We start from the raw sequence: 57671 nt of genomic DNA, 5'->3' as shown, positions 1-57671 counted from the left end.
GCCCGGTCGCCGCCAGCATCGATCACTTCACCGAAGGCATGAAGGCCAACGGCAACGGCAAGCTCGACCTCGATCTGGACATTCCGCTGCGCCACGCGCTCGACACCAAGGTCGTCGGCACCTTCCACTTCCTCGACAACCAGTTGATGCCGATCGACGGCCTGCCCTTCCTGACCCAGGTCAACGGCCGGCTGCACATCACCGAACAGACGGTCAGCGCCGACAACATCACCGGCCGCGGTTTCGGCGGGCCGTTCCGCGTCGACGTGAAGAGCCAGGGCAACCAGGTTGCCATCCTGGCAACCGGCACCGCCAGCATCGGCGAGGTCAATCGCCACTTCGGCTGGCCGCTGCTCGGCCAGCTCAGCGGTTCGACGCCGTGGAAGGCGGAAATCGGCGTCCAGAAGCGCAACGCCTCGGTGGTCATCACCTCCGATCTGCTGGGCATTTCGTCGCCCTTGCCCGATGCCTTGAACAAGTCGGCCACGGCGCGCCTGCCGCTGCGCATCGAACGGCAGGCGCCGGCAGCCAACGTCGAACAGTACCGGATCACGCTCGGCAAGGTCGCCCAGGGGCTGATGGTGCGCCGCGACGGGCGTTGGGCGCAGGGCGTCTTCTCGGTCGGCGACAGCGACATGTCGTTGCCGGCGCGCGGGCTGGCGGTGCGCATCCAGCAACCGGTGGTCGACGTTGACGCCTGGCGTCCCTACCTGGACAGCGCCACGCCTGCCGGTGCGGCGCCCGCCGCCGCTACCGACGGCGACGGCATGGCGTTTGCCGAAGCGCGCATCCGCACGCCGCGTTTGCGGCTGCTCGGCCAGGATTACAGCGATGTCGATACGCTGGTCCGGCCCAGCGGCGCCGGTTGGCAGATCACCCTGGAATCCCGCCAGGCCGCCGGCGAACTGTTCTGGCGCGGCGCCGGCGACGGCTGGCTGGAAGGCCGCTTCCGCCGCCTGCTGCTGAACCGGGCGATGACCGAAGGCAAGCGCGACAACGTGATCGACAGCCTGCCCGGCATGAACCTGGTCGTCGACCAGTTGCGGCTGGACGACAAGACGCTCGGCCGGCTCGAACTGCAGGCGCGCAATCAGGGCGGCAACTGGCTGCTCGACAAGCTGCGCCTGGCCAATCCGGACGGCGAACTGAAAGGCAAGGGGCGCTGGCAGCGCGGCGCGCAGCAGCAGACCCAGCTCGATTTCGAGCTCGACGTTGCCGACATCGGCAAACTGCTGACCCGGCTCGGTTACGCCGATGCGGTGCGGGCCGGCAAGGCGACGCTGAACGGCAATCTGCGCTGGAACGGCGCGTTGACCGCCATCCACTACCCGTCGCTGGCCGGCAATCTCGGCGTGCATGCCGAGAAGGGGCAGTTCAACAAGCTCGAACCCGGCGTCGGCCGGCTGCTCGGGCTGATCTCGCTGCAATCGATCCCGCGCCGGCTGAGTCTCGATTTCCGCGATCTGTTCAGCGACGGCCTGGCCTTCGACAGCATCGACGCCAAGCTGCGCGTCGAAGGCGGCGTGATGCGCACGGTCGAGGACATGAAGATGAACGGCCCGGCGGTCCAGGTGCTGATCGCCGGCCACACCGACCTGCAACGCGAGACGCAGGACCTGCAGGTCACCGTCCGGCCGGAAATCTCCAACCTGGCGGCGGTCGGCGTCGCGGTGATCAATCCGGTGGCCGGCGCTGCCGCGCTGGTGGCCAGCACGGTGTTGCAGAATCCGCTGAATCGCTTGTTCGCCTACCGTTATCATGTGACCGGCAGCTGGGACGATCCGCAAGTGGACAAGAGCGCCCAGGACAATGCCGCCCCGCCGTCCGCCCAGGAAAAACCATGAATTTGCCCCGTCGACCGCAGAACTGCCGCATCGCCGCCCTGCAGATGGTGTCCGGACCGCGTGTCGCGGACAACCTGACGGCCGCCGGCCGGCTGGTCGACGAAGCCGTCGCCCAGGGCGCGCAACTGGTCGTGCTGCCCGAATACTTTCCGATCATCGGCGCCGCCGATGCCGACCGCGTGCGCGCCCGCGAGGATTTCGGCCGCGGCCCGGTGCAGGACTGGCTGGCGCAGACCGCGCAGCGCCACGGTCTGTGGATTTTTGCCGGTTCGATCCCGTTGACCGCAGGATCGCCGGACAAGATGAAGAACAGCAGCCTGGTCTTCAATCCGCAGGGCGAATGCGTTGCCCGTTACGACAAGATTCACCTGTTCGGCTTCCGGAAAGGCGACGAAGCCTACGACGAATCCGCCTTCATCGAGCCGGGCGACACGCCGGTCGCGGTCGACACGCCGTTCGGCCGGATCGCCCTGTCGATCTGCTACGACCTGCGCTTTCCCGAACTGTACCGGGCGCTCGGCCCGGTCGACCTGATCCTGATGCCGGCCGCGTTTACCGAGACCACCGGCCGCGCGCACTGGGAAATCCTGTTGCGCGCCCGCGCCATCGAGAACCAATGCTACCTGCTCGCGGTCGGACAGGGCGGGCGCCACGAAAACGGCCGGCTGACGCACGGCAACAGCATGATCGTCGACCCCTGGGGCGAGATCCTCGACCGCAAGCTGAAAGGGCCGGGCGTGGTCATCGCCGACCTCGACCACCAGCGCATCACCGACATCCGCGAGAGCCTGCCGGCACTCGCCCACCGCAAGATACAAGCACTTTGACGAGCTACCCGATGAATCCGACGAATCTCCTGGCGCAAGCCGAATCCCTGTTGCTGACCCCGTTCTCGCTGTCCGAATCCGACCTGAGCCGGACCTTCGGGCAGATCCTGACGCACGATGTCGATTACGCCGACCTGTATTTCCAGTATTCGCGCAATGAAGCCTGGAGCCTGGACGAAGGCATCGTCAAGGCCGGCAGTTTCAGTATCGATCAGGGCGTCGGCGTGCGCGCCATCGCCGGCGAGAAAACCGCCTTCGCCTACTCCGACGACATCAGCGCGCTGGCGCTGTCCGATGCCGCCAGCGCCGTGCGCGCCATCGCCGCCGCCGGGCAGAACGGCAAATTGTCGGCGTTGCAGGCGTCGACCGCAGCCCGCTCGCTGTACCTGCCGAACGACCCGATCGCCTCGCTGCCGGCCGATGCCAAGGTCAAGCTGCTCGAACGCCTGGAGGGTTTTGCCAAGGCTGCCGATCCGCGCGTCGTCCAGGTCATGGCCTCGCTGGCCGGCGAATACGAGGTGATCCTGGTCGCCGGCTCGGATGGTCGGCTGGCCGCCGACATCCGGCCGCTGGTGCGTTGCTCGATCTCGGTCATCGTCGAAGAGAATGGCAAGCGCGAGCAGGGCGCCTCGGGCGGCGGCGGGCGTTTCGATTTCGGCTATTTCGATGACGAAATCCTGCAGCGCTACGCCAGGGAAGCGGTGCACCAGGCCGTTACCAACCTGCACGCCGACGCGGCGCCGGCCGGCCAGATGACCGTCGTGCTCGGCGCCGGCTGGCCCGGCATCCTGCTGCACGAGGCGGTTGGCCACGGGCTCGAAGGCGACTTCAACCGCAAGGGCAGTTCGGCCTTTTCCGGCCGTATCGGCGAGCGCGTTGCCGCCAAGGGCGTCACCGTCATCGACGACGGCACGATCGACGACCGCCGCGGCTCGCTGAACATCGACGACGAAGGCAACGTCACCCAGCGCACCGTGCTGATCGAGGACGGCATCCTCAAGGGCTACATGCAGGACAGCCTGAATGCCCGCCTGATGGGCGTCGCGCCGACCGGCAACGGGCGCCGCGAATCCTTCGCCCACCTGCCGCTGCCGCGCATGACCAACACCATGATGCTGGCCGGCGAGCACGATCCGCAGGAAATCATCGGCTCGGTGAAGAAGGGCATCTACGCCGCCAATTTCGGCGGCGGCCAGGTCGACATCACCAGCGGCAAGTTCGTCTTCTCGATGAGCGAGGCCTACCTGATCGAGGACGGCAAGGTGACGCGGCCGATCAAGGGCGCGACGCTGATCGGCAACGGCCCGGATGCGCTGACCCGCGTCTCGATGATCGGCAACGACCTGAAACTCGATCCCGGCGTCGGCACCTGCGGCAAGGACGGCCAGAGCGTGCCGGTCGGCGTAGGCCAGCCAACGCTGCGTATCGATGGACTGACGGTGGGCGGAACGGCATAATCCCTCTTTTCCGTAAGGGGAATCGAATGCGTGCCCTGATCCTTGGCGCCCTGATGTCGGCCGTTGCCGCCGGCGCTTTTGCCCAGACTTCTGCGGTCGACCGGCTGAAAACCCTGGAATCCGATCCCGTCGCGATGCGCGCGGCGATCGATGCCGGCAAGAAGATCACTTTTTTCTGCGCCAACTGCCACGGCGAGAACGGCATCAGCAAGACGCCGGAAGTGCCCAATCTGGCCGGCCAGAACGCCGCCTACCTGCTCGAACAGATCCGCAAGTTCGGCGCCGGCGAGCGCAAGGATGCCTTCATGCAAGGGCTGATCAAGGTCCTCAAGGACGACGAGCGTGCCCAGGCCGCCGCCTACTATGCCAGCCTGCCGGTGCCGCCTTCCAAGGGCGACCCGGCCCAGGTGGCGCGCGGCAAGGCCCTGTTCGAAAAGCAGTGCGTGCGCTGCCACGGGCCACAGGCGCACGGGCACGAAACCTACCCGCGCCTGGCCGGTCAGAAAATGCCCTACCTGCAAACCTCGATCACCCGCTACCGCGACGGTACCGGCATCCGCAACAACCAGCTGATGTCGATCGCCACCGCAGCGCTGAAGAACGAAGACATCGTCGCCATCACCCATTACCTGACGCAGCTGCCCTGAGCCCGGCGGGGCAGCCTCGTCGGTTAGAATCGCCGGTTTCCGGCATTCTTGAATGGGTTGGGCCATGAACACGCAACAGACGAAACCGAACACCGACGACCTGCGCATCCTCGGCATCAAGGAACTGGTGCCGCCCTCGCTGATCAACCGCGAATACCCGGTCTCGCTGCGCGCCGCCCACACCACCTTCAACGCCCGCCAGGCCATCCACCGCATCCTGCATGGCGCCGACGACCGCCTGCTGGTCGTCATCGGCCCCTGCTCGATCCACGACTACGACCTGGCGATGGATTACGCCGGTCGACTGGCCAAGGAGGCCGAAAAGCACCAGGACGACCTCGTCGTCGTCATGCGCGTCTACTTTGAAAAGCCGCGCACGACGGTCGGCTGGAAGGGCCTGATCAACGACCCGCGCCTGGACAACACCTTCCGCATCAACGAAGGCCTGCGCCTGGCGCGCAAGATCCTGCTCGACGTCAACGAGCTGGACCTGCCCTGTGCCACCGAATTCCTCGACACCATCACGCCGCAATACACTGCCGACCTGATCGCCTGGGGCGCCATCGGCGCGCGCACCACCGAATCGCAGGTGCACCGCGAACTGGCCTCCGGCCTGTCCTGCCCGGTCGGCTTCAAGAACGGCACCGACGGCAACATGAAGATTGCGGTCGACGCCATCCGCGCCGCCAATTCCCCGCACCATTTCCTGTCGGTCACCAAGAGCGGCCACACCGCCATCGTGTCCACCGCCGGCAACGAGGATTGCCACGTCATCCTGCGCGGCGGCAAGGAACCGAACTTCGACGCCGCCAGCGTCGACGCCGCCTGCAACGAAATCGCCAAGGCCGGCCTCGCCGCCAAGGTGATGGTCGACTTCTCCCACGGCAACAGCCGCAAACAGTTCAAGCTGCAACTGGAAGTCGCCGACAGCGTCGCCGCCCAGATCGCTGCCGGCGACGAACGGATCAGCGGCGTGATGATCGAATCCCACCTCGTCGAAGGCCGCCAGGACCTGCAACCCGGCGTCCCGCTCACCTACGGACAGAGCATCACCGACGCCTGTATCCACTGGGACGACAGCTTGCGAGTGCTGGAGCAACTGGCGGCGGCGGTGCGGGCAAGAAGGCTGATTGAAGCGGCCGAGTGATTTTGTTGTCGGGCGGCGTTGACCGCGGGAGTGGCCGGCAAACATAGCGGGTTGCTGCTGGCTTTGTTCTTTCAGCCTATTACGTCGCCTGCCTTGGCCCCGATTGGCTGGCGTGGCGCAGCGTGTCTGAGCCAGGCTTAGAACTTTGCTTCCCTGTGTGACCGCACCAGCGGTTACAACCGGGATCGCCTGATCAACTGCTCTCCACGCATATTTTGAACCATCTGCCACTGCCGGTCAGGGGCTCTGCGAGCTCTTGAAACCGATGAGGGAGGGTGCGCGGCTCTTCTTCGAAATCCCTTTCTGAGCTGCCTATCCGGCAGTGAAGTCGTGTAGATCGGCGCCATCGTTGTACTGCCATTTCTGAGCTGCCTATCCGGCAGTGAAGAGGCAGCGCCTGCAGAATTCGCGCGCCTGGAATTTCTGAGCTGCCTATCCGGCAGTGAAGCCGGCGGCGGCGGAAGCGGTGACCGGCAGTTCTTTCTGAGCTGCCTATCCGGCAGTGAAGGGAAGGCTTCCCGCTCCCGCTTCGGGCCGTCCCTTTCTGAGCTGCCTATCCGGCAGTGAAGGCTGTCGTCCGTGCGCCGCCCGGTCTTCTCCATTTCTGAGCTGCTTATCCGGCAGTGAAGGAATGACGCGGCCAGGCGAAGCTTTTCTTCACTTTCTGAGCTGCCTATCAGGCAGTGAAGGGTCGCAAGGGACCACGGACGCCAACTACATTTTTCTGAGCTGCCTATCCGGCAGTGAAGTCGATCTCGGCCGGCGGAATGTTCTCGAGGTCTTTCTGAGCTGCCTATCCGGCAGTGAAGTTCAGCGCCGTCGACGCCCAGCCGTCGAGGTCTTTCTGAGCTGCCTATCCGGCAGTGAAGAGGACACCGGCTACCAGTTCGCCAACGGTTCCTTTCTGAGCTGCCTATCCGGCAGTGAAGTTCGGCGAATACATCCGCGACCTGATCCGCAATTTCTGAGCTGCCTATCCGGCAGTGAAGGCGGTATTCAACGCAAACAACAAGTACATCGATTTCTGAGCTGCCTATCCGGCAGTGAAGGGTCGCCGGCCGCATTTGTCGCAGCGCCGAGCTTTCTGAGCTGCCTATCCGGCAGTGAAGGCGCACTTCCTCACCGCCGCTTCGAAGTTGCCTTTCTGAGCTGCCTATCCGGCAGTGAAGGTCGTTGCGTAGTCGAAAGTTTCGTGGGCAATTTTCTGAGCTGCCTATCCGGCAGTGAAGTCGGTGACGGCGGGGCGCTGGACTTCGACGGCTTTCTGAGCTGCCTATCCGGCAGTGAAGGAGGTCATCGATTACGTGACCGCTGCTTCGGATTTCTGAGCTGCCTATCCGGCAGTGAAGGCCGCGATGCGCTCCTGGTAACCGTCCCGGCATTTCTGAGCTGCCTATCCGGCAGTGAAGTTGCCGATGACCGGCAGTGGGGGCGCTTTCGATTTCTGAGCTGCCTATCCGGCAGTGAAGCGCGGAACGGCTGGATCGACCGGATCGCCAGTTTTCTGAGCTGCCTATCCGGCAGTGAAGGCGAACCAGCAGGCGGAAAGTCGACAGCATCATTTCTGAGCTGCCTATCCGGCAGTGAAGACCTCATATGACGCAAACGTCAAGGCGACCGATTTCTGAGCTGCCTATCCGGCAGTGAAGCGCTCTCCAACGTCCCGGTCCAGGGCGTCACCTTTCTGAGCTGCCTATCCGGCAGTGAAGCGCACCGTCGCCACCGCCGTCATCGGCCTGGTTTTCTGAGCTGCCTATCCGGCAGTGAAGGACGGTGAGGGCGGCGGTGTCCATCTGCATCATTTCTGAGCTGCCTATCCGGCAGTGAAGAACGAGCTCCGCGCTCGTGCCGTCCGCAGATTTTTCTGAGCTGCCTATCCGGCAGTGAAGGACTGCTCAGCTCACGACCGGTGAACTGGTCTTTTCTGAGCTGCCTATCCGGCAGTGAAGCCCGCTAATCTAAAGCGGGCCGAGCTGCATCGTTTCTGAGCTGCCTATCCGGCAGTGAAGGCTGTTCCAGCGCCTCGTAGCCAGTCAGTTCCTTTCTGAGCTGCCTATCCGGCAGTGAAGATACTGCCGGCAGGCGGAAAATCGACAGCATCTTTTCTGAGCTGCCTATCCGGCAGTGAAGCCTTGGCTTCTGGGATCGAATTGCCGTCGCCTTTTCTGAGCTGCCTATCCGGCAGTGAAGTTGTCACAGACAGCGGCAGCGTCGCGCGGAACTTTCTGAGCTGCCTATCCGGCAGTGAAGGATGATCAGATCACGCTGCGGGTGACGGATGCTTTCTGAGCTGCCTATCCGGCAGTGAAGATGGCCACCCATACCCATCTTCCCATCTACAATTTCTGAGCTGCCTATCCGGCAGTGAAGCCGGATCGTATTCATCAATTCTCGGCACTGCTTTTCTGAGCTGCCTATCCGGCAGTGAAGTGCTCGACGTGGAGATAGCTGTCCCACACGTCTTTCTGAGCTGCCTATCCGGCAGTGAAGCAGCCGGCACGGACGGACTCGCCAGGATCAGTTTTCTGAGCTGCCTATCCGGCAGTGAAGGCGCTTGCCGGCCGGCGGCGCAATGTGCAGGCTTTCTGAGCTGCCTATCCGGCAGTGAAGCGCGGTCGCGGGGTGGTGTGTCGGTTACGCCATTTCTGAGCTGCCTATCCGGCAGTGAAGCGCAGTCCGCACAGCTAAGCGTTGTGCGTCTTTTTCTGAGCTGCCTATCCGGCAGTGAAGCGCCGGTGCCGGAGCCCTTGGCCGTCCCACCTTTTCTGAGCTGCCTATCCGGCAGTGAAGTCGCCCGGCGCGCGTGCCGGCTAGCATCGACTTTTCTGAGCTGCCTATCCGGCAGTGAAGTGCAGCAGGCCATCGGTCGTCGGCTCGCAGTGTTTCTGAGCTGCCTATCCGGCAGTGAAGGAGGCCTTCGCGGAAGCGCTTGCTCTGCATGTTTTTCTGAGCTGCCTATCCGGCAGTGAAGTGACGGTCGACTACCTGGCATGAGCGACGATTTTTCTGAGCTGCCTATCCGGCAGTGAAGCATCAAACGAAGTGCCGGCTAGGTTTCATCAATTTCTGAGCTGCCTATCCGGCAGTGAAGCTGTTGCGCTTGGTGCGGCGGCAGTCGAAGTATTTCTGAGCTGCCTATCCGGCAGTGAAGCAGCAGCTTCTGCCAGGATCTCCTCTGCAGATTTTTCTGAGCTGCCTATCCGGCAGTGAAGACGGTGTGCCGCTGCATTTGATGATGGACCCGTTTCTGAGCTGCCTATCCGGCAGTGAAGATCGCGTGCTGATCGCCGGTGTCCGCGCGCCGTTTCTGAGCTGCCTATCCGGCAGTGAAGGTTGGCCAGCGCGTGAGCAAGGCGCTGCGCTTTTTTCTGAGCTGCCTATCCGGCAGTGAAGACGGCGCGGGGGTCGATGCCGGGAGAGTGATCGTTTCTGAGCTGCCTATCCGGCAGTGAAGGAGGTTGAGGCGATGCGTGTCGCCGGCGCGACTTTCTGAGCTGCCTATCCGGCAGTGAAGAACTCAAGGTCGAGGTGAAGTCGGTCGTATCATTTCTGAGCTGCCTATCCGGCAGTGAAGAGCTCGCCGCCGGGGAAAGCGCTGAGCGCGATTTTCTGAGCTGCCTATCCGGCAGTGAAGTTGTCGGACTTCTCGCCGGCGTCGCAGGACCTTTTCTGAGCTGCCTATCCGGCAGTGAAGAACGCGCTCCGCGCGCGTGCCGTCCGCAGATTTTTCTGAGCTGCCTATCCGGCAGTGAAGCTGCCTGGCTGATTCTTGTGCTGATCGCTGACTTTCTGAGCTGCCTATCCGGCAGTGAAGGTCTGGGCTGACGGGTGCGGCAGGGGCCGCATTTTCTGAGCTGCCTATCCGGCAGTGAAGCGGCCGACGAGGGTGGTTATTCGCGGCTGTATTTTCTGAGCTGCCTATCCGGCAGTGAAGAAGTCATCACCGGCTGCCCGTATGGCGACCCTTTTCTGAGCTGCCTATCCGGCAGTGAAGCCCCGACAATCCCGCCCAGGTCGAAGGCTCGCTTTCTGAGCTGCCTATCCGGCAGTGAAGCGATATTTGCTGGTGCAAAACAAAAGTCTGGCTTTCTGAGCTGCCTATCCGGCAGTGAAGCTGAACGACGTGATCGCAGGCAACTTCGAGGCTTTCTGAGCTGCCTATCCGGCAGTGAAGGAGATCACGGGACTGACCTGGTCGCGTGTCATTTTCTGAGCTGCCTATCCGGCAGTGAAGACGATTGAACATGCCGCGCTTGATATTGCTGCTTTCTGAGCTGCCTATCCGGCAGTGAAGCGGGAATGGAAATGGATAACTATTAATCCGCTTTTCTGAGCTGCCTATCCGGCAGTGAAGCCGTTTCAATTGCCGTCCAACTGGTTCATCGATTTCTGAGCTGCCTATCCGGCAGTGAAGGTATCAATCGGCGCAGAGCGCGGCCTACTGATTTTCTGAGCTGCCTATCCGGCAGTGAAGGATAACGCCGGCCATGAGGCGACGCCCGTCAGTTTCTGAGCTGCCTATCCGGCAGTGAAGGATCGATGGTGATGAGGTGCCGCTGCACACCTTTTCTGAGCTGCCTATCCGGCAGTGAAGATGGAGGCCATCCGCAACGATGACGTGGGCCTTTTCTGAGCTGCCTATCCGGCAGTGAAGAAATGATGGGCGCGCCGGTGTTGATGATCGATTTTCTGAGCTGCCTATCCGGCAGTGAAGGAATACTTCAACGACGGAACGTCGGGCGTAGCTTTCTGAGCTGCCTATCCGGCAGTGAAGCCAATAAAAAGCATCGGGCGGCCGCCTGGCTGTTTCTGAGCTGCCTATCCGGCAGTGAAGCCTCAACAGCAACGAAGTCACCACCCTGATCCTTTCTGAGCTGCCTATCCGGCAGTGAAGGGGAGGGACGGTTCATGCTGCTTTCTCCTCGGTTTCTGAGCTGCCTATCCGGCAGTGAAGACGGGCCTTGATTTGTCTGGGCTGACGGGTGCTTTCTGAGCTGCCTATCCGGCAGTGAAGACCGCGCCGCCGTAGATATGGCGGATCTTGTATTTCTGAGCTGCCTATCCGGCAGTGAAGGTACGGCTGCAGCAGCGTATCCCGCGCCGGCTTTTCTGAGCTGCCTATCCGGCAGTGAAGGAAACCGCCATGCTGGGCGTCGCCCGGCAAATTTTCTGAGCTGCCTATCCGGCAGTGAAGGTCATGAAGCGCATCGCCGGCACCGCCGACATTTTCTGAGCTGCCTATCCGGCAGTGAAGGCCGTGATCGAACCCTGCGACCTGCTCAAGATTTTCTGAGCTGCCTATCCGGCAGTGAAGCAATCCCAGTGTGTCCATCGAAAACTTGAGCATTTTCTGAGCTGCCTATCCGGCAGTGAAGGCACCGCCAACGACATCGCCAAGATCGTCGAATTTCTGAGCTGCCTATCCGGCAGTGAAGAGCACCCAACTGGCTACCACGGCCTTCGTCCATTTCTGAGCTGCCTATCCGGCAGTGAAGCGTACGAGCTGATCTTTTTCCCGACCGGGTTCTTTCTGAGCTGCCTATCCGGCAGTGAAGCTCGCAATGAGAGTGGAAAATCACGCTTTCGCTTTCTGAGCTGCCTATCCGGCAGTGAAGGGCTGCAAATGAACGCACTGAACTGGAAAATATTTCTGAGCTGCCTATCCGGCAGTGAAGCCGGCATGAAGACGCATAACGCTTAGGTGATGTTTCTGAGCTGCCTATCCGGCAGTGAAGACCATTGGCGGCACTGACAAGAAACGCCTCTTTTTCTGAGCTGCCTATCCGGCAGTGAAGTACAAAAAAATTTACCTATCAATCGAATTTTTAAAGAAAAAACCCAATTCCTGCCACAAAACCAAAATCCCACGCCACCAAACAACCCATTGATTTTTCAGGGGGATATTTCACCCCCTGAAAAAGGGTCTAAAACCACGGCACAGTCGCGGTTGAACTCAGCCCGTAAGCGCTAAACGCTCCCCCCACAGCTTCTTTCTGCACAGGAAGATGCTCGATAAACAAGCGGAACTGCTGTTCCGTGCTTTGGCTGGTGAGTAGTACGTAAGGCAAGCGAAGCATCTCGGCGGCGCTATCAGGAATCGCCTGAACTGCTGCCTCGGCGCTGATTCCCTTACGTGCAATCAAGCGCCGCCGCTCCCGTTCCGGGCTGCTTTTGGCCTGCACGCGCCGCACTATTCGGTAGGCTGCGTTCGCAGGGACCAGACTGACCGGGCTACAGGAAAGATGATCGCGCATCCCTTGCAGCCAGTTCGCCGCCATCAAATGCTCAAGATCAGGCGCCGTCCCATGCAGGCGCAGTCGCGCTCCCAGACCGACACCTTTATGCTCGACATCGGGAAAACTGACCCCGACCCGCCCTTCCCCGCTGCTGACCAAACCCCGGTGCAGCTTGGCGAACAACGCATTCATCAGCATGTTGGCGGGAAACTCCGGGTCCGGCAAAAGTTGGAGTTCGATATAGGAATCCATGCCTTAGTCCTTTTCGCCGAAGACACCGCCACGGATCAGGGTTGCCATCACGTAATGCTGGTTGCCCGCTTCCGGCGCCCGGTCTTTCAGGACCCATTCGTCGAGCAGATTGTAGAAATCGGCCTTCTGTTTCGGCTGGCGGTAGGCCTTGCCTTGCGACGTCACCGAGCCATACGGTTCCACCGCAATCGGGCCGATGCTCCCGTTCTCTTCATCCGCCGGATACCAGGTATCGATGGTGCGCAAGGCGTTACCGATCTTCTGGCTATGGATGCCAGCCACGTTTCCCACCACATAAAGCGTCTTGCTCTTTTGGCCTTTCTTGTCGCCCCGGTCGAGAATCAGCTCCTGCGAGGGATAGACCTCCTGGCCGTCGCCCATCCGCACATAGGCAACGACTTCCAGCAAGGCGTGCGCTTGCCCGGCCAGTCCCAGCTCGATCACCTTGGCCAGTTCACCCAAGGCCGGGCTATCGGAGGAAAAATCGCGCAGCGAAAAATTCAGCGCGTCGAAAGACCAGCTTTGCGCAGCTTCGCCCTGTGCCAGTTGGCGAACCTGGACTTCGATCTGTTCCGCCCCCATCCGGTTGCGCCAAAGGAAACGGCCGTTGGTCAGATTGCTGGCGTAACGCCGCGCCAGTTCGGCAAAGCCGACCTCCTTGGCGTATTGCTGCACCGTACCTTGCAGCTTGATCTGGTAATCGGCGTTGTTGCAGGCGGAGGGCGTACCGGCGCCGCCCAGGATGCGCAGGGTGAAGCGCACGCGCAGCGTATCGGCGTCGTTGGGCAAGGTGGCCACATCAACCGTCTGCAAATTCGGCGACTGGATCGAAGCATCAAGCTTGGCCGGGTCCTGGTCCTTGGTAGCAAGCCGATTGGAGATCGTGCCGCGCACGGATTTTTCGCGCACGGTGACAGGCACCCATTTTTCTCCCGTACTACGGTCAACCCATTTTCCAGCACTGAAAAGCGCGTCGGAAGGATCGAGCTTGCGTTCAAAAGCGAGGACGGAAGCGGTTTTCAGGTCGGTTTTAGCCATTTTGTTGCTCCTTGAAATTATCAAGCGATTCGGAATAGCGATTGATGCAGCGATAAATGCCGTTGGCTGCGTCGGTCTCCTGCGTCCACAGCAATTGGCTCAAATCATCGAGCCGATGCGGACTGACCCACTCACCCAGCGAGTAAAGACTTTCGACAAAACGGAAAGGCGTGGCGCCATCGCGGGCATTTTCCACCTCGCCCGGCGCATAGAGCGGTGAAATGCCGGCGTAGCCGATGGGCAATGGCACCAGCCAGCCGGGCTTGCGGCGGATTTCCCATTTCACTGGCGCACCAGCCTCGTCCGCTTGGCTGACAACCGGCTCGATGTTGAGCCGCGAAAGATCGAGCAAAGCGTCAAGGGCGTTGCTATCCGGCTGTGTCGCCCGCATTTCCGCCAGATGACCAGCCAGCAAGTCGTCCCGCTGAACCAGGGCAAAACCCGGCAACAGGCGACGGCGCAGGCGGCGGAATATCCTGGCGTCGCCCTCGATATCGCCGGCCAGCGGCCACCATTGGGCCTGATAGCGTTTCCCCTCCTGATGCAGCAGACTGCCGCCAGCTAGGCGCATGCCCTGGGCGGCGTGGTGCAGCCGCTCGGCCAGTTCTTTGCCGTCGCCTTCGGACTTGTAGTCTCTGACGGCAATAACCAGGCTGACTTCCATGTGGGCGCGGCCTTCTTCGACCAAAGCCTGCGTGCCGCCGTCTTTGCCGACCGGATTGCGGGTCAAGCGGAACACCTGGGTACGACGCCCCGGCGGTTGAAAGACCTGCGGTTCGAAATGGTGGCAGATGATCCCCACCCCGGCAAAGCCTTCATTCAGCTCCGCCGCGAACTTGCGTTCCAGCGCATGCGCAAACCCGGCAAAGGCAGTCGGCGAAGGGAAACCCCAGGTCAACGGCCCGGAGATGGCGTTGGCATTCTGCACCCTGAGATGCGGCAACAGAACCAAAGCAAAGACATCACTCATCGTCGGCCACCTCATCGCGCATCAAGCGCATTTCCTCGTCCAGAACATCGCGCCAATGCGCCGCTTCAATCGCGCCCATCGGTGTGTTAGGAGTGGTCAGGCGGGCATTCAGCCAGTTGCCGAAGCGCCGGCAGATTTCGTCCTGCCAATCGCCACGTTGCCGCAGGCTGGCGAAATCGGCGTCCAGCTCGGTACGCTCCGGGTCCAGCCAGCATTGCTCGGCGCTATTGAGCAGGCATTCGGGCGACGCGCTCCAGCCCGGTTCCAGTTGCCGCAACTCGGCGGCGTATTGCAACGCCTCGTCGCGGATCAAGCCGGCCAGCTCGGCCCGCTTGTCGCGGATGCGGATGTTGGTCCCGGCATGCTCGACGCTGACTAGAAATTTCTGTAGGGCTATAACAAGTTCATCAACCTGTTTCCGCCCACCGAAAATGCCATCAAAAACGCTGTTCACCGCCAGCGGTGCGCGAACCTCGGCTGATATCCAACTCGGCGGCAGCGAAGGCAGGAGGTAGTTCTCCCCATAGCGCTCACTGTTCAGTTGGCTGATGTTCTGCGGTTTGGTGCCCCCGAAGTTCTGAATCGCCACATTCGGGTATTCGCAATAACCGTGCGGATGGGCAAGCCCGTTGCGTCTCGCCTCCCGCGCCGCCTTGGCCTCGTCAGAAAAGCGATCCTCGCGGATTCGCTTCCACAAGCCGTGCACCAGCGAGGTCGGGAACAAGGGGGCGAGTAGATGGTAGTTTTGGCCTTCAATCGGCCAATACACCTGCTTGGCGAGCTTGTTGGAAGCCGGCTGTCCCTTGGCTTCGGTCAGCGATGCGAATGCCGCCATCCAGGTTTTCGCCAGATCGGCATCATCGGAAAACGCAGCAGCCAGAGCAGGATCAGCCGTTGCAGCAAGCTCCAGAATGGTTTTTCCGCCCACCGAAAGGCGGAGAAATTTATACACATCCAGCGCCGCAGCATTGCCAACCACATCCGGCGCCAAGCGCTGGGCCACCGTATGCGTGCCGACGATTTCCTCACCGACCGCCGGATTGCCGGCAACGCTCAGACTGGAACCGCGCGCATCGGGATGGGTAAATTTGAGGGCATGGGTGACTTGCTGAATCTGCCCAACCCGCCGGGCGGCATCGGGAATCCAGTTTGCCGGCAGGTAATCCTGCAGCAATGCTTGCCGCTGCTCATCCTCTTCCGGCTTGAGCTTTTCCAGCTTGGGCAGGAGGCGCTCTTGCAGAAATGAAAGGATTACCTGTTTGACACTATCCGCACCTGGCGGGCTATTGGAAGTCATGTTCACAAGCGCGTTCTCCTTCATGGGATAAAAACAAGGACTGCCGTACAATGCCCCCCAGCAAAAATCACTGGGGGGCCGGAACGCCTAATAAGGCGTGATGGTTGCTACGCACCGAATTCCCCTCCTTAACGCAACTGACCCTGCGATTGGGCTCGACCAAGAGATGGTTTTTGCACCGAGTTGGGGACGACTGGCAGGTCGTCCCCAACTCACCCAAATCGCAATGTAGAAGAAACCGCCACAGATGTAAACCAAGTAGTTTTCAATTTATGGCTAACATAATTTCTTTAGGCTAAATCCTTTACAACCTGAGACAATCCGCACACTGCTGAACAAGCAGCTTAGAAAAAGTAGTTTCCAAATTAGGGCTACGCACACTGCCGGATAGGCAGTTTTTTACGGGGCCAAGCGCCCCGTTTTTATTTCTCCCGCCAAAGTCCCAAGACTGCGTGATACCCCCACTCTTCGTCCACGCGCTGCCCATCCTCAACAGACTTCAACGGCAAGTCGAGTCCGCCGAATTTCTCCGCGCATTCGCGCAGTTCCATATCTCGGCGCTCGGCCAGACTCGCCAGCGCTGCCGCGTAATCCTCCTCTCCCCAAAAACTGACGCCAGACCCTGGCTCCAAGAAAACTCGATGCAGGAGGTGGTCGACCGCAACCGGCTTGCCGTCATCGCCAAAGCGATAGAAACCAATCTCCCCGTCCTCGTCCGGGAGCAGGCCGTAGCGTTGTCGGCCCAGCTTGTCCTGGCGGAAGGGATCGCGGCGCTGCAGGTAGCCGCTGAGATGCGCACCGGTCGTCCACCACAAGGGCACAGGCAGGCTGAGCGGCGTTTGTCCGGACGCCGCCGCCTGCATCAGTTCGCACAAGCGGGCATGTTCAAGATCGACCAGATTTCCGGTCGGGTTAAGCGCATCGCGCTCGCGAATACGGCTGGAAGCGTCGATGTTTTTCAGTTGCTCCGGCGTCAGCAGTTCGGCCAGACGATGGCTCAGAAGGCGGAAGTTCTTGGCCGCGGGATTGGACGATTCAAAGCCGGGGCGCAGGAAGGCCGGCTGGCTCATGCCGGTGGTCAGGTGCTGGATGTTGGCGTCGAGCAGCAACAAGTTGGTGGGCGTGTAGGCTTCCGGCCGGTGCCGGCGCACCCGTCCGGCCAACTGGATGATCGAGCGCATCGACGAGGGTTCGACAATCGCCCAGTCATAGTCATGATCGCGCCCGACTTCGGCAACGGCGGTGGCGAGAACGATGAAGAGGTGGTCGGCTTCCGGGCCGGCGGCAAGCGCCTGCTGGATTTCCGGCGCGGCAAAGACGGCTTGCGGCTGTTTTCGGTTGAGCAGGCGATCCAGTCGATTTTCGATGGCCGAGCGCACCAGCAGCGGGTGCCGCGAGTGGTAGACGCACAGGTGGATACGCTGATCGTTCTCGGCACCGAGGCGGATCAACTCCCGCGCCACGGCAACCAGCGGATTGATGTTGGCGAAGCGCACCAGGCCAAAACTGATTTTCTTGCCGCTGGCCAGGTCGACCGTGCCATTCAACTGGTGCAAGCGGCTCATTTGCGGCCGCAGGGCTTGCGCCAATTCGGCACAGACGATTTCGCGCTTGGCCTGGGCAATCGGCAACGGCAGGATTTCGGCGTGTCGCCGCGCGTCGGCGCGCACCAGCCGAGCCAGGCGTTTCTGCACGAAATTCTGGTGCTCGGCACGGTAAGTTTCGGCAGCACCGTGCTCGGAAGCCACCGCCGAGAATTCATCAAACCAGGCGCAGCAGACATTGAGCGGCTGGCCGGGCCGACCACGATGCTGTTGAAACTGTTGCCGTCCGGCCAGATAGGCCTGAAACAGGCCTTCGATCAGCGCTGGCGGCAAGGTGGCCGAAGAGAGCAAGACCCGGCTGCCCAGCATGCCGGCCCAATGCACCAGACGGCTGAGCGCCGGCAGGTCCTCCATGCCGAAATCGTCCGGCTCGTCGAGCACCAAATCGGAACTCATCAGGCGCAGCATGGGCGGAATCTGGTGACCGCCGCGCGTGCCTTCGGTGGCGGGCATCAGGTGGTCGATGGTGCACACCAGGATGGGCGCGTTGAGCAATTTGCTGGCTGGCTGGTTTTCGCCCAGCCAGCGGTTCAGCGGGCCATCCTCCAGGCTGCCGTCGTAGAAAACCTGGTTGTATTCGGGCAGCAGTTCGGCGCTGGATTCCGAGCCCTTGGCCTGCAGACGGGCTTCGGCCTGTTGCTGCTCATGCAGCGCCCGCACGGCGGCACCGCCGACCAGCACGGCCATTTCGTCGCTACCGAGACGCAGGCGGTCGCGATAGGCATCGCCGGTTTGCAAGGTCAGCGTGCGCAAACCGAGGGCAACGGTGAACCGCGCCCCGCGCCCCGAATCCGCCAATGCATAGAGAATGCGGCCGTTCGCCAGCGTCTTGCCGCAGCCGGTCGACGCCATGTTGATGCCGAAAAAGCCCTGCTCCGCTGAACGAGCGCGCAGGCCTTCGGCCAGGTCGAAGGCGCGGTTCTGCCAGGCAAAGGCGTCCTTGCTGCGTTCGCGAAACCCCTTGTGACGGGCCAGGCGCGGCAGTTGTGCTGCCAAGCGGGGCAAAGTCCGCACGACTCGGCTGGCGTTCACCTCTACGCCGATCAGGTGTTCGTCGAGGCGTTGTTTGAGTTGGCCGGTTTTGCGGTCGGTGTTGGCGTAGACCGCATCCTTCTTGCCGACCTTGTCGCCGTAGCGCTCGTGGCTCGGTTCGCTGGAATAGTAGTGATCGGACAACATCAGCGCCATGCGGGAAAGGTGCAAGACGTAAGCCTCCCGGCGCCAGTCGCGCGGCTCACGCTCCAGTTGTTGCAGCAAGGCCGACGCCACTCTGCCCGCATGCTTGCGCCAGTGCTTGCTGGTCAGCGGCAAGCCCTTGGGGAAATGCCAGCAGGCGGCAATCTCCTTTTGACTGACGCCTTCGCGAGCGCCGCACCAGTTGGCTTCGATATTGGCGGGCAGATGAACCAGCGCCTTGTGATGCAGGGTTTCCGGCGTCGGCATGCGGTGATGGCTGACGATGAGCCAGCCGACGACCTGCGCCAGGGGCGGCAAGGTGGCAAACGGCGTCTTGATGTTGCTGATGCTGAGGCCGTCCTTGAGCAGGCGGGACTCGACTTCCTTGGCCGCGCCATCAGGAAGATCGACCAGCCGCGCCAACCAGTCGGCATCGTCATCGCCATTTACGAAGGCTTCGAACAGGCGCAGCGAAACCCATTCATGGCGATAGGCATCGGCCAGGGGTTTGCTGCTTTTTAGTTTGGCCTGAAAAGCTTCGCTGGCCTTGCCGAAGTCGTGGAACAGCGCGGCAATACTCGCGAGCAGGCGGATCACTTCGGCGCTGTGCCAGTCGTTTTCATCGTTGGCGCGCAGGATGTCGCGGCTGGTGGTATTGGTCGGCGTGGCACCGCGTTCGTTGAATTGGCGGGCATCGCCGACGATCCAGATCAGTTCGCTGTGGTCCTTGCCGCGTATCCAGTGGCAGGCTACCGCCGTGTTCTTGCGGGCGGTCTGGCGCAGCAGACGGCGCAAGGTATCCAGGCCATTTTGGGTAATCGCCGTCTGCCACGTCCGTTCGCCGCGCCGCTCGGCGAACTGGTCGAGAATGCGCCGGGTTTCGACCAGCGCATTCTTGCTGCACTGGGAAATCAGCATGATGTTCATGACTCGGCTGCCCCCGTATTGAGGGCAACGACCTTGATCGTATCGATGGCGAAATCGAGCGCCTCGGTCTGGGTAAAGCGTTCGATGCAACCCTGGCGGAAAGTCTGCTCATCGTCGCCGCGCATGGCCGAGATGAAGGCTTGCGGCAGAACCAGCGCATCCTTGATCAAATCGGCGACATCGAAGACCAGTCCGCCACGCCGCGTCTTGCCGTGCAGGATCGCCAGCCCGTGCGGCAGACCGAGCACCCAGGTCGCCGTCGCCCCGAGGCCGTAGGCGAGATAGTTGCCGTGATCGAGGAAACGATTGGCCGGATCGGTGCCGCCACCGCGCTTGGCGCGCGTGAATTCACCGTAGCCGACGGCGTTGACCGCCAGCTTGAAGAGATGCTTGGTCAGCCGCGCCTCTTCGGTCAGCAAGGCGGTATTGTCGATTGCGGCTTCAACGTGCTGGCGCGACGAGTCCAATGCATTGAGCAAGACATGAGCATCGACCTGAAAACCGGCATCAGACAACTGCCGATTGTTGGTCCACTGTTTGGCGATAAAGTCGAGACGAACCTGTTGAAAGGCTTTGGCAGCTTCGAGACGCTTTGCATTGTCAAACCAGAAACGAACCCAAGCCTGTAGATATTCAGTTGGGCGATATTCGCTCTGCGGTGAAAACCAGGCCACTTCGACATCGATTTCGTTGGCGCTGAACAAGGGCGTCCCGCCGCCCCCGCAGAAGCCAACCATCACGCCCGCCTTGGCCAATTCGCGCATGGCGGCCTGCGTGATGGAGGTACCCGTGCCGAGCATGATCGACGTGGTGTTGGCGATGGGGATGTTCCAATACATGGAACGCGACCCTTCGTCGGTCACGTATTCGACGCGACCGCCATTGACCAGAACCCGACAGTGCTCAAGGTAATAGAGATTGGCCCGTTTGGAATGCAGGATGGTTTTCAAGTCTGAGGGAGTGAACTCGGTCATCGTTGCACGCGACATGATGGGATTTTTGTCGTAAAGACTCTCATCTTAAGTGCATATTCCGATGGCAATCCACTCCCCCCGAGCGCGGATGCATCGGGTTAACCCAAAAGGCCTCGTCGAATGCGAGGCCAGTTTAGGGGGCGTCAGTCTCAGGGAGTGAGATTCAGGGGGCGGTTTTCACCGGCAGCAAGCGGATCAGTTTGCCGTCCGGGCTGTCGGTCAGCACGTAGAGATAGCCGTCCGGGCCCTGGCGTACGTCGCGGATGCGTTCGCCCAGCGACGCCAGCAGGCGGGTTTCGCGGACGACCTTGCCGGCGTAGGGGCGTTCGAGTTCGAGGCGGGCGAGGTAGGTGAATTTCAGCGAGCCGACCAGCAGGTTGCCGACCCAGGCCTGGCCGTAGCGCTCGCTGGTGACGAAAGTCATGCCGGCGGGGGCGATGGAGGGGGTCCAGGTGTGCAGCGGTGGTTCGGTGCCGGGCTTGCTCTGCTGGCCGTCGCCGACGGCGGTGAGGTCGTAGTTGCGGCCGTGGCTGACCAGCGGCCAGCCATAGTTGGCGCCGGGTCGCGGCAGGTTGATTTCGTCGCCGCCGCGCGGCCCGTGTTCGTGCAGCCACAACGTGCCGTCCGGCGCGAGCGTGGCGCCTTGCGGGTTGCGGTGGCCGTAGCTCCAGATTTCGGGCAAGGCACCCGGTCGACCGCGGAAAGGGTTGTCGGCCGGTATGCTGCCATCCTTGTTGATGCGGATGACCTTGCCGTGGTGGTTGTCCAGCGTCTGCGCGTCGTCGCGCCGGTGATAGCGTTCGCCCAGCGTCAGGAACAGCTTGCCGTCGGGTTGCCCGCCGGCGTTGCGGCTTTCGACGATGCGGCAGCCGAAGTGCAGCTCGCTGGCGACTTTCGGGCGTTGCGAGAACAGAATGCGCAGGTCTTCGAGCCGGCGCCGGTCCTCGGACAGTCGGGCGCTGGCCAGTGCGGTGCTGTTGCCGCGGCCGAAGGCGGCGGGTTCGGCAAAGCAGAAGTAGAGCCGGCGGTTGCTGGCGAAGTCGCTGTCCAGCACCAGGTCGAGCAGCCCGCCCTGGCCGCCGGTGGCGATGGCCGGCAGGCCGGCGACGGGCGGGCGGACCTTGCCGTCGCGGCCGATCACGCGCAGCGCGCCGGTGCGTTCGCTGACCAGATAATCCTGGTTCGGCAGAAAGGCCACGGCCCAGGGATGGTTGAGGCCGCGGGCGACGGTTTCCGGGACCTGGGCGTGGCTCGGGGCAACCAGGCAGGCGAGGCAGAGCAGCGGGAGCAAGCGTTTCGGCATGGCGCTTCCTTGCGGTTCGGAAAGCGCATGGTAAACCGGAACGCCGGCTGTGCTCCGTTCAGGCGGCGACGGTCTCGCGGTAGCGGGCGTTGGCGTCGGCCCAGTCGATCCGTACCGGTTGTGCCTTGGTCGTGCGGCGGTTGATCATGCGGATCGACATGGCTTCGAGCCAGGTCCAGTATTCCTCGCGCAGTTCGAGCGGAAAGCCGGTTTCTTCCATGGCGTGGAACAGGTTTTCCATCCACACCTCGCGGCCGCGCTCGTCGATGGTGAACGGGAAGTGGCGGGTACGCATGCAGCCGGCGCCGCGTTCTTCGGTGAATTTCTGCGGGCCGCCGCAGGTTTCGACGACGTAGTCGGCAATGTGGCCGACCAGTTTGGCGAATTGCGTGTCGTCCATCGCGAACAGGTGGCCGATTTCACTCTGGCGCAGGCGCTCGTGATGGCGGAAGACCAGCTTGCGCAAGCTGGCGGCGCCGGCGGTGGCGAGCACGCGGGCGGTCGGGAACGGCACTTCGGGGTAGTCCATGTCATGCGCTTCGGGCACCCGGCGGCCGACCTCGGGGCGGCTGCCGTGCGTGCTGCAGCCGCAGGCATGCGGCGCCGGGGCGGCGGGTTGCGGGTGGGCGTTCTGGGATTGGCACATGGCGGTTCTCCTGGTCAGTCGTGGGTGGGCAAGGCAGGGCGGATGCGTTCGGCGAACAGGGTCAGCGAACGGCGGTTGGTGTCGGGGTCGTAGGCGGCCGGCTTGAGCAGCAGGATGTGCGGGCCGATGGCTTCGCGCAGCGCCAGGCATTGCTCGATGCAGGCCGCCGGGTCGCCGACGATGGCCTTGGCCAGCAGGCTGTCGTCGGCGAATTCCTCGGCGGCCTGGCCGAACGGGCGCATCGCCGGCGAATTCGGGTAGTCGCGGTAGATCGTCCGCATGTTGCTGCCGAAGTCGCGGATGAAGGGCGAGGCTTCGCGGCGGGCGGCGGCGTGGTCGTCGGCACACAGGAAGTAGCGGGCGACGACGAAGGGTAGAGCCGGGCGGTCGGCGTAAGCGGCGAAGGCGGCCAGCGCTTCGCGCAGCTTTTCGACCGGCGCGGCGGATGGCCCCATCAGCCCGTAACCGCGTTGCGCGGCGAGGCGCAGGCTGTCGTCGTTGAGGCTGGCCAGCCAGGTCGGCAGGCGTGGGCGCAAGGGGCGCGGGAAGACGGCGAGGTTGTCGTAGCGGTAATGCCCGCTGCTGCGGTCGACCGGTGTTTTTTGCAGAATTTCCTCGATCAGGTCGAGCGCGTCGAACAGCCGGGCGCGGCTGTCTTCGGGGGCGATGCCGAAGTGCTTGAACTGTTCGGGAAACGGCCCGCCGCGGCCGACGCCGAGCAGCAGGCGGCCGTCGGCCAGCGCGTCGATGGTCGCCAGGTCTTCGGCGATCCGCACCGGATCGTGGAACGGCAGCAACAGCGCGCCGGCGCCGAGCTTGATACGCGTCGTGCGCGCCGTCAGGTAGGCGAGCAGCGGCAACAGCGCGGCGCTGATGCTGAACGGGTTGAAGTGGTGTTCGGTCAGCCAGACCTGTTCGAAGCCGAGCGCTTCGGCATGGACGATGGTGTCCACCGATTCGCGCAGGGCGCGCGGGGCGTCGTCGAAGGGATTCTCGACGTTGGCGAACAGGGCGTATTCGACTGGCGTGTTCATCGATCTTCCTCCGGCAGGCGCGGGGCGACGATCAGTCGCCCGTCGGGCAGCCGCACCGGCGCGACGGCGACGCCGTAGAGTTCGCTCAGGCGCTGGCCGGTGAGCACCTCGGCGGGTTTGCCGTCGGCAACGATGCGGCCATCGCGCAGCAGCGCGACGCGGTCGGCGCCGGCCAGCACGTGGTCGGGGTGGTGGGTGGTTTTGAGAATGCCGTAGCCGTCGACCGCAAGCGAGCGCAGCAGGGCGAGCAGCGCAATCTGGTTGCCGTAGTCCAGGCCGCTGGCCGGCTCGTCCATCACCAGCAGGCGGCTGCCCTGGGCCAGCGCGCGGGCGATCAGCGCCAGCTGTCGTTCGCCGCCGGAAATTTCGGTATAGGGCGTGTCGGCCAGATGGGCGATGCCCAGGCGTTCGATGGCTTGCTCGACGGCCGTACGGTCGTCGGCCGACGGGGCGGCGAACAGGCCGCTGGCCGGCAGCCGGCCCATGCCGACGATCTGCCGCACGGTATAGGGAAAGGGCGTCGAATGGACCTGCGGCACGTAGGCGATCAGTCCGGCCAGTCGGCGGCGCGGGTAGCCGGCGAGCGGGATGCCGGACAGCGTGACCTGGCCGGCGGTCGGCCGCAGCAGGCCGAGCAGGATGCGCAGCAAGGTGCTCTTGCCGGCGCCGTTGGCGCCGAGCAGGGCGACTACTTCGCCGGGGCGCAGCGTCAGGCCGGCGCCCTGCAGCACGACGCGGCCGCGATAGGCGTGGCGGATGTCGTGGGCGACGAGTCTGGGCGTGTCGCTCACAGCCATCCCTTGCGCACGCGCCCGAGGACGAGCACGAAGGCGATCACGCCGATCAGTTCGGTGACGATGCCGATCGGGATTTCGGTCGTCGCCACGGTTCGGCTGATCCCGTCGGCGGCCAGCAGGAAGCCGGCGCCGAGGGCGGCACTGGTCGGCAGCAGCGCAGCGTTGCCGGGGCCGACCAGCAGGCGGGCGATGTGCGGCACGATCAGCCCGACCCAGCCGATGATGCCGGCCAGCGACACGGTCAGCGCCGAGATCAGCGTCGCCAGGGCGACGATCAGGATGCGCAGGGCCTGCACCGGCATGCCGAGGGCCCGCGCCTCGTCGTCGCCCATGGTCAGCGCGTCGAGCGCCCGGCCGAGCGTACATAGCAGTGTCACGCCGATCCCGATCGGGATGATCAGCACGCCGATCTGGTCGAGGTCGGCCAGGGCCAGGCTGCCCATCAGCCAATGCACGATGGCCGGCAACTGGTTGTACGGATCGGCGACGTATTTGACCATCGACAGCAGCGAGGTGAACAGCGCACCGGAAATGACCCCGCCGAGCACCATCATGATCACGCTGCCGTTGCCGAACAGCGTCGCGATGCCGACGCCGACGGTGACCGCCGCAACGCCCATCAGGAAGGCGAGCAACTGGACCATCGCCCAGGGCAGGTCGAGGACGATGCCGAGGGCGGCGCCGAAAGCGGCTCCGGCGAGCACGCCGAGCAGGCCGGGCGAGACCAGCGGATTGCGGAAAACGCCCTGAAAGGCGGCGCCGGCGGTGGCCAGCGACATGCCGACGAGCACCGCGGCGAGCACGCGCGGCAGGCGGATGCGCACGATCAGGTTGAACAGCGTGTCGAATTCCCGCGTCGGCATCTCCCAAAGGCCGGCGGCGGCGCCGAGGAAACGCAGGATGTCGGCCAGGGGCAGTGGATATCGGCCGACGCACAGCGCGGCCAGCATGGCGGCGGCGACGCCGAGCAGCAGTGCCGGACCGAGGCGCAGCCAGGCCGGCATCAGGCCGTTTTCTCCGGCTCGGGCAAAAAATGCCCGCGACCGCCGGCCGGCAGTCGCGGGAAAAGCCCAACGTGGAGAGAAAACGTCGGCTGACCGGCGCGGGGGCGTTTCGGGCAGCAGAGAGGGTGGGCCGCCTGCATCATGGTGCGGCCTTACTCGAACAGCCGGTCGATCTGGGCGTCGTCCGGCGCAACCTTGAAGAACAGCTGGTAGAAGGCGCGGGTGTCGGCGTGACGATCGAAGCGGTAGCTTGTCGGATAGAAAACGCTGGCCAGCCATTGCGCGCCGAGTGCGCGCATCAGCGACGGCGGGCGATCCATCCAGTTGTGCGGCCATTTCGGCACGAGATGGATGCGGCCCTGGCGGACGGCACGGATCGCCTGCCAGCGCGGATCGTTGCGTACGCTGGCGAAGAACTGGCGCTCGTGGGTGACGATGACTTCCGGATCGAAGGCGATCACCTGCTCCAGGCTGATCCGCTCCATGCCGGTGTGGCTCTTCGGTTCGCAGCGGTAAACGTTGTAGCCGCCGGCCAGTTCGATGGCCTCGGTGTGGAAGGAACGGTGGCAGTCGGTAGCCAGTCCGTCCGGGCCTTCGGCGTAATAGACGCGCGGCCGCCGCCGTTCCGGCACCGCGGCGACGAATTTCCGGAGTTTGCGCAGGCTGTTCTCGATGTAGGCGGCCTGCGCTTCCACCGCTTTCTCGCGGCCCAGCAAGCGGCCCAGGAAACGCAGGCCGGCCGGCCAGTCGGCGAGTTCGTCGAGCTTGATGAAAATGACCGGGACGCCGGTTTTGGCAAAGGCGCTTTCGACGCGGGCGGCATCGGTGAACGGGCTTTGCCAGGCGAGGGCGATGTCCGGTTGCATGCCGAGCACGGCTTCGGCATTCATCTGCTGGCCCATGCCGAAAATCCCGCCGCCCACCGGCAGGCCCAGCAGGCGGGGCGGGAAATAGGGCTTGCCGTCGTCGGTCACCGCAAAACTCAGGGCGACCATCTTGTCCGGGGCGACGGCGTGCAGCATCACGTTGAGCGGCGGCGCCGAACCGAAGACGCGTTCGATGCGCTCCGGGACTTCAACCTTGCGGCCGATCATGTCGACGATCTCGCGGGCCTGGACGGCCGTCTGGACGAGGCAGGCGGCCAGCAGCAGGAGGAGTTTGCGGGCGTTGGCGTGGGACATGCGTTTTTCCTTAAAAACCGAGGTTGACCGCAGCAAAGACGGTACGCGGCGCCCCCGGGTAGAGCACGCGGTTGCCGGCGCCGGTGCTGATTTCGCTGACGCTGATCTGGCCGATGTAGGCGCGGTCGAACAGGTTCATCACGCCGACCGTGGCCGACCAGCGGCCCCACGAGGTCTTCTGCGCGTAGCCGGCGGTCAGGTCGGTGACCCAGTAGCCGGATACCTGATAGGCGTAGTCGCTGGTTACCCAGCGCGGCCCGACGTACTGGACCATCGGCGATACCGTGAAGCCCTGGTGGCGCCAGATGGCGCCGACGTTGCCCATCCAGCGCGGAACGTCGGGCAATTGCTTGCCCTCGACGTCGAGCGTCGTGCCGGCTGCGGTCTGGACGTTCTCGGTAAATGTCGAGCGGCTGTACGACAGGGCGGAGACCAGTTGCAGCGACTGGCTGAGCGACCAGCCGCCGGCCAACTGGAAGCCCAGCGCGGCGGTCTTGCCGACGTTCTGGCTGTAGGTCTGGCCGAGCGCCGGGTCGTAGACCGAGACGCCCTTGTTCTTCGACCGGCTGTAGTAGAAGGTCGGATCGAGGTAAGCGTTGCTCAGGCGGATGCGGGCGCCGATGTCGATACCGGTCGCCAGTTCCGGCTCGATGCTGTTCCAGCCGGGGCGGACGACGCTGGCGGCGGAGCTCTGGAAAACGTCGAGCGACGGGTTGCCGACGGTCCGCCCGACATTCACGCGCAGTTCGACGGCCAGGTTGAGCTTGTAGCTGGCGCCGAGGTTGGGCAGCCAGCGGGTCAGCGTCCGGGCGTCGACGCTGCGTGTCGGGTCCTCGCTGGCTCGGGCGGCGGCCTCTTCCGCCGAGACGTCCCAGCTGGCGCCGTTCGTCGCCGCCGCGTTGTAGGCGATGATGCCGGGCAGCGTTTCGCGGAAATGGCGGATGCCGCCGCTCAGCGTCAGGGCGTCGAATTCGTGCTGGGCGGTCAGGTAGGTGTTGTGGAATTCGTGGCGGTCGGTCAATCGCGACAGGCGCGCCCAGCGGGTGAACACCATCTCGCCGCTGGCGACGTTGTACATCTTCTGGTTGGTCGGCGGCCCCGGCGGCGCATAGGTGGACCAGGCGTGACCCAGCTTGAATTCGGTGCCGGCCAGCCGGGTCCGCAGCTCGCCGGTGGCGCCCCAGGATTGGTGGTCGATCAGCCACTGCATGACCTGAGTCGCCGCCGAGCCCTGATAGGTGTAGCTGCCTTCTTCGCGGGCGTAGAAGGGTTTGAAGGTGAACACGGTGTCCGGCGTGAAGGCGTAGCTGATTTCGCCGAGCAGCGCCTGGTTGCGGAACTCCTGGCGGTTGTAGTTGTAGTAGTCGGCGCTCTGGCGATTGTCGCTGTAGTCGAAATTGCGGTAATGGTCGAGGTCCGAGGCCTCGGCGTAGGTCAGGCCGCGGTAGCTGTGCTGTTTCTGCTGGTTGTTGGCGTAGATCAGGTTGATCTTGAGCGCGCCGAGCGCCTGGCTGAAGCCGATTTCGACGTTGTTGCGGTCGCCGGGGGCGTCGCCGGTGCCGCGCCATTTCTCGGCCTGCGTTTTCGAGGCGGAAACGAAGAAGGCGCTGCCGGTGGCCAGGCGTCCGCTGTCGGCGCGCACGAAACCGCGCCGGAAGTCGGATTGCCCCATGGCCAGGCCGATTTCACCGCCGGCCACGGCTTCCGGCCAGCGCAGCTTGGTGTCGAGCGAGCCGAAATTGTTGAACAGACCGCCGCGGTCGGCATTGACCGGTCCCTGGGCGATATCCACCTGGCGGATGTTTTCCTTGTCGAACAGGAACAGATAGCCGGGGCCGGGGCCCGGCCCGCCGAGCGCCAGGCCTTCGACGGTGCCGTAGGCGCCGTGGGTGACCACCTCGCCGCGCACGCGCATGCCCTTCTGGCCGCCCTGCGAGTTGTTCAGACCGTAGGCGTCGAGCGTCGTGACCTTGACGCCGGGCACTTCGGCCACCGCCGTGTAGGGATTGCTGCCGCCGGGTGTGTCGAACTGGCGCATAGCCTCGCGATCGACCTTGTACAGCGTGGCTGCGGTCGACGCGTCGGGCTGGACGATTTCGGCGTCGGGATTTCCCCTGGCCGTCACTTCGATACTGTCGAGCAGCGTGTCGGCGGCCTGGCTCAGGCCCGACGACAGTGCGCCGGCCAGCATGACGGCCAGGCGTCGGCGCGCGAAGATGGAATTCCCCGGTGTTTGCATGTTGCTGATCCCCTTTTTTGTGACCTTGGCGACGGTCCTTGTTTTGTTATGTATGAAAATACATAACGATATGTTCGGGTCAGCAAGCGTTGTGCCAGCTTTTATGGCGGTTTTTGCGTGTCTTGGCTGTCTTCTTTGCTGCGTTGTGTATAAAAGTAGACAACGATGTCGGAAGGTCGACATCGTGCCTGGTACTACGCTTTGGGGTGAGGGAAGCGCCTCAGGCCATGCTGGCCAGCGCGCTCATCAGGTCGCCGTTGTCGTCGCCCGCAACGCCGCCGCCGACGTCGATCATGCCGCTCTGCGATTCGACGGATACCGCGTAACCGTGCACGCGCAGCGTCTCGGCCCAGTCTTCGGCAATTTTGCGCGAAGGGTGCCACGGCCCGCGTTCGACGACGGGGCGGGTGCTGCCATTGCGGTAGGTGGTGACGACGCGGTACACGTGGCTGTCCTGGTTGCAGTCGATCAATTATCCGAAGCCGGGCCTCGGCAGACAAGTCTCAGTGAGCGTTCTTGCCCTTCTGCCATAGTACGTCACCCTGGCCGCCGCTGCGGTTCAGGCTGCGCCCGAAAATGAACAGCAGGTCGGACAGCCGGTTGATGTAGCGGCGGGCGGCATCGGACAGCGGCTCGGCATGGTGCAGGCGAACCATCGCCCGTTCGGCGCGGCGGCAGACGGTGCGTGCCAGATGGGCGAGGGCCGCCGGCCGGGTGCCGCCGGGCAGGATGAATTCCTTGAGCATCGGCAATTCGGCATTGAACGCTTCGGCGATCGTTTCGATGCGTTCGACCTGGGCATCCTTAATGACGGCCATGCCGGGCAGGCAGAGTTCGCCGCCGAGGTCGAACAGGTCGTGCTGGATGCCGAGCAGGGCGTCGCGCACGGCGTCGGGCAGCGTTTCGCAGAGCAGCACGCCGAGCATCGAGTTGAGTTCGTCGACTTCGCCGATGGCATCGATGCGCAGGCTGTCCTTGGTCGTCCGGCTGCCGTCGCCGAGGCCGGTCGAGCCGGCGTCGCCGGTGCGGGTGACGATCTTCGACAGGCGGTTGCCCTTGCGTTCTGCAGGCTGGGTCACGGTGTTCTCTCCTCGATGAGCGGGCCATTATACTTTCCGCCCCAGCACAGACCGTCGCCGCCATGCCGAAGTTCGCCGCCAACCTGAGTTTTTTGTTTACCGACGCGCCTTTCCCGGCGCGTTTCGCGCGTGCTGCCGCCGCCGGTTTTGCCGGTGTCGAATATCTGTTTCCCTACGACTGGCCGGCTGCGGACATTGCCGGCTGGTTGCGTGCCGCCGGCGTCGAGCAGGTGCTGTTCAACCTGCCGCCGGGCGACTGGGCGGCCGGCGAACGCGGTCTGGCCTGTCTGCCGCAGCGTCGGGCCGAATTCGCCGCAGGGGTGGAAACGGCGCTGGCCTACGCCGAAGCGCTCGGCTGCCGGCGCGTCCATTGCATGGCCGGGCTGCGTCCGGCCGGGATAGCCGAAGCCGAACTGCGCGCCACCTATGTCGCCAACCTGCGCCATGCCGCCGAGCGCTTCGCCGGGATCGGCGCCACGGTGCTGATCGAACCGATCAACAGCCGCATCGACATGCCCGGTTACTGGCTGGACGATGTCGCCAAGGCTTTTTCGCTGTGCGCCGAGGTTGACCGCAGCAATGTCGGCGTGCAACTCGACCTCTATCACGCGCAGATCATCCAGGGCGATCTGGCGCGCACGCTGAGCGACAACCTGAGCCGCATCGGCCATGTGCAGATCGCCGACAACCCCGGCCGCCATGAGCCGGGCAGCGGCGAAATCCACTATCCCTTCCTGTTCGCGCTGCTCGACCGGCTGGGCTATACCGGCTGGGTCGGTTGCGAGTACAAACCGCTGGCCGGTAGCGAGGAGGGCCTGTCATGGATGCGCCAGTGAGTACTGACTTCGATAATCCGCGCCGGCTGCTTCGGCAGTTGTTCGATGCCGCGCTGGCGGCGGCCGACCCGGCGCGCTGCGTGCCGCCGGCGCTGGCCGGACTCGAACCGCCGGGGCCGGGCGGCCGGCTGATCGTGATCGGCGCCGGCAAGGCTTCGGCGGCCATGGCGCGGGCGGTGGAAATGCATTGGCCGGGGCCGTTGACCGGGCTGGTCGTGACCCGTTACGGGCACGGTGTGCCGTGCGAGCGCATCACGATCGTCGAGGCCGCGCATCCGGTGCCGGATGCCGCCGGCGAAGCGGCGGCCGGACGCATGCTCGGGCTGTTGCACGGGTTGACCGCGGCCGACCGCGTACTGGCATTGATCTCCGGCGGCGGCTCGGCATTGCTGGCGGCGCCCGCCGCGGGCGTGACGCTGGCGCAGAAGCGGGCGCTCACCTCCGCCCTGCTGGCCAGCGGCGCGAGCATTGCCGAGATCAACTGCGTGCGCAAGCACCTGTCGGCGATCAAGGGCGGTCGGCTGGCCGCTGCCGCCTGGCCGGCGCCGGTGCTGACGCTGGCGATTTCCGATGTGCCCGGCGACGATCCGGCGGTCATCGCTTCCGGCCCGACGGTCGGCGATCCCGGGACGGCCGCCGATGCGTTGGCGGTGCTGGATGCCTACCGCATTGCGCTCGATCCGGCGCTACGCGAACGCTTGGCCGGTGGTGAACTGGAGACGCCGAAACCGGGCGATCCGCGGCTGGCCGGCAGCGACTTCCGGCTGGTCGCCTCGCCGCGCCAGATGCTCGAGGCCGCGGCGGCCGAAGCGCGCCGGCTGGGGGTTGCGCCGCTGATCCTCGGTGACGCGCTGGAGGGCGAGGCGCGCGAAGTCGGGAAATTGCTCGCCGGGATCGCCCAATCCTGCGGTCGACATGGTTTTCCGGCAAAAAAGCCCTGCGTGCTGCTGTCCGGCGGCGAGACGACGGTCACGCTCGGGACGGCCGGCGGTCGTGGCGGCCGCAATAGCGAATTCCTGCTCGGCTTGGCGCTGGCGCTCGATGGTGCGCCAGGAATTTACGCGCTGGCGGCCGACACCGACGGCATCGACGGCAGCGAGGACAATGCCGGGGCCTTCGTCGATGCCGGCACCCGTCAGCGCGGCCGGCTGGCCGGTCTGGAGCTGCCGGCCGCCCTGGCCGCCCACGATGCCTGGGGCTTTTTTGCCGGGACCGGCGATCTGCTGGTCACCGGGCCGACGCTGACCAACGTCAACGACTTCCGGGCGATCCTGGTCGTCTGATGGCCGGCGGCGTCAGACGACGCGGTTGCGGCCGGCGTGCTTGGCCGCGTAAAGGTGGGCGTCGCAATCGGCGATGACGTCGTGCACCTGGCGGGCATCGACCACCTGGTAGCTGTCCGGCGAGACTTCGATGACGCCGAAACTGGCGCTCAGCGATACCTGCGGGGCGCTCGGCAGCGGTGTGGCGGCGATCCGCTCGCGCAGGCGTTCGGCCAGCGCGCGGGCGGGCAATAGCGCGGTCGACGGTGCGATGAGCAGGAATTCCTCGCCGCCGAAACGGAAGATCAGGTCCGACTGGCGCAAGGTGTCGCGGACGATGGCGGCGATGTGTTCGAGCGCCCGGTCGCCGGTCTGGTGACCGTGTTCGTCGTTGAGCCGCTTGAAGTGGTCGAGGTCGAACATGATCACGCTGAACGGCACTTCGGTGGCCTTGGCGATTTCCAGCTGGTTGATCAGCACGCGGTCGAGAAAGCGGCGGTTCAGGAAACCGGTCAGCGGATCCTTGTTGTAGACGCTCATGATGATCACGCTGTTGAGCAGCGAGATTTCGTTGCCGAGTTCGAGCGAGAAAGTTTCCGCTTTCTTCAGGAGCGCGTAGATCGGGCCGCTGGCCCGTTCGTGCTCGAGCAGGTTGCCGACTTCGCCGACCACGTTGTGCATCGATTCGTGCAGTTGGCGGATCTGCGCGATGTGGCTGCGGTCGCGGATCAGTCGGCCGCCGTCGCCGTTCAGCCAGCCGCCGAACTGGCAGGCATTCGGGTCCAGCTCCGGCAGTGCGCCGGTCTGCCGGCGGGCGACGGCTTCGACCAGCCGGGCGATCCATTCGAGATGGCTTTCGAAATAGGTCAGGATGTTCTTGTCGCTGAGCGAGCGGATGTGCCCGAGCCGCAGGTGGTTGCGGGTGCCCAGCCGATTCAGGAAGACCTCGAGATAGGTGGCGGCAAAGTTCTCCTCCATCATCTCGAACAGCGTGATCGCCTGGCGGGCCAGCGCGATGTCGCCGGTTTCCAGGGCTTCCTTGACCAGCAGGTTGCGCAGGATGCCGAACTGGTGGGCAAACAGCAGGAAGGGCGTGTCGCTGTCGGCCAGTTGCCGGATCATCGTCCGGCAGCGCGATTCGTCGCCGCAGTTGATGGCCTCGGCCAGGCAATCCTTGATGTGCGACCAGGCAACGTTGATGTTTTCCACCATGAACGTGTCGTCGGGCGGGGCGTCCTTCAGGCGGGCGTTCAGTGCCGTCAGCAGGCGGCCGAGCAGGGCGCGGTTGGCCGGCTCGTTCCAGTAAGGCATGCGGTTCTCCTTGATTCCGGTCGTCTGGCGCGACGGTCGGGCGATTATAGGTCGCGGGTTTTTGTGACAAGGTTAAATTTCGTAGCCGCCGGGGTATGGTTTTCCCGGCTGACGACAACGGAAGCCGGCGTTTAGAATGTGCCGCATGTCTTCCGAATCCCCCGTCGTGGCGGATCGCGCCACCCTGCTTCGCCGTCTGCGCCAAGTGCTGCCGACGCATTGCCTGCTGGTCGAGGACGAGGACCTGCGTCCCTACGAATGCGACGGGCTGACCGCTTACCGGGAAATGCCGCTGGCCGTCTGCCTGCCGGAAAACGAGGGCCAGGTGGTCGATGTGCTGCGTACCTGCCACCAGCTCGGCGTGCCGGTGGTCGCGCGTGGCGCCGGCACCGGCCTGTCCGGTGGGGCGATGCCGCACGCCGCGGGTGTGGTCCTGTCGCTGGCCCGTTTCAACCGGATTCTGGCGGTCGACCGTGACAGCCGCACCGCCGTCGTCCAGCCCGGCGTGCGTAACCTCGCCGTCTCGGAAGCGGCGGCGCCCTACGGCCTCTACTACGCGCCCGATCCCTCGTCGCAGATCGCCTGCACCATCGGCGGCAACGTCGCCGAGAACTCGGGTGGCGTGCATTGCCTGAAGTACGGGCTGACCGTGCATAACGTGCTGCGCATCCGCATGGTCAGCATCGAGGGTGAGATTTTCGAGATCGGTAGCGCCGCGCCGGATGCGCCCGGCTACGACCTGTTGGCGCTGTGCATCGGCTCCGAGGGGCTGCTCGGCGTGGTTACCGAAGTGACGGTGAAGCTGGTGCCGAAACCGGAGCTGGCGCAGGTGGTGATGGCCTCCTTCGACGACGTCGCCAAGGCCGGCGACGCGGTCGCCGCGATCATCGCCGCCGGCATCATCCCGGCCGGGCTGGAGATGATGGACAAGCCGGCGACAGCCGCCGTCGAGCCCTTCGTCAAGGCCGGCTACGACCTCGACGCGGCGGCCATCCTGCTCTGCGAGTCGGACGGCACGCCCGAGGAAGTCGCCGAGGAAATCGCCCGCGTGCGTGCCGTACTGACGGCCAGCGGCGCGCGCGACCTGCGTGTGTCGCAGTCGGAAGCCGAGCGCCTGCGCTTCTGGGCCGGGCGCAAGGCGGCGTTTCCGGCGGTCGGCCGGATCACGCCGGACTACTACTGCATGGACGGCACCATTCCGCGCAAGCGCCTGGCCGAGATGCTGGCGGCCATCGCCGCGATGGAGCGGAAATACGGCCTGCGCTGCGCCAACGTCTTCCACGCCGGCGACGGCAACCTGCATCCGCTGATCATGTACGACATGTCGCTGCCCGGCGACTGGGAGAAAGCCGAAGCCTTCGGCGCCGAGATCCTCGAGCTGTCGGTGGCGCTCGGCGGTTCGATCACCGGCGAGCACGGCGTCGGCATCGAGAAGATCAAGCAGATGTGCGTGCAGTACGCGACGCCCGAGCTGGAAACCTTCCACGCGGTCAAGGCGGCCTTCGACGACAAACGCCTGCTCAACCCGGAGAAGGCGGTTCCCAGCCTGCACCGCTGCGCCGAATACGGGCGCATGCACGTGCATCGCGGCGAACTCAAGTTCCCCGACCTGGAGCGCTTCTGATGACGCGGGACGAGATCGTCGCGGCGATCCGCGCCGCCCACGCCGGACGCACGCCGCTGCGCCTGCGCGGTGCCGGCAGCAAGGATTTCTACGGCGGTCTGCTGGCCGGCGAGGTGCTCGACCTGAGCGGCCATCGCGGCATCGTCGCCTACGAGCCGACCGAGCTTTACCTGACCGCGAAATGCGGCACGCCGCTCGCCGAGATCGAGGCGACGCTGGCCGAGCATGGCCAGATGCTGGCCTTCGAGCCGCCGCATTTTTCGGCGAATCTGACGGTCGACCGTGATATTTCGGCAAAAACCGGGGCCACGCTCGGCGGCTGCCTGGCCGCCGGGCTGGCCGGGCCGCGCCGGATGCAGGCGGGCGCGGTGCGCGATTTCGTGCTCGGCGTGACGCTGGTCGATGGCCGCGGCCAGGTCCTCGACTTCGGCGGCCGGGTGATGAAGAACGTCGCCGGCTACGACGTCTCGCGGCTGATCGCCGGCAGCCTGGGCACGCTCGGCGCGATTGCCGAGGCGACGCTGAAGGTGCTGCCGAAACCGGTCGCCGAGACGACGCTGGCCTTCGCCTGCGCCGCCGACGAGGCGGTGCGCCGCCTGAACGACTGGGGCGCGCAGCCGTTGCCGCTGTCGGCGGCGTTCTGGCACGACGGACGTTTGCTGCTGCGCCTGTCGGGGGCGGCGGCAGCGGTCGATGCGGCGCGCCGGCGGCTGGGCGGCGAGTTGACGGTCGACGCCGAAAAAACCTGGATTTCGGTCCGTGAGCAGACGCATCCGGCCTTCGCCGCGACGCCGCTGTGGCGCGTCGCGTTGCCATCGACGGCGCCGGCCCTGGCGGTCGACGGCCTGGCCGCGATCGAATGGGGCGGCGCGTTGCGCTGGTACGCCGGCGACATCGACGCGGCGACCATCCGCGCCGCGGCGACGGCGGCCGGCGGCCACGCGACGCTGTACCGGGCGCCGGAATCGCTGCGCTGCCGCGTCGATCCGTTCACACCGCTGGCGCCGGCGCTGCTTGCGCTGCACCGGCGGCTGAAGAAGGTCTTCGATCCGGCCGGCATCCTCAACCCCGGCCGACTTTACGCGGAGTTCTGATGGATAGCCGGCTCACCGACGAATACCGCGCCACGCGCGCCGGCCAGGTCGCCGCCGAGATCCTCGGCAAGTGCGTGCATTGCGGCTTCTGCACCGCCACCTGCCCGACCTACCAGCTGCTCGGCGACGAGCTCGACGGGCCGCGCGGCCGCATCTACCTGATCAAGCAGGTGCTCGAAGGCCAGCCGGTGACGGCGAGGACCCGCCTGCACCTCGACCGCTGCCTGACCTGTCGTGCCTGCGAGACGACCTGTCCGTCCGGCGTCGACTACGGTCATCTGCTCGACATCGGCCGCCAGGTCGTCGCGGCCAAGCTGCAGCGGCCGCTCCGTGAGGCCCTGCCGCGCGCCCTGCTCAAGGCGGTGCTGCCGCGACCGGCGCTGTTCGGGCCGGCGGTGGCGCTCGGTCGCGCGCTCAAGCCGCTGCTGCCGTCGGCGCTCGCCGACAAGCTGCCGCCAGTCGCCGAGCGCCGGCCGTGGCCGGAAAACGACCGCCACCCGCGGCGCATGCTGGCGCTGGCCGGCTGCGTCCAGCCGTCGCTGGCGCCGAACATCAACGCGGCGACGGCGCGCGTGCTCGACCGTCTCGGCATCGCCTTGTTCGAGGAAAAGAAGGCCGGCTGTTGCGGCGCGGTGCGCCAGCATCTCGACGATCCGGCAGCGGCCCGCGACGACATCCGGCGCAACATCGACGCCTGGTGGCCGCATGTCGCAGCCGGGGTCGAGGCGATTGTCGTCACCGCCTCCGGCTGCGGCGTCGAGGTCCGCGACTACGGCCACCTGCTCGCCGACGATGCCGACTACGCCGCCAGGGCGCAAACGATCAGCGCGCTGTGCCGCGATCCCTCCGAAGTCGTCGCCGGCGAGGCCGCCCGCCTGGGCGAATTGCTGGTCCCGGCCGAACGCGGGCGGCTGGCTTTCCATTCTCCGTGTACACTGCAGCATGGGCTGAAGATCCGCGGCGTCGTCGAGCCGCTGCTGCAGGCCGCCGGCTACACGCTGACGCCGGTGGCCGAGGCTCACCTGTGCTGCGGCTCGGCCGGCACCTACGCGCTGTTGCAGCCGGCGCTGGCGAAAAAGCTGCGCGACAACAAGTTGACCGCACTGAACGCGGGGGCGCCCGAACGGATCGCCACCGCCAACATCGGTTGTCTGACACATCTGCAGGCCGGCGTTGCGACGCCGGTCCGCCACTGGATCGAATTGATCGACGAGGCATTGTCATGAAGCGCAGCGGATCGCTGCTCGAACTGATCGGGACGTTGGACGAGGAAAATGCCGCGCGCGTGCGCCGGGTGCTGGAAGGCGGCGTGAAGATTCCGCCGCAGCCGCGGGTGATTCAGGAATTGCGCAAGCTGGTGGCGCAACGCCGGCTCGATGTACGCCTGTTGGCGGAGACCATCCAGCGCGATCCGGGGCTCGCCGCCATGCTGTTCAAGGTGGTTGGCAACGCGGCGTATCGGGCGCATCAGCCTTTCGATTCCGTCGAGCGCATCATCCATGCCGTCGGCGTCGATCAGACGCTGAACCTGGCCCTGGCCGTGTCGTTGAGCTCGGCGCTCAGCGTGCGCAAGGAATGGCAGGTGTACGAAGCGTTCTGGGCGCGTTCGCAGGCGGTGGGGCATCTGGCGATGCTGATCGCCGACGAGCGTATCGCGGTTTGCAACGTCTTCCCGGATCAGGCTTATCTGGCCGGTATCTTCCACGCTTGCGGCGTGCCGCTGTTGCTGCAGCGTTTCCCGACCTATTGCCAGGAAATGCGCCTGGGCGTGCCGGGGCACTGGACCGACTGGCGCGAGGAAGACCGCAAGTTCAATACCGATCACGCAGTGGTCGGCTATCTGGTCGCCCGGCACTGGCACCTGCCGGAATTCATTTGCGCCGCGATCCGCTACCAGTACGCAATGGCCGAATTGGGCGAGCACGAAGCGCGCAGCCTGGTGGCCATCCTGGCGCTGGCCCAGGAAATCCACGCCCGCGCCCAACGCCAGCCGAATCCGGAATGGCCGGCCGCCCGCGCCGCGGCACTGCCGGAAATCGGCCTGAACGACGACGCACTGCCCGAGTTCGTCGACGTCGTGCTCGAGCGCTACAACAGCGCCGCCTGATTCCCGGCGGCTCCGCCTTTCGTGATAACCTCCCCGGATACAGAGGAGGAAGAATGGCTTTAGCCGTCGACGCGTGCGTCGCCCAGCATCAAGGCGATCGCCGCGAACAACAGGATCGGGTCGCCATCCTGCCGCATCCCCGCAAGAAGGGCGTTGCGCTGGCGGTCGTCGCCGACGGTATGGGCGGTCATACCGGCGGCGCGCTGGCGGCCGAGCAGGTGCTGCACACGGCCAAGACCAATTTCGAGCATTTCGCGCCCGGCGACGAAAGCGGCCGCTGGCTGCTGGAAAACAGCATGCGCGAGGCGCATACGATGATCAAGGCTTCGCGGTTCATGAACGAAATGGATCCGCACAGCACCGGCGTCATGCTGCTGCTGCAGCCGGGCCTGGCCAGCTGGGGGCATTGTGGCGACAGCCGGCTCTATCATTTCCGCAATGGCACGCCGGTGACGCATACGGTCGACCACTCGCTGGTCGAACATTTGCTGGCCAGCGGCAAGATCACTGCGGCGCAGGCCGCGGTGCATCCGCATCGCAATGTGTTGCTGACTTCGCTCGGTGGCCAGGACGAGCCGCGTTTCGATTTTGCCGAAACCCGGCTGGCCGCGGGCGACAGCTTTGTGCTTTGCTCCGACGGGGTCTGGGCCTATTTCGAGGATGCCGAGATGGGCGCCATCGTGGCCGGCAATTCGGCGCGTCTTGCCTGTCAGAAGCTCATCGAACTGGCGCGTGCCCGGGCGGGGGGCAGTGGCGACAATCTGTCGCTGGCCATCGTGCGGCTGGTCGAAATCGAGGTGCCCAAGCCAAAACCGCCGGCCGGCTTCGTGCCGCGGTCGACACGCTGAGCCGGCGAAAAAACCTCAGTCCTTGCGGCCCAGTCCGCCCAGCAGCGCGGCGACGATACGTTTCGGCTTGTGCGGATCCGGCTTGACGCCGGGCATCGGCGAATCCGGTACCTCGCCGCGCGGCGAGTCGACGGCTTCGTAAGGCTTGCTGAAATCGAATCCGTCGGCGGCAATCATCGGATTGCGCTTGGGCCGGCGGTCGTGGCGTTCCTGACGTTCCGGCTTGTGCGCCAGCGGCGCCTTGGCCGGCGCGGCCGGGCGTTTCTTCTTGTTGCCCGGCGGGTATTCGTATTCGGGTTCCGGTTCGAAACCGGCCACCTCGACCTGTTCGATCGGGCGCTTGATCAGCTTCTCGATATCGACCAGATAGCCGACTTCGTGCGCACTGACCAGCGAGATGGCGTTGCCCGACTTGCCGGCCCGGCCGGTGCGGCCGATGCGGTGCACGTAGTCTTCCGGCGTATGCGGCAGTTCGTAGTTGATGACGTAGGGCAGGTCGTCCACGTCGAGGCCGCGGGCGGCGACATCGGTGGCGATCAGGGCGTCGGTTTCGCCGCCTTTGAAGGATTCCAGTGCCTTGATACGTTCCAGCTGGCTCTTGTCGCCGTGAATCGCGTCGGCCTTGATGCCGGCGCGCTGCAGTTCGCGGGTCAGGCGCGAGCAACCCTGCTTGGTGCGCATGAAGACGATGCACTGGCGGATGTCGCCGGATTTCAGCAGCTTGATCAGCAGGCCGCGCTTGCCGTATTCGGAAACCGGGTGCACGCGGTGCGTGATGGTCTCGGAAACCTGGTTGCGGCGGGCGACTTCGACCAGCACCGGCGACTGCAGCATGGTGTCGGCGAGCTTCTTGATCTCTTCCGAGAAGGTGGCCGAGAAGAGCAGGCTCTGCCGTTGCGCCGGCAGCATCTTGAGGATGCGGGTGACGTCGGGGATGAAGCCCATGTCGAGCATGCGGTCGGCTTCGTCGAGGACCAGCGCCTGTACCGAGTTGAAGCTGACGCTCTTCGATTCGACATGGTCGAGCAGGCGTCCCGGCGTGGCGACGAGGATTTCGACGCCCTTCTTCAGTTCGGCGATCTGCGGCTTGATGTCGACGCCGCCGTAGGCGCACAGGGCGCGGATCGGCGTGTGCTTGCTGTAGGCCTTGACCGATTCGAACACCTGCATCGCCAGTTCGCGTGTCGGGGCCAGGATCAGGGCGCGTACCGGGTGCTTTGCCGGCGACGGGCTGCTGCTGGCGAAGGGCAGGATGCGCTGCAGAATGGGCAGCGTGAACGCGGCGGTCTTGCCGGTACCGGTCTGGGCGCCGCCCATGATGTCCTTGCCGCTGATGACGAGCGGGATCGCCTGGGCCTGGATCGGCGTCGGCTTGCTGTAGCCCATGTCGTTCAGGGCGCGTAGCAGTTCAGGCGCGAGGCCGAGGTCGGCAAAGGTGGTTTCGGGGGCGGCTTCGGCCGCCGGGGCGCCGATCGCGGGATCGGCTGCAGGGTTGATGTCGGACATGGGCCGGCATTATACCCCCTCGCCGGACTCCGGTTCAGCTTCTGCGATCCAGCCAGTGCAGCAGCGTGATGAACAGGCGATCCGGGTCGACCGGCTTGGCCAGGTGGTCGTCCATGCCGGCCAGCGCACAGCTGGCGCGCTCCTCGGGGCCGACGTTGGCCGTCATCGCGATGATCGGCACGCCGACGTTCGCCGGTTGGCGCCGGATGCTTCGGGCCGCTTCGGTGCCGTCGAGCCTGGGCATCTGGATGTCGAGCAGGATCAGGTCGTAGCGGTTGTCGGCGGCCAGTTCGACGGCTTCGAGCCCATCGTTGGCGGTGGTCACGATCAGGCCGGCGCTTTCCAGCAGTTCGAGGGCGACTTCGCGGTTGATCGGGTTGTCTTCGGCCAGCAGCAGCGATTTGCCGCGGTGTCGTGCCAGGATGAGCCGCTCCGCCTCGAGCCCGTTTTCCGGCGTGGCGGTCATTTCCTTGCTGTCGGCCGCCGGCAGCACGGTGGAGAAGTGGAAGCGGCTGCCCTGACCGGGAGCGCTGTCCACGCTCATGTCGCCGCCCATCAGTTCGACCAGGCGTCGGCTGATGGCCAGGCCGAGACCGGTGCCGCCGAAGCGCCGGGTGGTCGAATTGTCGGCCTGTTCGAAAGGTTCGAAGATGCGCGTCAGCTGTTCCTCGGTCATGCCGATGCCGGTGTCGCTGACCGAAAAACGGTAGCGGTCCTCGCCGAGTGCTTCGGCGCCGACGGCGATGCGGCCGCGTTCGGTGAACTTGAGTGCATTGCCGACCAGGTTGTACAGCACCTGCATCAGGCGCATTGCATCGCCGTGCAGGAACTCGGGCAGGCGCGACAGGTCGATGCTCAGCTCGACGCCCTTCTGCCTGGCCTGTTCCCCGAACATCGAAGACAGCCCGCCGGAAATCTTGTCGCGCGGGAAGTCGACCGCAGAAAGCTGGACTTTTTCCGCTTCCATCTTCGAGTAGTCGAGGATGTCGTTCAGAATGCCCGACAGGTGTTCCGCCGCGGCGGTGATCTTGTCCAGGCGCTCGGCCTGTTCCGGTCGCGGCAGGTCGCGGCGCAGCAGATGGGTCAGGCCGATGATCGCATTCATCGGCGTGCGGATTTCGTGGCTCATGTTGGCGATGAAAGCGCTTTTTGCCCGGCTGGCGCCTTCGGCAATCTCCTTGGCCTGCCGGAGCTCGCCGGTGCGTTGGGCGACCGTGGCCTCGAGTTCGTCGCGATGGCCGGCCAGGTCGTCGGCCAGGCGCGTGCGGTCGAGCAGTGCGCGCATCAGGGCCAGCGTCAGCCCGGCGAGCAACAGGCCGACCAGCCATCCGCCGAGGCGGGCGGCGAGATGGCGCTCGGTGGTCGGCTGGTTGGTGGCGACGGTCATTTCCCAGCTTCCTCCCGGGATGCCGATCGACAGCCGGGGGGTGTCCGCAGAGAACAGTTCTCCGTCGCCGAAGAAGACTTCGCCGTCGGCGCCGTGGCCGTCGCCGTCGCGCCCGCGCAATGCCATGCGGACATCCTTGTCGACCAGCAACGGCGTGATGGCGCTCATCAGCTTGTCGTAATCGATCACCGTGCTGATCAGGCCCCAGTAGGCGCCGTCGATGAAGATCGGGGTACGGTAGATCAGCCCGGTACCGCCCTGCAGCAGGTTGACCGGGCCGGCCAGGCGCCCCTTGCCCTCCTCGATGACCTGCCGTACTGCGGGCCACTGGGTCGGAATCTGTGCGTAATCGACGCCGATGGCCTTTTCGTTTCCTGCCTTGGGGAAGACGTACTGCAAGCGGTTGTCCGGGGCGATGCCGAGGTTGCGGAAATAGCGGCCGCGCTGGTAAAGCAGGTGCAGCATGGCTTCGATTTCATGCGCGTTAACCTGGCCCCGGCGGGCGACGACGTAGGACTCGATCCCGTTGGCCAGGAAGGCGGTGGCGTTCAGCTCGGATTCGAGTACGGCGCGAATGGCGGTCGCCTTGCGCAGGGTTTCCTGGCGAAGCTCGCTCTGCGTACGGCGGTCCAGTTCGTGCACCGCGAACTCGGTGGCGGCGCCAATGATCAGCAGGACCAGCAGCGGTAGCGCAAAAAGGCCAATGGCCAGGCGGCCGGCGTGGCGTCGGAAAGGCTTGCGGGGAATCGGCATCGGGTGGCCGCCGTTCAGGCGGGCAGGACTTCCTGGAGCTGCTGCCGGCTGATCGGTTTGACCAGGATGTCGTCGAAACCGGCGCTCAGGAAGCGCTGCCGTTCTTCGGGAAAGGCATGGGCGGTGTAGGCGACGATGCGTGCGTCGGCCCCCAGGCGGGCGCGCAGTTCGGGGTAGATGTCCTCGCCCGAGGCGCCGGGCATGCTGATGTCGAGCAGGACGAAGCGGAACGGCCGGGTCGCCGCCAGGGCCAGGGCCTGTTCCCCGGTTTCGGCCTCGCTCGCCGTCCAGCCCAGTTTTCCGAGCAATGCGGTTGCCAGAATGCGATTGGTCGGATGGTCGTCGACAACCAGGGCCAGGCAATCATTCATGGGCTTGCTCCACGGGCAGGAATACGGTGAATGTCGCGCCGGCGCCGGGGGTGGAATCCAGCGTCACGCGACCGCCCATATTCTCCGCCAATTGCCGGACCAGCGACAGCCCCAGGCCGGTGCCGCCGTGTTCGCGGGTCAGGAAATGCTCCAGTTGCTTGAATTTTTCGAACACCGTTTCATGGAACTCCGGCGCGATGCCCGGGCCGGTGTCGCGTACGGCAAAGGCGATCATGTCGTCGACCGGGAAGGCCTTGAGTTCGATTTCGCCGGCAATCGTGAACTTGATCGCGTTGCTCAGCAGATTGTTCAGGATCTGGCGCAGACGTGTCGGATCGGTATGGAGCGTCGTCGGCAGTGCATCGTCGAGGAGCAGGCGCAGCGGCAGTCCCTTGGCTTCGGCGGCGCTGCGATAGACGGCGGATGTTTCATCGAGGAAGCTGCGCAGGTCCACGTCGATGCGGTTGTAGGTCATCTCACCGGCTTCGATCTTGGTCAGATCGAGAATCTCGCTGACCAGGTTCAGCAGGTGTTCGCCACTCTGCTGGATGATGCGGGCGTATTCCTGATGGCTCGGATCGGTGAGATCGGACTTGAGCAGTTCGGAAAAGCCCAGGATGCCGTTCAGCGGCGTCCGCAATTCGTGCGATACGGTCGCCAGGAAGGCGGATTTTGCATGGCTGGCCTGCTCGGCCTTTTCGCGGGCTTCGTCGAGCCGCTTGAACGATTCCTCGACCGAGTCGGCCATGGCATTGAAGGAGCGTGTCAGTTCACCCATCTCGTCTCGCGATGTGACCTCGAGGCGGTGATCCAGCCGGCCTTCGCGGAATTTCCGGATGCCGCCGATCATCGAGGTGATGCGGCCGGTCAGCAGGTTGGCCATCCAGATCGCGATGCCGATGACGACGGCGATCATCAGCAGCGTCGAGGTCCACAGGCCGACGGCTGTCGTCGTCAGGCTCTGTTCGATGCCGTCGAGCAGGTCCTGGCGCTGCGCCTTGAACTCGAGATCCTTGAGGGCGATCAGGCGGTTGATCTTGGTGGCGGTGTCGGTGGCCGCTTTGTGAAAGTCGTCCACGTTGGCGCCGATCGTCACGAAGCCGAAGCCCTGTGGCGTGGCGCCGTACTGTCCGGTGTGATAGGGGATGGCTGCGGCCGTGGTGAGTTTCCAGAGACCGGAAAAGAAGATCACGAAGGAACCGGAGCCGCCGTGCTCGGTGACCGCATTCCAGCCGTCGCACTGCGGCGAGAAATTCAGGTAGCGGCAATCCAGTCCCAGCGTGCCGGCCTTGATCAGTTCCTTGGCCGGCTTGCGTGCCAGCTTCTGGTCGCGGAACGGCGGAACGGTGGCCAGGAATTCGTGGGAAGGCTTGCCGCTGGCCTGCCATTCCGCGTAAAGCTCGGTGTCCATCCACGGGGTGGCGGGGTGGCCGGTCGCCGGGTCGTAGCCGACGATCATGTAGTCGCGCGGGTGCGAGATCGAGCGGCTCTTGTAATCCCAGAGGAAGGCATAGTTGCCATTGATCGCATCGGCGATCGGCGTGTAGCGATCCTCGGTGGGCATCAGGCGGTCGGAAAACTGGCGGATGTGGTCGTGGTCGAGGGCCAGTGTCACGTAGCCGGTGATCCGGCCATTGGCGACGACCGGCGTCGCCCAGCGGACGATGCCGCGAAAATGCCTGCCGACCGGGTTTTCGGTGCCGGCATAGGCCGATTGCTCGGGATGGAAGGGTTTGCCGGCCTTTTCCAGCGCGGTCGGCAGATAGGGGCCGATGACATCGGTCGGGACATAGGCGCCGATCACGTCGGAGACATAGATTTCGCCGGGTTTGAGTTTTTTCAGTTCGGTGAAGTAGGTTTCGGCGCGGACGAAGGTGTTGTTGCGGTCGACGACGTTTTTCAGCGATTTTTGCGTCAGGTCGCCGGTGGTCACCTTGATCTTTTCGTTGCCGTCGAGGTCGACGTAGGTCATTTCGACGAATAGCGGACGCATCGACTTTTCGCCGAGGTATTCGGGCGGCCGGGCATGAAAGTCCTTGGCGTTGTCCGGCAGGATCGGGCGGGTGACCAGGGCTTCTTCGGCGTGTTCCTTTTCCGGCTCCCAGGATTTTCCATCCTCGGCCAGGCGCCAGGTGCCGTGCTGGAAGAGCGCGCGTTTGCGCTCGCTCAGGAAACGCCGGTAAGCGCCTTCGCTGGGCTCGACATGGCTGGCCTGCAGGATGTCGGCGTCCCGGTCGTAGAGAAAGTCGGCGATCTTGCGCGCGGTGTCGGTGGTCAGCGCCTCGATGGCCTCGCGCGAACGCAGGTCCAATGCGCGGATCGAGTCGTCGGTAACGGTCTTGCCGATGGACTGGATGGTCTCGAGCGTGGCATCGGCCATGCCACCGGCCTTGTCCGAGACGTCGTCGCCGAGGCTTTGCGCGGCATGCCAGGCGAACCATGCCAGCAGCAATAGCGGGACGACCTTGATCAGGACGAAGATCAGGATCAGCTTGCCGCGAATCCCGTCGAGGAACGGAGGGCGTTTCATCGTGGGGAGGTTCGTCTGCGCTGATCCGTGGCGGTCAATGCTTGGCCGCCGGCTCGGCCGGTTTTTCGGCGCTTTCCTCGCGCTGTCCGGCCGGCTTTTCCTGGTCAGGTTTGCCTTCCGTTTCGCTTTCGCTTGGCGGTGCGACCTTTTTCTTCTTGCCGCGGACCGAACTGGGCGGTTCCGGGGGCGGCAGTTGCGGGACGATCGTTTCGATCTTGTTGTCGCGCATGTATTCGTCCATCTCGCGCCAGCCGGCGAAGATGCTCGCCTTGGGCAGCCAGCTGTAGATCGAATAACAATCCTCGATGGCCCGGCCGGACTGGCGGCAGGCACTGCCGACGGCCTTGCCTTCGTCTTCCTGCTTGGCTTCCTTGGCCGCCGGGTTTTCCAGCCCCAGTCGGGCCGTGACCTGGTCACAGCCGGCGAGCGTGGCAAGGGCGAGAAGGGCGATCGGTAGGCGCTTGATCATGATGGTGGCGATTCTGCCATATTTGAAACATGGCTGTCGAAATTCGCGTCGGCCGCCAAGCGTATAATCCGCGCTTTCTCATCGCCGTGAAGTCGCAAATGTACCGATTCCGTCCTTTCCTCGTGGCCGCCTGCGTCAGTGTGGCCTTCTCGTCGACGGCCGCGCTGGCGGCCAAGGCTCCGGCCAAGGCATCGCCCAAGAAGGAAAGCGTTGCTGCAACCGTCGAGCCGACCCTGGCCCATAACCTGAGTCCGGCCAACGAAGCCAGGCTGCAGGCGATGGTCGAGCGTTACCAGCGGGATACCGGCAGCGCCATCAAGCTGGTGCGCCTTGAAAAAGGGGCTGCGCCGGCCACCCTGAACCTGTTCAGCCGTTATGAGACGAGCGATGTGCTCAGTCAGGGCAAGAGCTTCGTGCCGCTCCATGCGATGATGCAGAAGGCCGGTTCGCCGCTCAAGCTGAACCTGGCGCCGCAACTGAAAGCGGGTGTCATCGATGGTCGCGGTCGTCTGGTTGCCCTGCCGGTGCTTTATTCGACGCCGGTGCTCTTCTACAACCGCAATGCTTTCCGCAAGGCTGGCCTGGATCCGGAAAAGGCGCCGAAGACCTGGTTCGAGATGCAGGGCATGCTCGACAAGTTGCAGGATGCCGGTTATGCCTGCCCCTACACCTCGTCGTGGCCGGTCTGGGTGCACATCGACAACGTCAGTGCGATTTCCGGCGTGCCGGCCACCGACGCCAAGGGCGGCTTGATCTTCAATGCGCTGCCGCAGGTCAAGCATGTCGCGATGATGGCAACGTGGGCCAAGGCCAACTATTTCAAGCTCTACGGTCGACTGGGTGAAGCCAGCGAAAAGTTCCGCGCCGGCGAGTGCGCGATCATTTCGACCGATTCCCGCGAGTACGCCGATTTTGAAGATGCCAAGGGCGTTGAACTGGGCGTGGCCCCGTTGCCCTATCACGACGACGTCTACGGCGGTCGCAAGGGTTCGCTGGCCGACGGCCCGTCGCTGTGGGTCGGTGCCGGCAAGTCGGCCGCCGAATACAAGGCGGCTGCCAAGTTCGTCGATTTCCTGCTCAGCCCGGAAATCCAGATTGAACTGGTACGCACCTACGGTGGCCTGCCGCTGACCGACGCCGCGCGCGCGGCGGTTCGCAGCCGTTTGCTGAAGGACGGCAACCAGGCGCTGGAAGCCGCCTATCAGTCGCTGCAGGGCAACGGTTTCGCGCCGTCGCTGCGGGTGGCCGATGTCGATCGGGTTCGCCTGATCGCCGACGAGGAACTGGAGGCTGTCTGGGGCGACAAGAAGCCGGCGAAGGCTGCGCTGGATACCGCCGTGACCCGGGGCAATGCCGTGCTGGCTGCCCAACCCCTGCTGAAGAAGTCGCAACCGTTCTGATCGTTGCGCAAGTCAGGGATTGAATGTCGGGCCGGGAGGTTTCCCGGCCCGAATTGTTTCCGGGGTGTTTCCGGCGGACATCTCCGCTTACAAAAGCTTGCATCCCGAGGGGTGATTTCGCTGGCCGGTCGCGCTTTAATCGCTTTCAGGCGATTTGCCAGCGATCCAGGAGACCGAAAATGTCCAGCAATACCGTGAAACACGCCGTCGCGCTTTCCCTTTCCCTGTTGATGCACGGCCTGGTCATGGCCCAGGAAACGCCGCGCGTCGATCAGCGCAGCATCCATCAGGAGCAACGTATCGAACAGGGCGTCGCTTCCGGCAGCTTGACCGCACCGGAAGCCAACCGCCTGGAGCGTGGTCAGCAGCATGTTGACAACATGGAAGCCCGGGCCAAGTCCGATGGCGTCGTTACCCGTCAGGAACGCCTCCGTCTGCACGAAGCGCAGAACGTCCAGAGCCGTCGTATCGACCGGCAGAAGCATGACCGCCAGCACGATTTCAACCATAACGGCCGGGTTGACCGCAGGCGCGGTTGAATTGGCGCACGGCCTCCGCGGCACAAACCCGCCTGATGGTGGGTTTTTCTTTTAAAATCACGGGTTCCGTATTCTTCGAGCCCGCCGGGCTGATCCTTCATGAAAAGCGCCGAAATCCGCCAGAAATTCCTCGACTTCTTCGCCGCCAAGGGCCACCAGATCGTCGCTTCGTCGTCTCTTGTGCCGCACGACGATCCGACGCTGCTGTTTACCAACGCCGGCATGAACCAGTTCAAGGACGTTTTCCTCGGCTTCGACAAGCGGCCCTACACGCGCGCCACCACCTCGCAGAAGTGCGTGCGCGCCGGCGGCAAGCACAACGACCTGGAAAATGTCGGCTATACGGCGCGCCACCACACCTTCTTCGAGATGCTGGGCAACTTCAGCTTCGGCGACTACTTCAAGCGCGACGCGATCACCTACGCCTGGGAACTGCTGACCGAGGTCTACAAGCTGCCCAAGGACAAGCTGATGGTCACGGTCTATGCCGAGGACGACGAGGCCTACGACATCTGGCACAAGGAAGTCGGCGTGCCTGCCGACAAGATCGTGCGCATCGGCGACAACAAGGGCGCCCGCTACGCTTCCGACAACTTCTGGATGATGGGCGACACCGGCCCCTGCGGCCCCTGCACCGAAATCTTCTACGACCACGGTCCGCAGCACTGGGGCGGCCCTCCGGGATCGCCGGAGGAAGACGGCGACCGCTTCATCGAAATCTGGAACAACGTCTTCATGCAGTTCAACCGCGATGAGGCCGGCGTGATGCATCCGCTGCCCAAGCCGTCCGTCGACACCGGCATGGGCCTGGAGCGCATCTCCGCCGTGCTGCAGGGCGTGCATGCCAACTACGAGATCGACCTGTTCCAGGTGCTGATCGCCGCTGCCGCCCGCGAAACCAGCGACGCCGACATGAACTCGCCGTCGCTCAAGGTGCTCGCCGACCACATCCGCGCCTGCGCCTTCCTGATCGCCGACGGCGTCATTCCCGGTAACGAAGGCCGCGGCTACGTGCTGCGCCGCATCATCCGCCGCGCCATCCGCCACGGCTACAAGCTCGGCGCCCGCGCTGCCTTCTTTCATCGCATCGTCCCCGACCTGGTCGGCGAGATGGGCGAAGCCTATCCGGAACTCAAGGAAAACCAGGCCAAGATCGTCGCCACGCTGAAGCAGGAAGAAGACCGCTTCTTTGCGACCATCGAGAACGGCATGGAAATCCTCGAAGGCGAACTGGCCGCGATGGCCGACAAGGGCGTCACGGTGTTCGACGGCGAAACCGCGTTCAAGCTGCACGACACCTACGGCTTCCCGCTCGACCTGACCGCCGACATCTGCCGCGAGCGCAACGTCACCGTCGACGCCGCCGCCTTCGACGCCGCGATGGCCCGCCAGAAGGAGCAGGCGCGTGCCGCCGGCAAGTTCAAGATGGCCGCCAACCTCGAATATGCCGGCGCCGAAACGACCTTCCACGGCTACGAATCGCTTGAAGCCAAGGGCAAGGTGCTGGCGCTGTACAAGGATGGCGCAGCGGTCGATGAACTGCACGAGGGCGACCTCGGTGTCGTCGTTCTCGACCACACCCCGTTCTACGCCGAATCCGGCGGCCAGTGCGGCGACCGCGGCGAGCTCAAGGGCGTCGGCGGCATCTTCGCGGTCGAGGACACGCTGAAGATCCAGGCTGCGGTGTTCGGCCACCACGGCATCCTCAAGACCGGCAAGCTGGCCGTCGGCCAGGAAGTGGCTGCCCGCGTCGATGCCGTCGCCCGCGCCGCCACTGCCCGCAACCATTCGGTCACCCACCTGATGCACAAGGCGCTGCGCGAAGTGCTCGGCGCCCACGTCCAGCAGAAGGGTTCGCAGGTCGATCCGGACAAGACCCGTTTCGATTTTGCCCATAATTCGCCGTTGACCGCGGAAGAGCTGCGCGAGGTCGAGGAAATCGTCAATGCCGAGATTCTTGCCAACGCCGCTACCGACAGCCGGGTGATGGGGCTCGAAGACGCCCAGAAGTCGGGCGCGATGATGCTCTTCGGCGAGAAGTACGGCGATGAAGTGCGCGTCGTCGCCATCGGTTCTTCCAAGGAACTGTGCGGCGGCACGCACGTGAGCCGCAGCGGCGATATCGGCCTGTTCAAGATCGTCTCGGAAGCCGGCGTCGCCGCCGGCGTGCGTCGCGTCGAGGCAATTACAGGTACCAACGCGCTGGCCTGGGTGCAGGAGCAGGCGACGCGCGTCGCCGGCATCTCGGCGCTGCTCAAGACGCAGCCGGACGACATCGCCGAGCGCATCGCCGGCATGCTCGACAACGTCCGTTCGCTGGAAAAGGAACTGGCCCGCCTGAAGTCCAAGCTGGCCGCCGCGCAGGGCGACGACCTGGCTGCCGGCGCGGTCGAGGTCAAGGGGGCGAAAGTCCTGGCGGCAACGCTGGAAGGCGCCGACGTGGCGACGCTGCGCGAGACCATGGACAAGCTCAAGGACAAGCTGAAGTCGGCGGCGATCCTGCTCGCTTCGGTGGCCGACGGCAAGGTGACGCTGATCGCCGGCGTCACCGCCGACCTGACCGCCAAGGTCAAGGCCGGCGAACTGGTCAACATGGTCGCCCAGCAGGTCGGTGGCAAGGGCGGCGGGCGTCCGGACATGGCGCAGGCCGGCGGCACGCAGCCGGAAAACCTGCCGGCGGCGCTGGCTTCGGTTCAGGCCTGGGTGGAGGGCAAGCTGTGAAACGCCTGCTGTTGATCGCTGCGCTGGCCGCCGCGCCGGCGCTGGCCGCCGATCTCGACCGCACGCCGCTGGATGCGACGACGCTCGACGGTCAGAAAGTGCGACTTTTCCCCAACGGCCGCTGGGAATACGTCGATGCCGCAAAAGCCGCCGAGGCGCAGAAGGTGGCGGCCGAATTCCCGGAAAACAAGACCCGGCCGGTCGAATCGCAAGGGCTGGTGATCGGCGGTTTCGGGCGCTACGTGATGCCGGGCGACAAGGATTACAACCGGGGTTCGCTCAACCCGAAAATGCGCTGATCAGCGCGGTCGACCGGGCGAATCGTCGCTTTCTCTGACGAATTCGCCCTCGATCACGGCGGGATCGGCTGCACTTGCCGGGCGGCCGGGGCTTTCCGCCGAGGGCTGCCCGCGCTCGCTTGCGGCGTCGCGCATCGCCTTGCGCAGTGCCCGCGTCTTCCACCAGAACCAGCCGGCCAGCGCCACCGCGATCACCGCTGCGATGGCCAGCGCGACGACCGAGAACATCACGCCGAGCACGAGCAGCGCAGCGCTGATCAGGAAGGCGATGATGCGTGCCGGCAACGATGCCTGACGGCCGTTCGGTTGCGGGTTGAAGCCGATGTAGTGTTCGTTCATGGCGCGATCTGTCGTTGGGGATAGTGCCCATTGTGCCGGATCGTCGGCGACATTCGGTATTCCGCCTGTCGCCGTCGTGTCTTGCTTTTGTAACTGCCGAAGGTCAGCCGGCGCGCTCCCGGCCGATCTGGCCGGCCCATTGCAGGGCGTCCGCCTGGGCGCGGTTGAGCGCCTTGGGGCCGATTCCCGGCAGCCTGTCCAGTACGTCGCTCAGTCCGGACAGGTCGCCATCCTCGCTGCTTTCGGCCAGTGCGAGCAGCGCCCCGAGTTCGCCGTCGCCGTTGCACAAGGCTTCTTTCAGGTCGTCGCCGATACCCAGGGGGGCAACGATTTCCTCGATCGGCAGCCCGACCAGTGCCGGCATCAAGGACATGATGCCGACCATGAAGGCCTGGTCGGAGAACGCATGGTCGCCGGCATGCAGCTCGCCGGCCAGCAATTCCATCAGCCGGCCACGGGTGGCGGCCAGCAGCAGCAGCGGACTGCCGGTGCCGTTCTGGTTGCCGGACGAGAAAACCAGCAGTTGCAGCCAGCGTTGCAACTGCCGGCGGCCGAGCACGGTGATGGCGTGGCCCAGCGAAGTGATCGTCTCGCTGGTGCCGGCGCCGACCGAATTGGTCATGCGCAGCAGGTTGACCGTAAGACCGGGCTCCGGCTTCAGTGCCTTCTCGATCTCGCCGGTGTCGGCATCCGATAGCAGCAGGCCCATCAGCTTCATCAGCGACATCTGGGAATGGTCGAGCTTCCTGCCGGCGATGATCGTCGGCTTGGCGAAGTAATAGCCCTGAAACAGCGAAAAACCGAGTTTCAGACACTGCTCCATCTGTTCCCGCGAATCGACCTTTTCGGCCAGCAGCAGTTTGCCGGTGGGTTTCAGTTTCATCGCCAGTTGCATCAGCTGGATGCGGCTGAGCGGCTGGATATCGACCTTGACCACGTCTACCTGGGCGAGCAGTTCGGCGTATTGCGGCTCGAGCTGGATCACATCGTCCAGCGCCAGCGTGAAGCCGGCGGCCTTGAGCGCCTTGCAGCGCTCGATGACGGCCGGCGTCGGCGGTACGGTTTCCAGGATTTCGAGAACGACCGACTGGCGTGGCAGCAATTCAAGCAGATCGCTGAACAGGAACTGCTCGTCGACATTGATGAAGCCACGGCAGTCGCCGAGCGCGGCTTCGACGCCGAGTTCGGCAAAGGCGTTGGCGATCACGGTCGCCGTCGCCTGCACGCCGTCGGTCACTTCCGCCGCGTTGGTGCTGCCGTTGCGGAAGAGAAGTTCATAAGCATAAAGCCGCTGATCGCGATCGAGGATGGGTTGGCGTCCCAGATATAGCTGATCGGCGGCGTTGCTCACGATTTCTCCTTAAAAAGGCAACTGTATCCCCGGCCACACTGAGTTCAGGGCCGAACGGAAACCGGCCTGGATGCGCGTCAGGGCTTCGGCGTTGTCCGCCTCGAAACGCAGTACCACGACCGGCGTCGTATTCGACGGCCGGGCCAGGCCGAAACCGTCTTTATATTCTACGCGCACGCCGTCGATGGTAATGATTTGTTCCGCGCCGTCGAAGCGGCCTTCGGCCTTTAGTTTGTCGATCAGCGCGAAGGGTTCTCCCTCGGCCATCTTGATGTTGAGTTCCGGGGTCGACGGCGAGTTCGGCAGGGTTTTCAGCGGCGCATTGACGTCGGCCGAGCGGCTGAGAATCTCCAGCAGGCGGGCGCCGGTGTACAGACCGTCGTCGAAGCCGTACCAGCGTTCCTTGAAGAAGGTGTGGCCGGACATCTCGCCCGCCAGCGGCGCACCGGTTTCCTTCAGCTTGGCCTTGACCAGCGCGTGGCCGGTGTTCCACATCAGCGGTACGCCGCCGTGCTGCGTGATCCACGGCCCCAGCAGACGCGTGCATTTGACGTCGTAGATGATGGTGCCGCCGGGGACGCGCGACAGCACGTCGGCGGCGAACAGCATCAACTGGCGGTCGGGGTAGATGATCTCGCCGTCCTTGGTGACGACGCCGAGGCGGTCGCCGTCGCCGTCGAAGGCGATGCCGATTTCGGCGTCGCTGTCCTTGAGCGCCTGGACGACGTCGGCGAGGTTTTCCGGCTTCGACGGGTCCGGGTGATGGTTCGGGAAGTTGCCGTCGACGTCGCAGTACAGCGGCAGGATCTCGCAGCCCAGACGCTTGAAGAGTTCGGGGGCGATCGCACCGGCGACGCCGTTGCCGCAATCCATGACGATCTTCAGCGGGCGGGCCAGCTTGACGTCGCCGACGATCTTGTCGACGTAGGCGTCGAGCACGTCGGCGCTGCGCTTCTGGCCATTGCCGGTTTTCAGGTTGCCGGCTTCGATGCGCTTCTTCAGGTCCTGAATCGCGTCGAGGGCCAGCGTGGTGCCGCCGATCACCATCTTCAGGCCGTTGTAGTCGGGCGGGTTGTGGCTGCCGGTGACCGAGACGCAGGAGTGGCAGCCGAGTTCGTAGGCGGCAAAGTAGGTGACCGGCGTCGGCACGCAACCGACGTCGATGGCGTCACAGCCGGTGGACACGATGCCGTCCATCAGCGCACCGGCCAGCTCCGGGCCGGACAGGCGACCATCGCGGCCGACGGCGATCGCCGTCTGGCCCTGTTCCAGCGCCAGCGAACCGAGCGCCTGGCCGACCTGCCGGACGACATCGGCGGTCAGCGATTTGTTGACGATCCCACGAATGTCGTAGGCCTTGAAGATTTCTGCGGGGAGTTGGCTCATGATGGGGGCTTATGACGTTTCAAATCTGAAGAAGTGTAAAAGCCTTTGGGGGAGCCAGTCCAGTGTTCCCGGCAGCGAACCGCCGACGAAACCGACGTGGCCGCCGCCGGCCGGTTGCTCCAGGCGGACGCTGGCCGCCACCTGGCTGGCATCCGGCAGATGGCTGGCCGGCAAAAACGGGTCGTTTTTCGGGTTGACCGCAAGCGCCGGTACGGCGACGGATTTCAGCCAGGCCTTGGCTGAACTTTGCTGCCAGTAGTCGTCGGCGCCGGCGAAACCGTGGATCGGCCCGGTCACCGCATCGTCGAAATCCCACAAGGTACGCGCCTGGCGCATCCGGCTTTCGTCGAACAGGCCGGGAAAGCGTTGCAGCCGCTCGCCGGCGCCGCGTTTCAGGGTGTTCAGGAAATGTTGCGTGTAGATGCGATTGAAGCCGCGTGCCAGGTGATGGCCGCAGGCGGCCAGATCGAGCGGAGCGCAGAAGGCGGCGACGCCGCTGACCACATTGGCTGCCGCCGCGCCTTGTTCACCGGCCCATTTGAGCAGCGCATTACCGCCGAGCGAGACACCGGCAGCGTGTATCCGGCCACCGGCGACATTGTCCCGGGTGCGCCGCAGAATCCAGTCGATTTCCGCACTGTCGCCGGAATGGTAGGCGCGCGGCCGACGGTTCAGTTCGCCGGAGCAGCCGCGGAAATGCGGCAGCAGCAGGCGCCAGCCGAGGGCTTGGCAAGCGAGCGCGACGGAGATCGCGTAATGGCTGCGCGACGAGCCTTCCAGGCCGTGGAAAAGTACCAGGGTCGGGGCGTCGACCGTAGCATCGACGAAGTCGACATCGATGAAATCGTCGTCCGGCGTCGTCCAGCGCTCGCGGCGCAGCGGCAGCGGCCGAGGCTTGATCAGCAGCGGCCACAGCGTCTGCGCGTGGCCGCCGGGCAACCAGCCGGGGGCGCGATAGTCCGGCGGCGGCTGCATGTCAGTGCAGGGTGTGCGGAATCGCTTCGTCCATCGCGTGCTGGCCGTCGTCGGCGGCCGATGCATGGCGGCAGACCAGCCGCCAGCCGTGCGGGCCGCGCATGTACACGTGGGTGACGTACAACGGGCCGTGCGGGCTCGGGTCGTCGCCGACGAACAGGATTTCGGTCAGGTGGTGGACGGCCATGATGCTGCCCTGCCAGTGGCCGACCAATTCCGGCTCCACGCGCAGCCTGGCGCTGGCGAAGATGGCTTGCCAGCTCTCGCGGATCGGTGAGGTGCCGCTCAGTCGGACGCCGGTCGGATGCACGCAGACGGTTTCCTCGTCTTCGCACCACAGCGGCATCAGCAGGTCGGCATCGCCGTGGGAGAGGGCGTCGTAGAAGGCTCGTTCGACGTCTTCCGGGGTCGCGAGATTGAGCGTCAGGGGCATGGTGGCATCCATTGCCGGCAGGCGGCGAGTACGCTGGCCGGCGTCAGTTGGTTCAGACAATCGAGATGGCCCAGCGGGCACTCGCGCTTGAAGCACGGGCTGCAGTCGAGTTGCAGGCTGAGGATGCTGGCCCGCTCGGACAGCGGCGGCGTGAAGCCGGGCGACGACGAGCCGTAAAGCGCGACGATCGGCCGGTCGACCGCAGCCGCGACGTGCATCAGCCCGGAATCGTTGCAGACCACGAGATCGGCCAGTGCCAGCAGGTCGACCGCCTGGTCGAGGCGCGTGCTGCCGCACAGGTTGGTGCAGCAACCGGGCGCCAGACGGGCGATTTCCTCTGCGACGGCATGATCCTTCGGCGAGCCGAACAGCCAGATGGCGCAGCCTTCGCCGGCCAGGCGGCGGGCCAGTTCGGCAAAGTGGGTGGCCGGCCAGCGTTTGGCCGGGCCGTATTCGGCGCCGGGGCAGAAGGCGACGATCCGCGCGGGCGGCGTCATGCCGAGTTCGTCCAGGGTTTTTTGCCGGGTTGCCGCGGTCGACCGCAGGATCGGGTGGGAAACCGGGCGGAGCAGGGGCTCGCCCGGTGTCTGCGCCAGTTGCGCGAAGCGCTCGACCATCAACGGCAGCGCGTTTTCATCCAGATGGTGACGGACGTTGAGCAGGCCGTAGCGGGCCTCTCCCTTGAAGCCGATGCGCGTCGGAATGCCGGCCAGAAAGGGAATCAGCGCCGATTTCAGCGAATTGGGCAGGACCCAGACCGCCTCGTAACCGCGCATCGTCAGCGTGCGGGCCAGGCGCCAGCGGGCGGCCAGCTGCAACTGGCCGTGGCCGAAGGGATTGTCGATGACCTCGCCGATCTCGTCCATGCGCTGCAGCACCGGGGCGACCCAGCGCGGTGCCAGCGCGTCGAGGCGCAGTCCGGGGTATCTGGCGTGCAGTCGTGCGAACAGCGGCTGCGCCATGATGGTGTCGCCGATCCACGAGGGCGCGACGATCAGGGCTTTTTTCATGGGGAAGAGGCGGACCCTGCGGTCCGCCGCCAGTCAGGCCGGCCGGTGCCGGGTCAGTGATGGCCCTTGGGCGCTTCGCCCTTGAACACGTACTTGGTGCTGCAGTACGGACAGACGACTTCGCCGGTCTTCAGCACGTCGAGGAAGACGCGCGGGTGCTGGCTCCACAGCGGCGCGTTCGGCGTCGGGCAGTGCAGCGGCAGGTCGTCGGCGGTGATTTCGACGGTTGGCTGGTCGGACATCTTGATCTCCCTGTGGGTGGTTCAGACGTGGGCCAGCCAGTCGGCGTGTGCCGCCGAGCGACCGTAGACCACGTCGAAATACTTTTCCTGCAGCGCCTTGGTGATCGGGCCGCGGTGGCCGGGGCCGATCTGCCGGTTGTCGAGTTCGCGGATCGGCGTCACTTCGGCGGCGGTGCCGGTGAAGAAGGCTTCGTCGGCGCAATAGACTTCGTCGCGGGTGATGCGCTTCTCGACGACCTTGATGCCGAGTTCGCCGGCCAGTTGCATGACGGTGGCGCGGGTGATGCCTTCCAGGCAGGCGGTCAGGTCCGGCGTGAACAGCGTGCCGTTCTTGACGATGAACAGGTTTTCGCCGGCGCCTTCGCAGGCGTAGCCTTCCGGATCGAGCAGTAGCGCTTCGTCGTAGCCGTCGGCCGTCGCCTCGTTGTTGGCGAGGATGGAATTCATGTAGTTGCCGGAGGCCTTGGCGCGCACCATCGTGATGTTCACGTGGTGGCGGGTGTAGGACGAGGTCTTGATGCGGATGCCGCGCTGCATGCCGTCTTCGCCCAGGTAGGCGCCCCACGGCCAGGCGGCGATGATCACGTGCACCTTGGCGCCCTTCGGCGAGACGCCCATCTTTTCCGAGCCGTAGAAGGCCAGCGGACGCAGGTAGCCGGATTCGAGATTGTTGGCGCGGATGACTTCCTTCTGCGCTTCGTTCAGTTCTTCCTGCGAGTACGGCATCTGCATCTGGAAGATGTGCGCCGAACGGAACAGCCGCTGGGTGTGTTCCTTGAGCCGGAAGATCGCCGTGCCGGATTCGGTCTTGTAGGCACGAACGCCCTCGAATACGCCCATGCCGTAGTGCAGGGAATGGGTGAGGACGTGGGTGGTCGCTTCGCGCCAGGGCACGAGCTTGCCATCCTGCCAAATGAAACCGTCGCGATCCGACATGGACATGGTGGAAATCTCCGTGATGCTCTCGTGAAAGCTGGCAATTTTAGCCCAAATCACCGGGTAAAATACGGCTTTTGCGCAGGATGCAGCAGATGATCTGGAAGCCAAACGTTACTGTCGCCGCCGTCGTTCAGCGCGATGGCAAGTTCCTGCTGGTCGAGGAGGAAACCGACGCCGGGCTGGCCTTCAATCAGCCGGCCGGGCATCTGGAAGAGGGCGAGTCGCTGGTCGATGCGGTGGTCCGCGAGGCACTCGAGGAA

General features: G+C 64.6%; 46 protein-coding genes and 1 CRISPR repeat array (2 of these 47 cut by a window edge). Of the genes, 17 read left to right on the top strand and 29 right to left on the bottom strand.

Translation table 11 applies throughout. The annotated features are described in order from the left end of the window. From L0962_RS17030 to aroG, 5 genes are all read left to right on the top strand, one after another. Positions 1 to 1844: the 3' portion of a YhdP family protein gene (locus L0962_RS17030; RefSeq protein WP_234087690.1), read on the top strand. Its footprint begins 2107 nt before the window's first position; the window shows 1844 of its 3951 coding nt (coding positions 2108-3951); its start codon lies beyond the left edge, outside the window; the stop codon is at positions 1842 to 1844. Then, positions 1841 to 2671 (top strand): carbon-nitrogen hydrolase family protein, encoded by an 831-nt coding sequence (locus tag L0962_RS17025; protein WP_234087689.1) that lies wholly within the window; start codon positions 1841 to 1843, stop codon positions 2669 to 2671. The genes L0962_RS17030 and L0962_RS17025 overlap by 4 nt, the downstream gene beginning before the upstream one ends. An 11-nt stretch (positions 2672 to 2682) precedes the next feature. Beyond that, complete coding sequence (gene tldD / locus L0962_RS17020) at positions 2683 to 4128, top strand: metalloprotease TldD (RefSeq protein WP_234087688.1); 1446 nt, start codon at positions 2683 to 2685, stop codon at positions 4126 to 4128. Positions 4129 to 4154: 26 nt separating this feature from the next. Beyond that, a complete protein-coding gene (locus L0962_RS17015) occupies positions 4155 to 4775 on the top strand; it encodes a cytochrome c (RefSeq protein WP_234087685.1) in 621 nt (206 codons plus the stop codon). Between the two features lie 64 nt (positions 4776 to 4839). Continuing rightward, the gene (gene aroG / locus L0962_RS17010; RefSeq protein ID WP_234087684.1) at positions 4840 to 5922 is read left to right on the top strand and encodes a 3-deoxy-7-phosphoheptulonate synthase AroG; all 1083 of its coding nucleotides are present in this window, start codon (positions 4840 to 4842) and stop codon (positions 5920 to 5922) included. 299 nt (positions 5923 to 6221) lie between these two features. Next, a CRISPR array of direct repeats spans positions 6222 to 11717; the repeat unit is 28 nt; unit sequence TTTCTGAGCTGCCTATCCGGCAGTGAAG. A gap of 129 nt (positions 11718 to 11846) precedes the next feature. Here the strand turns inward: aroG and cas6f are convergent. From cas6f to L0962_RS16935, 15 genes are all read right to left on the bottom strand, one after another. Next, positions 11847 to 12410: a type I-F CRISPR-associated endoribonuclease Cas6/Csy4 gene (gene cas6f, locus L0962_RS17005; protein WP_234087683.1), complete on the bottom strand. Its 564-nt coding sequence runs from the start codon at positions 12408 to 12410 to the stop codon at positions 11847 to 11849. A 3-nt stretch (positions 12411 to 12413) separates the two neighbouring features. Next, positions 12414 to 13448, bottom strand: a complete 1035-nt coding sequence (csy3, locus tag L0962_RS17000) for a type I-F CRISPR-associated protein Csy3 (protein WP_234087679.1) — start codon at positions 13446 to 13448, stop codon at positions 12414 to 12416. Continuing rightward, positions 13441 to 14418 carry a type I-F CRISPR-associated protein Csy2 gene (gene csy2, locus L0962_RS16995; RefSeq protein ID WP_234087678.1) on the bottom strand — a complete coding sequence of 326 codons (978 nt, stop codon included), beginning with the start codon at positions 14416 to 14418 and terminating at the stop codon, positions 13441 to 13443. Before csy2 ends, csy3 begins: the two co-directional genes overlap by 8 nt. Continuing rightward, entirely contained in the window at positions 14411 to 15715 is a 1305-nt protein-coding gene (csy1, locus tag L0962_RS16990) for a type I-F CRISPR-associated protein Csy1 (protein ID WP_234087775.1), read from the bottom strand. Before csy1 ends, csy2 begins: the two co-directional genes overlap by 8 nt. 422 nt (positions 15716 to 16137) lie before the next feature. After that, positions 16138 to 19422, bottom strand: coding sequence for a type I-F CRISPR-associated helicase Cas3f (gene cas3f / locus L0962_RS16985; RefSeq protein ID WP_234087677.1), 3285 nt, complete (start codon positions 19420 to 19422; stop codon positions 16138 to 16140). Beyond that, positions 19419 to 20372 (bottom strand): type I-F CRISPR-associated endonuclease Cas1f, encoded by a 954-nt coding sequence (gene cas1f, locus L0962_RS16980; RefSeq protein ID WP_234087676.1) that lies wholly within the window; start codon positions 20370 to 20372, stop codon positions 19419 to 19421. Before cas1f ends, cas3f begins: the two co-directional genes overlap by 4 nt. A 187-nt stretch (positions 20373 to 20559) precedes the next feature. Continuing rightward, complete coding sequence (locus L0962_RS16975; protein WP_234087674.1) at positions 20560 to 21699, bottom strand: PQQ-dependent sugar dehydrogenase; 1140 nt, start codon at positions 21697 to 21699, stop codon at positions 20560 to 20562. A gap of 58 nt (positions 21700 to 21757) precedes the next feature. Next, entirely contained in the window at positions 21758 to 22345 is a 588-nt protein-coding gene (locus L0962_RS16970) for a hypothetical protein (RefSeq protein ID WP_234087673.1), read from the bottom strand. Between the two features lie 14 nt (positions 22346 to 22359). Next, positions 22360 to 23379 (bottom strand): LLM class flavin-dependent oxidoreductase, encoded by a 1020-nt coding sequence (locus L0962_RS16965; RefSeq protein ID WP_234087672.1) that lies wholly within the window; start codon positions 23377 to 23379, stop codon positions 22360 to 22362. Next, on the bottom strand, positions 23376 to 24176 hold the full coding sequence (locus L0962_RS16960) for an ABC transporter ATP-binding protein (protein WP_234087671.1): 801 nt from the start codon (positions 24174 to 24176) through the stop codon (positions 23376 to 23378). Before L0962_RS16960 ends, L0962_RS16965 begins: the two co-directional genes overlap by 4 nt. Further along, positions 24167 to 25180, bottom strand: coding sequence for an iron ABC transporter permease (locus L0962_RS16955; protein ID WP_234087670.1), 1014 nt, complete (start codon positions 25178 to 25180; stop codon positions 24167 to 24169). Before L0962_RS16955 ends, L0962_RS16960 begins: the two co-directional genes overlap by 10 nt. A gap of 152 nt (positions 25181 to 25332) precedes the next feature. Beyond that, positions 25333 to 26361: an ABC transporter substrate-binding protein gene (locus tag L0962_RS16950; protein ID WP_234087669.1), complete on the bottom strand. Its 1029-nt coding sequence runs from the start codon at positions 26359 to 26361 to the stop codon at positions 25333 to 25335. A 10-nt stretch (positions 26362 to 26371) separates the two neighbouring features. Then, a complete protein-coding gene (locus L0962_RS16945; protein WP_234087667.1) occupies positions 26372 to 28600 on the bottom strand; it encodes a TonB-dependent receptor in 2229 nt (742 codons plus the stop codon). Positions 28601 to 28820: 220 nt separating this feature from the next. Further along, the gene (locus tag L0962_RS16940; RefSeq protein ID WP_234087666.1) at positions 28821 to 29072 is read right to left on the bottom strand and encodes an SUKH-3 domain-containing protein; all 252 of its coding nucleotides are present in this window, start codon (positions 29070 to 29072) and stop codon (positions 28821 to 28823) included. 31 nt (positions 29073 to 29103) lie between these two features. Next, positions 29104 to 29679, bottom strand: coding sequence for a cob(I)yrinic acid a,c-diamide adenosyltransferase (locus tag L0962_RS16935; protein ID WP_234087665.1), 576 nt, complete (start codon positions 29677 to 29679; stop codon positions 29104 to 29106). 62 nt (positions 29680 to 29741) lie between these two features. Between L0962_RS16935 and hyi the strand changes: the two genes are divergently transcribed. Together hyi and L0962_RS16925 are read left to right on the top strand one after the other, a co-directional pair. Beyond that, positions 29742 to 30515, top strand: coding sequence for a hydroxypyruvate isomerase (hyi, locus tag L0962_RS16930; RefSeq protein WP_234087664.1), 774 nt, complete (start codon positions 29742 to 29744; stop codon positions 30513 to 30515). Further along, the gene (locus L0962_RS16925; RefSeq protein ID WP_234087663.1) at positions 30512 to 31798 is read left to right on the top strand and encodes a glycerate kinase; all 1287 of its coding nucleotides are present in this window, start codon (positions 30512 to 30514) and stop codon (positions 31796 to 31798) included. The genes hyi and L0962_RS16925 overlap by 4 nt, the downstream gene beginning before the upstream one ends. 12 nt (positions 31799 to 31810) lie before the next feature. On the opposite strand, the gene L0962_RS16920 is transcribed toward L0962_RS16925, so the two are convergent. Further along, on the bottom strand, positions 31811 to 33088 hold the full coding sequence (locus tag L0962_RS16920) for a diguanylate cyclase (RefSeq protein ID WP_234087662.1): 1278 nt from the start codon (positions 33086 to 33088) through the stop codon (positions 31811 to 31813). Between the two features lie 145 nt (positions 33089 to 33233). Here L0962_RS16920 and L0962_RS16915 point away from each other — a divergent pair, with 145 nt between their 5' ends. The 5 genes from L0962_RS16915 to L0962_RS16895 are packed head-to-tail and all read left to right on the top strand — an operon-like array spanning position 33234 to position 38761. Next, complete coding sequence (locus L0962_RS16915; protein WP_234087660.1) at positions 33234 to 34712, top strand: FAD-linked oxidase C-terminal domain-containing protein; 1479 nt, start codon at positions 33234 to 33236, stop codon at positions 34710 to 34712. After that, entirely contained in the window at positions 34712 to 35806 is a 1095-nt protein-coding gene (glcE, locus tag L0962_RS16910) for a glycolate oxidase subunit GlcE (protein WP_234087658.1), read from the top strand. Before L0962_RS16915 ends, glcE begins: the two co-directional genes overlap by 1 nt. Beyond that, positions 35806 to 37032, top strand: coding sequence for a glycolate oxidase subunit GlcF (gene glcF, locus L0962_RS16905; protein ID WP_234087656.1), 1227 nt, complete (start codon positions 35806 to 35808; stop codon positions 37030 to 37032). Before glcE ends, glcF begins: the two co-directional genes overlap by 1 nt. Further along, positions 37029 to 37913 (top strand): HDOD domain-containing protein, encoded by an 885-nt coding sequence (locus tag L0962_RS16900; RefSeq protein ID WP_234087654.1) that lies wholly within the window; start codon positions 37029 to 37031, stop codon positions 37911 to 37913. The genes glcF and L0962_RS16900 overlap by 4 nt, the downstream gene beginning before the upstream one ends. A gap of 53 nt (positions 37914 to 37966) precedes the next feature. Continuing rightward, positions 37967 to 38761 carry a PP2C family serine/threonine-protein phosphatase gene (locus L0962_RS16895; RefSeq protein WP_234087650.1) on the top strand — a complete coding sequence of 265 codons (795 nt, stop codon included), beginning with the start codon at positions 37967 to 37969 and terminating at the stop codon, positions 38759 to 38761. Positions 38762 to 38776: 15 nt separating this feature from the next. On the opposite strand, the gene L0962_RS16890 is transcribed toward L0962_RS16895, so the two are convergent. The 5 genes from L0962_RS16890 to L0962_RS16870 form a co-directional block, all read right to left on the bottom strand. Further along, entirely contained in the window at positions 38777 to 40147 is a 1371-nt protein-coding gene (locus L0962_RS16890) for a DEAD/DEAH box helicase (RefSeq protein WP_234087772.1), read from the bottom strand. Between the two features lie 154 nt (positions 40148 to 40301). Further along, positions 40302 to 42407 (bottom strand): ATP-binding protein, encoded by a 2106-nt coding sequence (locus L0962_RS16885; protein WP_234087649.1) that lies wholly within the window; start codon positions 42405 to 42407, stop codon positions 40302 to 40304. 14 nt (positions 42408 to 42421) lie between these two features. Next, entirely contained in the window at positions 42422 to 42778 is a 357-nt protein-coding gene (locus tag L0962_RS16880; protein WP_234087648.1) for a response regulator, read from the bottom strand. Then, a complete protein-coding gene (locus L0962_RS16875) occupies positions 42771 to 45308 on the bottom strand; it encodes a HAMP domain-containing sensor histidine kinase (RefSeq protein ID WP_234087647.1) in 2538 nt (845 codons plus the stop codon). Before L0962_RS16875 ends, L0962_RS16880 begins: the two co-directional genes overlap by 8 nt. A gap of 34 nt (positions 45309 to 45342) precedes the next feature. Further along, a complete protein-coding gene (locus L0962_RS16870; protein ID WP_234087646.1) occupies positions 45343 to 45777 on the bottom strand; it encodes a hypothetical protein in 435 nt (144 codons plus the stop codon). 98 nt (positions 45778 to 45875) lie between these two features. Between L0962_RS16870 and L0962_RS16865 the strand changes: the two genes are divergently transcribed. The 4 genes from L0962_RS16865 to L0962_RS16850 all read left to right on the top strand — a co-directional run bounded on the left by L0962_RS16865 (position 45876) and on the right by L0962_RS16850 (position 50736). Further along, positions 45876 to 47177 carry an extracellular solute-binding protein gene (locus L0962_RS16865; RefSeq protein WP_234087645.1) on the top strand — a complete coding sequence of 434 codons (1302 nt, stop codon included), beginning with the start codon at positions 45876 to 45878 and terminating at the stop codon, positions 47175 to 47177. 179 nt (positions 47178 to 47356) lie between these two features. Then, complete coding sequence (locus tag L0962_RS16860) at positions 47357 to 47716, top strand: hypothetical protein (protein ID WP_234087643.1); 360 nt, start codon at positions 47357 to 47359, stop codon at positions 47714 to 47716. Between the two features lie 99 nt (positions 47717 to 47815). Beyond that, a complete protein-coding gene (alaS, locus tag L0962_RS16855) occupies positions 47816 to 50437 on the top strand; it encodes an alanine--tRNA ligase (RefSeq protein WP_234087641.1) in 2622 nt (873 codons plus the stop codon). Continuing rightward, on the top strand, positions 50434 to 50736 hold the full coding sequence (locus tag L0962_RS16850) for a hypothetical protein (RefSeq protein WP_234087640.1): 303 nt from the start codon (positions 50434 to 50436) through the stop codon (positions 50734 to 50736). The genes alaS and L0962_RS16850 overlap by 4 nt, the downstream gene beginning before the upstream one ends. Here L0962_RS16850 and L0962_RS16845 read toward each other — a convergent pair whose 3' ends face one another. The 8 genes from L0962_RS16845 to L0962_RS16810 form a co-directional block, all read right to left on the bottom strand. Then, a complete protein-coding gene (locus L0962_RS16845; protein WP_234087639.1) occupies positions 50737 to 51075 on the bottom strand; it encodes a hypothetical protein in 339 nt (112 codons plus the stop codon). It abuts the gene before it with no gap. Positions 51076 to 51178: 103 nt separating this feature from the next. Then, positions 51179 to 52426 (bottom strand): EAL domain-containing protein, encoded by a 1248-nt coding sequence (locus tag L0962_RS16840; protein WP_234087638.1) that lies wholly within the window; start codon positions 52424 to 52426, stop codon positions 51179 to 51181. A gap of 9 nt (positions 52427 to 52435) precedes the next feature. Beyond that, positions 52436 to 53812: a phosphomannomutase/phosphoglucomutase gene (locus L0962_RS16835; protein ID WP_234087637.1), complete on the bottom strand. Its 1377-nt coding sequence runs from the start codon at positions 53810 to 53812 to the stop codon at positions 52436 to 52438. 9 nt (positions 53813 to 53821) lie between these two features. Beyond that, positions 53822 to 54787: a YheT family hydrolase gene (locus L0962_RS16830; RefSeq protein ID WP_234087636.1), complete on the bottom strand. Its 966-nt coding sequence runs from the start codon at positions 54785 to 54787 to the stop codon at positions 53822 to 53824. A 1-nt stretch (position 54788) separates the two neighbouring features. Then, positions 54789 to 55220 carry a nuclear transport factor 2 family protein gene (locus tag L0962_RS16825; protein ID WP_234087635.1) on the bottom strand — a complete coding sequence of 144 codons (432 nt, stop codon included), beginning with the start codon at positions 55218 to 55220 and terminating at the stop codon, positions 54789 to 54791. Then, entirely contained in the window at positions 55211 to 56230 is a 1020-nt protein-coding gene (gene waaF / locus L0962_RS16820) for a lipopolysaccharide heptosyltransferase II (RefSeq protein WP_234087634.1), read from the bottom strand. The genes L0962_RS16825 and waaF overlap by 10 nt, the downstream gene beginning before the upstream one ends. Positions 56231 to 56283: 53 nt before the next feature. Then, positions 56284 to 56472, bottom strand: a complete 189-nt coding sequence (locus L0962_RS16815) for a zinc-finger domain-containing protein (RefSeq protein ID WP_234087633.1) — start codon at positions 56470 to 56472, stop codon at positions 56284 to 56286. Positions 56473 to 56493: 21 nt separating this feature from the next. Continuing rightward, a complete protein-coding gene (locus L0962_RS16810) occupies positions 56494 to 57414 on the bottom strand; it encodes a branched-chain amino acid transaminase (protein ID WP_234087632.1) in 921 nt (306 codons plus the stop codon). 80 nt (positions 57415 to 57494) lie between these two features. Between L0962_RS16810 and L0962_RS16805 the strand changes: the two genes are divergently transcribed. After that, positions 57495 to 57671, top strand: partial view of an NUDIX hydrolase gene (locus tag L0962_RS16805; protein ID WP_234087631.1) — the beginning only. The gene runs 279 nt beyond the window's last position; 177 of the gene's 456 nt are visible here — the first part of the coding sequence; the start codon lies at positions 57495 to 57497; its stop codon lies beyond the right edge, outside the window.

This window comes from Azonexus sp. R2A61 (assembly GCF_021401135.1).
Classification (GTDB): domain Bacteria; phylum Pseudomonadota; class Gammaproteobacteria; order Burkholderiales; family Rhodocyclaceae; genus Azonexus.
The sequence above is the reverse complement of the archived record's forward strand: the minus strand, read 5'-3'. Positions and strand labels throughout refer to the sequence as shown.

Excerpts from the sequence above, each read along its gene's own strand:
- waaF (WP_234087634.1), bottom strand. The coding sequence starts at position 56,230 with ATGAAAAAAGCCCTGATCGTCGCGCCCTCGTGGATCGGCGACACCATC.
- L0962_RS16955 (WP_234087670.1), bottom strand. The coding sequence starts at position 25,180 with ATGCCGGCCTGGCTGCGCCTCGGTCCGGCACTGCTGCTCGGCGTCGCC.
- L0962_RS16970 (WP_234087673.1), bottom strand. The coding sequence starts at position 22,345 with ATGTGCCAATCCCAGAACGCCCACCCGCAACCCGCCGCCCCGGCGCCG.
- glcE (WP_234087658.1), top strand. The coding sequence starts at position 34,712 with ATGACGCGGGACGAGATCGTCGCGGCGATCCGCGCCGCCCACGCCGGA.
- L0962_RS16960 (WP_234087671.1), bottom strand. The coding sequence starts at position 24,176 with ATGGCTGTGAGCGACACGCCCAGACTCGTCGCCCACGACATCCGCCAC.
- csy1 (WP_234087775.1), bottom strand. The coding sequence starts at position 15,715 with ATGACTTCCAATAGCCCGCCAGGTGCGGATAGTGTCAAACAGGTAATC.
- hyi (WP_234087664.1), top strand. The coding sequence starts at position 29,742 with ATGCCGAAGTTCGCCGCCAACCTGAGTTTTTTGTTTACCGACGCGCCT.
- L0962_RS16835 (WP_234087637.1), bottom strand. The coding sequence starts at position 53,812 with ATGAGCCAACTCCCCGCAGAAATCTTCAAGGCCTACGACATTCGTGGG.
- L0962_RS16845 (WP_234087639.1), bottom strand. The coding sequence starts at position 51,075 with ATGAACGAACACTACATCGGCTTCAACCCGCAACCGAACGGCCGTCAG.
- glcF (WP_234087656.1), top strand. The coding sequence starts at position 35,806 with ATGGATAGCCGGCTCACCGACGAATACCGCGCCACGCGCGCCGGCCAG.
- L0962_RS16875 (WP_234087647.1), bottom strand. The coding sequence starts at position 45,308 with ATGAAACGCCCTCCGTTCCTCGACGGGATTCGCGGCAAGCTGATCCTG.
- L0962_RS16895 (WP_234087650.1), top strand. The coding sequence starts at position 37,967 with ATGGCTTTAGCCGTCGACGCGTGCGTCGCCCAGCATCAAGGCGATCGC.
- L0962_RS16900 (WP_234087654.1), top strand. The coding sequence starts at position 37,029 with ATGAAGCGCAGCGGATCGCTGCTCGAACTGATCGGGACGTTGGACGAG.
- L0962_RS16975 (WP_234087674.1), bottom strand. The coding sequence starts at position 21,699 with ATGCCGAAACGCTTGCTCCCGCTGCTCTGCCTCGCCTGCCTGGTTGCC.
- L0962_RS16945 (WP_234087667.1), bottom strand. The coding sequence starts at position 28,600 with ATGCAAACACCGGGGAATTCCATCTTCGCGCGCCGACGCCTGGCCGTC.
- L0962_RS16950 (WP_234087669.1), bottom strand. The coding sequence starts at position 26,361 with ATGTCCCACGCCAACGCCCGCAAACTCCTCCTGCTGCTGGCCGCCTGC.
- alaS (WP_234087641.1), top strand. The coding sequence starts at position 47,816 with ATGAAAAGCGCCGAAATCCGCCAGAAATTCCTCGACTTCTTCGCCGCC.
- L0962_RS16830 (WP_234087636.1), bottom strand. The coding sequence starts at position 54,787 with ATGCAGCCGCCGCCGGACTATCGCGCCCCCGGCTGGTTGCCCGGCGGC.
- aroG (WP_234087684.1), top strand. The coding sequence starts at position 4,840 with ATGAACACGCAACAGACGAAACCGAACACCGACGACCTGCGCATCCTC.
- L0962_RS16920 (WP_234087662.1), bottom strand. The coding sequence starts at position 33,088 with ATGCCTTACTGGAACGAGCCGGCCAACCGCGCCCTGCTCGGCCGCCTG.
- csy3 (WP_234087679.1), bottom strand. The coding sequence starts at position 13,448 with ATGGCTAAAACCGACCTGAAAACCGCTTCCGTCCTCGCTTTTGAACGC.
- L0962_RS16885 (WP_234087649.1), bottom strand. The coding sequence starts at position 42,407 with ATGCCGATTCCCCGCAAGCCTTTCCGACGCCACGCCGGCCGCCTGGCC.
- L0962_RS16880 (WP_234087648.1), bottom strand. The coding sequence starts at position 42,778 with ATGAATGATTGCCTGGCCCTGGTTGTCGACGACCATCCGACCAATCGC.
- L0962_RS17025 (WP_234087689.1), top strand. The coding sequence starts at position 1,841 with ATGAATTTGCCCCGTCGACCGCAGAACTGCCGCATCGCCGCCCTGCAG.
- L0962_RS16870 (WP_234087646.1), bottom strand. The coding sequence starts at position 45,777 with ATGATCAAGCGCCTACCGATCGCCCTTCTCGCCCTTGCCACGCTCGCC.
- tldD (WP_234087688.1), top strand. The coding sequence starts at position 2,683 with ATGAATCCGACGAATCTCCTGGCGCAAGCCGAATCCCTGTTGCTGACC.
- L0962_RS16810 (WP_234087632.1), bottom strand. The coding sequence starts at position 57,414 with ATGTCCATGTCGGATCGCGACGGTTTCATTTGGCAGGATGGCAAGCTC.
- L0962_RS17015 (WP_234087685.1), top strand. The coding sequence starts at position 4,155 with ATGCGTGCCCTGATCCTTGGCGCCCTGATGTCGGCCGTTGCCGCCGGC.
- L0962_RS16915 (WP_234087660.1), top strand. The coding sequence starts at position 33,234 with ATGTCTTCCGAATCCCCCGTCGTGGCGGATCGCGCCACCCTGCTTCGC.
- L0962_RS16965 (WP_234087672.1), bottom strand. The coding sequence starts at position 23,379 with ATGAACACGCCAGTCGAATACGCCCTGTTCGCCAACGTCGAGAATCCC.
- L0962_RS16825 (WP_234087635.1), bottom strand. The coding sequence starts at position 55,220 with ATGCCCCTGACGCTCAATCTCGCGACCCCGGAAGACGTCGAACGAGCC.
- cas6f (WP_234087683.1), bottom strand. The coding sequence starts at position 12,410 with ATGGATTCCTATATCGAACTCCAACTTTTGCCGGACCCGGAGTTTCCC.
- L0962_RS16815 (WP_234087633.1), bottom strand. The coding sequence starts at position 56,472 with ATGTCCGACCAGCCAACCGTCGAAATCACCGCCGACGACCTGCCGCTG.
- csy2 (WP_234087678.1), bottom strand. The coding sequence starts at position 14,418 with ATGAGTGATGTCTTTGCTTTGGTTCTGTTGCCGCATCTCAGGGTGCAG.
- L0962_RS16860 (WP_234087643.1), top strand. The coding sequence starts at position 47,357 with ATGTCCAGCAATACCGTGAAACACGCCGTCGCGCTTTCCCTTTCCCTG.
- L0962_RS16890 (WP_234087772.1), bottom strand. The coding sequence starts at position 40,147 with ATGGGCTACAGCAAGCCGACGCCGATCCAGGCCCAGGCGATCCCGCTC.
- cas3f (WP_234087677.1), bottom strand. The coding sequence starts at position 19,422 with ATGAACATCATGCTGATTTCCCAGTGCAGCAAGAATGCGCTGGTCGAA.
- L0962_RS16865 (WP_234087645.1), top strand. The coding sequence starts at position 45,876 with ATGTACCGATTCCGTCCTTTCCTCGTGGCCGCCTGCGTCAGTGTGGCC.